The organism is Halomonas sp. BC04, assembly GCF_000568385.1.
In genome coordinates this window covers 1-43,586 of the sequence record NZ_AZQX01000223.1, presented here as the reverse complement: position 1 = coordinate 43,586, position 43,586 = coordinate 1, and the positions used below count along the sequence as shown (strand labels likewise).

The 43,586-nt window shown below is 60.6% G+C and carries 49 protein-coding genes, 2 tRNA genes and 1 pseudogene; 20 read left to right on the top strand and 32 right to left on the bottom strand.

Features of this window, described 5'->3' with window-relative positions; translation table 11 throughout:
* Nucleotides 1-107 precede the first annotated feature (107 nt).
* From Q427_RS29035 to Q427_RS15590, 3 genes are read left to right on the top strand one after another with little or no spacing between them, the layout of a single operon-like run.
* Nucleotides 108-734, top strand: a complete 627-nt coding sequence (locus Q427_RS29035; RefSeq protein ID WP_197030673.1) for a toll/interleukin-1 receptor domain-containing protein — start codon at nucleotides 108-110, stop codon at nucleotides 732-734.
* Nucleotides 735-787: 53 nt separating this feature from the next.
* Nucleotides 788-1,576, top strand: coding sequence for a hypothetical protein (locus tag Q427_RS29030; protein WP_155833585.1), 789 nt, complete (start codon nucleotides 788-790; stop codon nucleotides 1,574-1,576).
* Between the two features lie 20 nt (nucleotides 1,577-1,596).
* The gene (locus Q427_RS15590) at nucleotides 1,597-2,256 is read left to right on the top strand and encodes an SOS response-associated peptidase (RefSeq protein WP_043515546.1); all 660 of its coding nucleotides are present in this window, start codon (nucleotides 1,597-1,599) and stop codon (nucleotides 2,254-2,256) included.
* A 512-nt stretch (nucleotides 2,257-2,768) separates the two neighbouring features.
* On the opposite strand, the gene Q427_RS15585 is transcribed toward Q427_RS15590, so the two are convergent.
* Nucleotides 2,769-3,257 (bottom strand): LexA family protein, encoded by a 489-nt coding sequence (locus Q427_RS15585; protein ID WP_081786032.1) that lies wholly within the window; start codon nucleotides 3,255-3,257, stop codon nucleotides 2,769-2,771.
* Nucleotides 3,258-3,330: 73 nt separating this feature from the next.
* Between Q427_RS15585 and Q427_RS15580 the strand changes: the two genes are divergently transcribed.
* Both Q427_RS15580 and Q427_RS31400 read left to right on the top strand, forming a co-directional pair.
* On the top strand, nucleotides 3,331-3,681 hold the full coding sequence (locus Q427_RS15580; RefSeq protein WP_043515543.1) for a LexA family protein: 351 nt from the start codon (nucleotides 3,331-3,333) through the stop codon (nucleotides 3,679-3,681).
* A gap of 271 nt (nucleotides 3,682-3,952) precedes the next feature.
* Nucleotides 3,953-4,540, top strand: a complete 588-nt coding sequence (locus Q427_RS31400) for a hypothetical protein (protein ID WP_155833584.1) — start codon at nucleotides 3,953-3,955, stop codon at nucleotides 4,538-4,540.
* Here Q427_RS31400 and Q427_RS15575 read toward each other — a convergent pair.
* The 10 genes from Q427_RS15575 to Q427_RS35430 all read right to left on the bottom strand — a co-directional run bounded on the left by Q427_RS15575 (nucleotide 4,520) and on the right by Q427_RS35430 (nucleotide 12,385).
* Nucleotides 4,520-5,527 carry a contractile injection system protein, VgrG/Pvc8 family gene (locus Q427_RS15575; protein WP_043515539.1) on the bottom strand — a complete coding sequence of 336 codons (1,008 nt, stop codon included), beginning with the start codon at nucleotides 5,525-5,527 and terminating at the stop codon, nucleotides 4,520-4,522. The two genes, Q427_RS31400 and Q427_RS15575, sit on opposite strands and share 21 nt — an antisense overlap.
* Nucleotides 5,524-5,967 (bottom strand): phage tail protein, encoded by a 444-nt coding sequence (locus Q427_RS15570; protein ID WP_043515537.1) that lies wholly within the window; start codon nucleotides 5,965-5,967, stop codon nucleotides 5,524-5,526. Before Q427_RS15570 ends, Q427_RS15575 begins: the two co-directional genes overlap by 4 nt.
* 11 nt (nucleotides 5,968-5,978) lie before the next feature.
* Nucleotides 5,979-8,522: a hypothetical protein gene (locus Q427_RS15565; protein WP_043515535.1), complete on the bottom strand. Its 2,544-nt coding sequence runs from the start codon at nucleotides 8,520-8,522 to the stop codon at nucleotides 5,979-5,981.
* Between the two features lie 9 nt (nucleotides 8,523-8,531).
* Entirely contained in the window at nucleotides 8,532-8,654 is a 123-nt protein-coding gene (locus Q427_RS30290) for a GpE family phage tail protein (protein ID WP_043515532.1), read from the bottom strand.
* 26 nt (nucleotides 8,655-8,680) lie between these two features.
* Nucleotides 8,681-9,025, bottom strand: coding sequence for a phage tail assembly protein (locus Q427_RS15555; RefSeq protein WP_081786031.1), 345 nt, complete (start codon nucleotides 9,023-9,025; stop codon nucleotides 8,681-8,683).
* Between the two features lie 56 nt (nucleotides 9,026-9,081).
* On the bottom strand, nucleotides 9,082-9,588 hold the full coding sequence (locus tag Q427_RS15550) for a phage major tail tube protein (RefSeq protein ID WP_043515530.1): 507 nt from the start codon (nucleotides 9,586-9,588) through the stop codon (nucleotides 9,082-9,084).
* A 43-nt stretch (nucleotides 9,589-9,631) separates the two neighbouring features.
* Nucleotides 9,632-11,146 carry a phage tail sheath protein gene (locus Q427_RS15545; protein WP_051496431.1) on the bottom strand — a complete coding sequence of 505 codons (1,515 nt, stop codon included), beginning with the start codon at nucleotides 11,144-11,146 and terminating at the stop codon, nucleotides 9,632-9,634.
* 641 nt (nucleotides 11,147-11,787) lie between these two features.
* Nucleotides 11,788-11,853, bottom strand: coding sequence for a hypothetical protein (locus Q427_RS34200; RefSeq protein WP_231613724.1), 66 nt, complete (start codon nucleotides 11,851-11,853; stop codon nucleotides 11,788-11,790).
* 83 nt (nucleotides 11,854-11,936) lie between these two features.
* On the bottom strand, nucleotides 11,937-12,182 hold the full coding sequence (locus Q427_RS34195) for a hypothetical protein (RefSeq protein ID WP_051496430.1): 246 nt from the start codon (nucleotides 12,180-12,182) through the stop codon (nucleotides 11,937-11,939).
* Nucleotides 12,183-12,250: 68 nt separating this feature from the next.
* Nucleotides 12,251-12,385: a hypothetical protein gene (locus Q427_RS35430; protein ID WP_269321255.1), complete on the bottom strand. Its 135-nt coding sequence runs from the start codon at nucleotides 12,383-12,385 to the stop codon at nucleotides 12,251-12,253.
* 221 nt (nucleotides 12,386-12,606) lie between these two features.
* On the opposite strand from Q427_RS35430, the gene Q427_RS30280 reads away from it, so the two are divergent.
* Entirely contained in the window at nucleotides 12,607-13,866 is a 1,260-nt protein-coding gene (locus Q427_RS30280; RefSeq protein ID WP_197030672.1) for a sugar-transfer associated ATP-grasp domain-containing protein, read from the top strand.
* 292 nt (nucleotides 13,867-14,158) lie between these two features.
* On the opposite strand, the gene Q427_RS15530 is transcribed toward Q427_RS30280, so the two are convergent.
* The 17 genes from Q427_RS15530 to Q427_RS15450 all read right to left on the bottom strand — a co-directional run bounded on the left by Q427_RS15530 (nucleotide 14,159) and on the right by Q427_RS15450 (nucleotide 24,324).
* Nucleotides 14,159-14,704 carry a DUF4376 domain-containing protein gene (locus Q427_RS15530; protein ID WP_197030671.1) on the bottom strand — a complete coding sequence of 182 codons (546 nt, stop codon included), beginning with the start codon at nucleotides 14,702-14,704 and terminating at the stop codon, nucleotides 14,159-14,161.
* A complete protein-coding gene (locus Q427_RS15525) occupies nucleotides 14,704-15,765 on the bottom strand; it encodes a phage tail protein (RefSeq protein ID WP_051496429.1) in 1,062 nt (353 codons plus the stop codon). Before Q427_RS15525 ends, Q427_RS15530 begins: the two co-directional genes overlap by 1 nt.
* Nucleotides 15,766-15,777: 12 nt before the next feature.
* Nucleotides 15,778-16,410: a phage tail protein I gene (locus Q427_RS15520; RefSeq protein ID WP_043515523.1), complete on the bottom strand. Its 633-nt coding sequence runs from the start codon at nucleotides 16,408-16,410 to the stop codon at nucleotides 15,778-15,780.
* The gene (locus Q427_RS15515; protein WP_043515521.1) at nucleotides 16,403-17,314 is read right to left on the bottom strand and encodes a baseplate assembly protein; all 912 of its coding nucleotides are present in this window, start codon (nucleotides 17,312-17,314) and stop codon (nucleotides 16,403-16,405) included. The genes Q427_RS15520 and Q427_RS15515 overlap by 8 nt, the downstream gene beginning before the upstream one ends.
* Complete coding sequence (locus Q427_RS15510) at nucleotides 17,311-17,661, bottom strand: GPW/gp25 family protein (protein WP_043515519.1); 351 nt, start codon at nucleotides 17,659-17,661, stop codon at nucleotides 17,311-17,313. The genes Q427_RS15515 and Q427_RS15510 overlap by 4 nt, the downstream gene beginning before the upstream one ends.
* Nucleotides 17,662-17,859 (bottom strand): hypothetical protein, encoded by a 198-nt coding sequence (locus Q427_RS15505; RefSeq protein WP_043515516.1) that lies wholly within the window; start codon nucleotides 17,857-17,859, stop codon nucleotides 17,662-17,664.
* The gene (locus tag Q427_RS15500) at nucleotides 17,860-18,378 is read right to left on the bottom strand and encodes a phage baseplate assembly protein V (protein ID WP_043515514.1); all 519 of its coding nucleotides are present in this window, start codon (nucleotides 18,376-18,378) and stop codon (nucleotides 17,860-17,862) included.
* An 85-nt stretch (nucleotides 18,379-18,463) separates the two neighbouring features.
* On the bottom strand, nucleotides 18,464-18,913 hold the full coding sequence (locus Q427_RS15495) for a phage virion morphogenesis protein (protein ID WP_043515512.1): 450 nt from the start codon (nucleotides 18,911-18,913) through the stop codon (nucleotides 18,464-18,466).
* Nucleotides 18,906-19,397 carry a phage tail protein gene (locus Q427_RS15490; protein WP_051496428.1) on the bottom strand — a complete coding sequence of 164 codons (492 nt, stop codon included), beginning with the start codon at nucleotides 19,395-19,397 and terminating at the stop codon, nucleotides 18,906-18,908. Before Q427_RS15490 ends, Q427_RS15495 begins: the two co-directional genes overlap by 8 nt.
* Nucleotides 19,394-19,828: a holin family protein gene (locus Q427_RS29020; RefSeq protein WP_051496427.1), complete on the bottom strand. Its 435-nt coding sequence runs from the start codon at nucleotides 19,826-19,828 to the stop codon at nucleotides 19,394-19,396. The genes Q427_RS15490 and Q427_RS29020 overlap by 4 nt, the downstream gene beginning before the upstream one ends.
* Nucleotides 19,825-20,640 carry an N-acetylmuramidase domain-containing protein gene (locus tag Q427_RS15480; RefSeq protein WP_043515510.1) on the bottom strand — a complete coding sequence of 272 codons (816 nt, stop codon included), beginning with the start codon at nucleotides 20,638-20,640 and terminating at the stop codon, nucleotides 19,825-19,827. The genes Q427_RS29020 and Q427_RS15480 overlap by 4 nt, the downstream gene beginning before the upstream one ends.
* Entirely contained in the window at nucleotides 20,637-20,915 is a 279-nt protein-coding gene (locus Q427_RS15475; protein WP_043515509.1) for a hypothetical protein, read from the bottom strand. Before Q427_RS15475 ends, Q427_RS15480 begins: the two co-directional genes overlap by 4 nt.
* Before the next feature lie 38 nt (nucleotides 20,916-20,953).
* On the bottom strand, nucleotides 20,954-21,166 hold the full coding sequence (locus Q427_RS15470) for a tail protein X (protein ID WP_043515507.1): 213 nt from the start codon (nucleotides 21,164-21,166) through the stop codon (nucleotides 20,954-20,956).
* Nucleotides 21,163-21,633, bottom strand: a complete 471-nt coding sequence (locus Q427_RS15465; RefSeq protein ID WP_051496426.1) for a head completion/stabilization protein — start codon at nucleotides 21,631-21,633, stop codon at nucleotides 21,163-21,165. Before Q427_RS15465 ends, Q427_RS15470 begins: the two co-directional genes overlap by 4 nt.
* 104 nt (nucleotides 21,634-21,737) lie before the next feature.
* A complete protein-coding gene (gene gpM / locus Q427_RS15460) occupies nucleotides 21,738-22,454 on the bottom strand; it encodes a phage terminase small subunit (protein ID WP_043515505.1) in 717 nt (238 codons plus the stop codon).
* Nucleotides 22,455-22,464: 10 nt separating this feature from the next.
* Nucleotides 22,465-23,487: a phage major capsid protein, P2 family gene (locus tag Q427_RS15455; protein WP_043515504.1), complete on the bottom strand. Its 1,023-nt coding sequence runs from the start codon at nucleotides 23,485-23,487 to the stop codon at nucleotides 22,465-22,467.
* Nucleotides 23,488-23,496: 9 nt separating this feature from the next.
* Complete coding sequence (locus Q427_RS15450) at nucleotides 23,497-24,324, bottom strand: GPO family capsid scaffolding protein (RefSeq protein ID WP_043515502.1); 828 nt, start codon at nucleotides 24,322-24,324, stop codon at nucleotides 23,497-23,499.
* A gap of 170 nt (nucleotides 24,325-24,494) precedes the next feature.
* On the opposite strand from Q427_RS15450, the gene Q427_RS36970 reads away from it, so the two are divergent.
* From Q427_RS36970 to Q427_RS15440, 4 genes are read left to right on the top strand one after another with little or no spacing between them, the layout of a single operon-like run.
* Complete coding sequence (locus tag Q427_RS36970) at nucleotides 24,495-25,568, top strand: terminase large subunit domain-containing protein (RefSeq protein ID WP_442905507.1); 1,074 nt, start codon at nucleotides 24,495-24,497, stop codon at nucleotides 25,566-25,568.
* Complete coding sequence (locus tag Q427_RS36965; RefSeq protein ID WP_442905506.1) at nucleotides 25,478-25,816, top strand: terminase large subunit domain-containing protein; 339 nt, start codon at nucleotides 25,478-25,480, stop codon at nucleotides 25,814-25,816. Before Q427_RS36970 ends, Q427_RS36965 begins: the two co-directional genes overlap by 91 nt.
* Nucleotides 25,702-26,250 (top strand): phage terminase large subunit family protein, encoded by a 549-nt coding sequence (locus Q427_RS36960; RefSeq protein WP_442905505.1) that lies wholly within the window; start codon nucleotides 25,702-25,704, stop codon nucleotides 26,248-26,250. Before Q427_RS36965 ends, Q427_RS36960 begins: the two co-directional genes overlap by 115 nt.
* Nucleotides 26,247-27,311 (top strand): phage portal protein, encoded by a 1,065-nt coding sequence (locus tag Q427_RS15440; RefSeq protein WP_051496425.1) that lies wholly within the window; start codon nucleotides 26,247-26,249, stop codon nucleotides 27,309-27,311. The genes Q427_RS36960 and Q427_RS15440 overlap by 4 nt, the downstream gene beginning before the upstream one ends.
* 1,138 nt (nucleotides 27,312-28,449) lie before the next feature.
* On the opposite strand, the gene Q427_RS15435 is transcribed toward Q427_RS15440, so the two are convergent.
* Nucleotides 28,450-29,256: a sulfite exporter TauE/SafE family protein gene (locus Q427_RS15435; protein ID WP_043515501.1), complete on the bottom strand. Its 807-nt coding sequence runs from the start codon at nucleotides 29,254-29,256 to the stop codon at nucleotides 28,450-28,452.
* 859 nt (nucleotides 29,257-30,115) lie between these two features.
* On the opposite strand from Q427_RS15435, the gene Q427_RS15430 reads away from it, so the two are divergent.
* Both Q427_RS15430 and Q427_RS15425 read left to right on the top strand, forming a co-directional pair.
* Nucleotides 30,116-30,445, top strand: a complete 330-nt coding sequence (locus Q427_RS15430; RefSeq protein ID WP_043515498.1) for a TraR/DksA family transcriptional regulator — start codon at nucleotides 30,116-30,118, stop codon at nucleotides 30,443-30,445.
* A 173-nt stretch (nucleotides 30,446-30,618) separates the two neighbouring features.
* Nucleotides 30,619-31,203, top strand: coding sequence for a hypothetical protein (locus tag Q427_RS15425; protein ID WP_043515495.1), 585 nt, complete (start codon nucleotides 30,619-30,621; stop codon nucleotides 31,201-31,203).
* 18 nt (nucleotides 31,204-31,221) lie between these two features.
* Here Q427_RS15425 and Q427_RS34190 read toward each other — a convergent pair whose 3' ends face one another.
* Nucleotides 31,222-31,821, bottom strand: a complete 600-nt coding sequence (locus Q427_RS34190; RefSeq protein ID WP_051496424.1) for a helix-turn-helix domain-containing protein — start codon at nucleotides 31,819-31,821, stop codon at nucleotides 31,222-31,224.
* Nucleotides 31,822-32,230: 409 nt separating this feature from the next.
* On the opposite strand from Q427_RS34190, the gene gltX reads away from it, so the two are divergent.
* From gltX to Q427_RS15405, 3 genes are all read left to right on the top strand, one after another.
* Nucleotides 32,231-33,712 carry a glutamate--tRNA ligase gene (gltX, locus tag Q427_RS15415; protein ID WP_043515492.1) on the top strand — a complete coding sequence of 494 codons (1,482 nt, stop codon included), beginning with the start codon at nucleotides 32,231-32,233 and terminating at the stop codon, nucleotides 33,710-33,712.
* A 78-nt stretch (nucleotides 33,713-33,790) separates the two neighbouring features.
* A tRNA-Ala gene (locus Q427_RS15410) sits at nucleotides 33,791-33,866 on the top strand.
* Nucleotides 33,867-33,891: 25 nt separating this feature from the next.
* Nucleotides 33,892-33,967, top strand: a tRNA-Glu gene (locus Q427_RS15405).
* Nucleotides 33,968-34,461: 494 nt separating this feature from the next.
* On the opposite strand, the pseudogene Q427_RS15400 reads toward Q427_RS15405, so the two are convergent.
* Nucleotides 34,462-35,351: pseudogene (locus tag Q427_RS15400) on the bottom strand (NAD(P)-dependent oxidoreductase).
* A 147-nt stretch (nucleotides 35,352-35,498) separates the two neighbouring features.
* Nucleotides 35,499-36,785: a citrate synthase gene (gene gltA, locus Q427_RS15395; RefSeq protein WP_043515490.1), complete on the bottom strand. Its 1,287-nt coding sequence runs from the start codon at nucleotides 36,783-36,785 to the stop codon at nucleotides 35,499-35,501.
* Nucleotides 36,786-37,239: 454 nt separating this feature from the next.
* Between gltA and sdhC the strand changes: the two genes are divergently transcribed.
* The 5 genes from sdhC (at nucleotide 37,240) to Q427_RS15370 (ending at nucleotide 43,541) form a co-directional block, all read left to right on the top strand.
* Nucleotides 37,240-37,617 carry a succinate dehydrogenase, cytochrome b556 subunit gene (gene sdhC, locus Q427_RS15390; protein ID WP_197030670.1) on the top strand — a complete coding sequence of 126 codons (378 nt, stop codon included), beginning with the start codon at nucleotides 37,240-37,242 and terminating at the stop codon, nucleotides 37,615-37,617.
* On the top strand, nucleotides 37,611-37,958 hold the full coding sequence (gene sdhD / locus Q427_RS15385) for a succinate dehydrogenase, hydrophobic membrane anchor protein (protein WP_043515485.1): 348 nt from the start codon (nucleotides 37,611-37,613) through the stop codon (nucleotides 37,956-37,958). Before sdhC ends, sdhD begins: the two co-directional genes overlap by 7 nt.
* A gap of 3 nt (nucleotides 37,959-37,961) precedes the next feature.
* Nucleotides 37,962-39,734, top strand: coding sequence for a succinate dehydrogenase flavoprotein subunit (sdhA, locus tag Q427_RS15380; RefSeq protein ID WP_043515483.1), 1,773 nt, complete (start codon nucleotides 37,962-37,964; stop codon nucleotides 39,732-39,734).
* A gap of 12 nt (nucleotides 39,735-39,746) precedes the next feature.
* Complete coding sequence (locus Q427_RS15375; protein WP_043515481.1) at nucleotides 39,747-40,457, top strand: succinate dehydrogenase iron-sulfur subunit; 711 nt, start codon at nucleotides 39,747-39,749, stop codon at nucleotides 40,455-40,457.
* Nucleotides 40,458-40,709: 252 nt separating this feature from the next.
* Nucleotides 40,710-43,541, top strand: coding sequence for a 2-oxoglutarate dehydrogenase E1 component (locus Q427_RS15370; RefSeq protein WP_043515480.1), 2,832 nt, complete (start codon nucleotides 40,710-40,712; stop codon nucleotides 43,539-43,541).
* Nucleotides 43,542-43,586: the final 45 nt, after the last annotated feature.

Here is a 43,586-nt window from a genome sequence, read left to right as displayed (position 1 = left end):
ATCACACCGCAACAGATGGGAGAGGTAGAGATCCTGGGACGGTGTGAAATACGGATTGGAAGAATACTTGAAAGTTTAAATATATATTTTTGTATTTGGAGAATATGATGAGTGACTTCAATCCAACTGTATTTATTTCATATAGCTGGTCTTGTGAAGATCATGAGAGCTGGGTGTTAGAACTGGCTGAGTCTTTGTTGAGGGATGGGGTAGATGTTAAGCTTGATAAGTGGGATTTAAAAGAAGGGCATGATTTAAATCATTTTATGGAATCTATGGTTCGCGACCCTAGTATAACTAAGGTGATTATTGTATTCGACAAGAAATATGTTGACAGAGCTAATGATAAGAAAGGTGGGGTGGGCACTGAAACCCAGATAATTTCTAATGAGGTGTATGGCTCCGTTGATCAAAATAAATTTGTAGGGGTCGTTAGGGAAAGGGATGAAGAGGGAGAAGCCTTCGTTCCGATATATTACAGGGGGAGGAAGTATATCGATTTAAGTGATGATTCATCATACCATGCACAATATGAGATATTGCTTAGGTGGGTGTACAATCAACCTCTCTACGATAAGCCAAAGCTTGGAGTTAAACCAGCCTTTCTTGATGATAGTAGTAATCGCATAGATGCTGCCACGGCTTCGGCCTATAGAGCCTTGTTGATTCTATTAAAAAAAATAATCCCAACGCAGGATCCCTGGCAAAATCGTACATTGATTCAGTTCTTCTAGAACTGCCTAAATATACAGTTGAGAAAGAAGAGGATGCTCTTGTTGATGATGTTGTGGTAAAAACAATTGAGGACTTTTTGCCGCTAAGAAATCAATTATTGGATTTATTTTTTAATATCTCTAGGTTTATGCCTAGCCCGGAAGTTGTTAAGTCGGTTCATTCTCTTTTTGAGCGCCTCATACCTTTTTGTGAGCCTGGGCGAAACACATCTTCATATACAGAAGGTCAGTTCGATAATTTTCGGTTCTTTGCTTACGAACTTCTCCTTTACTTCGTTGCCATCATGGTTAGAGAGGAAAGGTTCAATGAGCTGGGTGATTTCTTGAAGAAGGATTATTACTCCGATTCATTGCTTGGTTTTGGCCAATATGACTCTCCAATTGTTGATTATACATTTTTTTTCAGTGATTTTAAGTCCTTGGAGTACAGGAACAGGAGGCTCAGCCTAAATAGAGCCTCTTTGCTCGCCGACTTGATCAAGGAGAGAGAGGAGTCAAGTTTTGTTTCTCACCGAGATTTAGTACAGGCTGATGTAATTCTTTACATCAGGTCAATTGTCAAGCAGCACAAAGGAGGGTTAAGTAGCCATTGGTATCCAATCAATATAATTTATTACGCCAATTCAATCAGCTGTCGTTTTGAAGCTTTTTTGAAAGCTAGAAATTTATCTTATTTTGATAAAATAAAAGTATTGTTCTTGGTTGAGTCAAAAGAACAGCTGCTGGCTCCTGGGTTGCATGAAAGTCTTTTGCGTGAAATTAGATTGCCCGGTGTTATTTTTGGAAAGCTTGATATTTTTACATTTTCGAATATAGGTGATTGGGCTACTGTTGACATGTAGATCACTAATAATGGGTTTTTATGTGTGGCCGCTATGCTTTTTATAGTCCTTACCCCAAGCTTTCAGCTTCCCTGCGCTTACCACTAGAGGAGGCCGGGGAGCTCCGGCCACGCTACAACGTGGCGCCGGGCACGTTTATCTCGGCGGTGTGCCGGGTAGCAGGTGACGAGCCCCTGGTACTGACCGATATGTGGTGGGGCTACCGGCCCCACTGGGCCGGAGCGAAGGCGCCGCAGCCCATCAACGCCACTGTCGAGAAGGTGGCTACCTCTCGCTATTTCCGCGGAGCGTTCGCCCACCACCGCTGCCTGATTCTCGCCAATGGGTGGTTTGAGTGGTTGGCCACTGATACCGGCAAACAGCCCCACTACCTGACCCGCACCGATCGTGAGCCGCTGGCTTTCGCCGGCATCTACGCCAAGCGCGAGGATGGCAACCTGGGCTGTGCGATCCTGACCGAGCCGGCGCGGGGCAGCGCTGCCGAGGTGCATGATCGTATGCCGCTGATCCTCGACGATGCCAGCCTCGAGCCATGGCTCGACCCTGACCTGACCGAGCGCGAGATGATCCGCCAGGTGGTGCGACACCTGGATGCTGGGCTTATCGAGCATTGGCCGGTGAGCCGTGCTGTGAACCGGCCTGGCAATGAGGGGGATTCGGGGTTGATCAATCCTGCGTAGTAACTGTGTAAGCTTTGGCCTACGACTTTGTAAGATATAGCTTACAAACACGACTCGCTTTTCTTACGCTGGACGATATCGTGGGTTAAATCGCTTTTCATTCAGATCGACTATTCTGATGGACAACGGGCTAGGGAGAGCCCTACAGGGAAAGCCGAGCAATGGAACGCTCATACTCAGGGAGGCTTGGGAAGGAAGCCCAAGGTTGATTTGCATACAGGGAAAGTTGAGATGCGCCCGGCCCCCAGTGGCCGGGTTTTTTTATGCGGCCAGCCCTGCTGTATTGCGTTCTTTGGTGGTTCTCCCGGCCGGAACAGTAGCCCATGCGAGGGATGCTGCGGTTTCGCGTTCTCTACGAGTTCGCCAAAATATCGCGTCTCATCGCGCCTGCCCTGGTTTCGAGCCAGGGCTTTTTTACGTGTTGGCAATAAGTGGTTCGTTCCATCCGTCTCTTTAGTTCATCCATCGTGTTCATCAGTTTCTGGCTCCACTGCCGGTCGGCGACGTTCCGATCAAACCGGGTACTCATGGATCACCGAGCGCACCACGCCCCACACTTGGCACTCAAGGTCAGCCAGCGGTATCCGCGCGTAGCGTGGGTTGCCCGAGCAGAGGAAGGGCTGGCCGCCGTGCCGCTCGTAGCGCTTCACGGTGATTTCGCCTTCCACCATGGCTACCAGAATATGACCAGGGCGAGGGTTCACGGAGCGATCAACTAGGAGAAGGTCGCCATCTTGGATTCCCAGAGGCCCCATGCTGTCGCCGGTGACTGTCATGAAGAACGTGGCCGAAGGCTTCTTCACCAAGCGCTCGTTCAGGTCGAGCGTGCGGCCTTCGTAGTCCTGGGCGGGCGAGGGGAAGCCGGATATCCCGGCACGGCCCAGGGCGAGTGGGTAGGGCAGCGCAAGGATGGCGGGGCAGGGTGTGCCGCAAGGATCGTGTCGGGTGTCATGGATTGGGCTCCTGTCGAAAGCTGGTGTTCTATACAGTATCCTCGGCATGACCGGCTACAGGCAAATGCTAATGGAGCCAGAGCCGTACAACCCGAAAAACGAGATGACACGAGGCAGGGGAATGCGAGTCAACTATCTGGGCCCGCTGTGCGCGGGCATTCATCCAGCAATGGAGGGGTACAACCTTGGGCAGTTTCCGCCCAGTTGTTACCTGGTCGAAGTGAGCGATGAGGCCGGCGTGAGCGGCCCGATCATGGAGGGTGACCTGCTGGTGGTGGATGAGGCGAAGACGGTCGGCCATGCCGACCTGGTGGTAGCCGAGTTCGAGGGTGAACAGAGGCTGTTCCGCACCCACCGAATCGGTGGCGCCTATCGGTTGCTGCACACCGTAGGGCCAAAGAATTCGATCATCGCTCGGGCCAGGGATCTGCGCGGTGTGGTGGTGAGCCAGGCGCGCCGGTATGCGATGTGAATGGCAGATTTCCTACAAAATGAGAGGCGATTGACCATATCGACGTTTTCGACTGGTTGGTAGGCTGAATCTGACGCTTCGCTATGCGGCAGGGACGGTCGCCAAGGAGGAAGAGAAGCGTTGCTAAGAGCCCCCGCTCAGGAAGAGCAGGGGCTTTTTCACATTGGGCATACGTGTTGAGCCTATGGCGAGAGCGTAAATTACTAGTGTGCTTGGATTGCTCTCCGAATTATACTACGCCTTGGTTTTGTCTTAGAGTTGAGGATAGACAGTGTTCAGCAAGCTATGGCGGAAAGCGGTCCACTTTGTGGATGATAAAAGCTTTGAATTAGGGATGGCTGTTCTGGTTGCTCTATTTGTCTGGGGGATTTTTCCAAAAGAGGTGGCTCCAAAAAAAGCAACTGATGTGGCGCCTAGCATGACAGAGATAGAATGGATTTCTGATGACATTAAGGCATTAAAAGTAGATTTTAATTTTTTCTATATTTACTACTCGAGTATTGCTGGAAAGAAAAACGTTAGCTGCATTTCTAAAGGTTATATGTCTGAGTTAGATTCGTCTGTTCAGGTTCGCGATATTCTTATTTCTCGCTATAGTAATTTGTGCAACATTTTTGGGGTGATAGAAGAGCAAGCAAATATTAATGCACGGCGCTTGATTTCTGGTGATATTCCTGATGCGGGTGAATTGCATCATTTTACACACCTAAAAAATGAAACCGAAAGTAGGATTGGTCCATTCTTTTCTCTTCCTGAGTGTCAGTACTATCAGGATCTTCTGGCAAGAGTGGGAGAGAAGGTAATAGTTTGCCGACCTTATAATATTTGGATGCAGGACTTATTGCTGCCAACTGCTTGAGCTATTGATACCCTGTATTTCTAGCTCTAGGATACTTGTGAAACCGCCGTTGCTTATCTCGTGGGCCACTTCGGTCACGATCCAGGCTTGGGCGTCGATCTCTTCCTTCCAACCGCGCAGCCTCACCGGGGTTTCCGGCATCAGTAGCGAGTTGCCTTCGGCGAGGGTGAGGCTGAATTGTGCCTGGCCGCGCTGGATCCGCTGCCATTCGGCGCGGGCGGCGGCCAGGGCGTCGGCTTCGCTGGCGTAGGTGGGTCGCAGGCGCTTGGGGTTGTCGTCGCTACCGGCGATTACTTCCTGTTGCTCGGCGGCGTCGGGGTCGTGCCAAGTGGCGACGGCGCCGCTGTAGCTGTTGCGGTCGGTGGCGGTGTAGCGGTGCTGGTCGCCGTCCTTGCGGGTGAGGGTGATGGCGGGGATCTCGATGCCGCTGGCGGTCATGGCCTGGCCGGCGGTGGTGAAAAGCAGCCGGGCGGCCTTGACGGTGGCGATGGCGTCGTAGCGCTCGGCCAGGCGGGTCAGGAAGTTGAGGTCGCTTTCCTCGGTCTGGTCGATATGCTCGATCAGGGCGCCCTTGAAGATCTCGCCGATGATTGGCTCCAGCTCATGGCGGCCGGCGATGGTGGCGACGATGTCTTCCAGGGTGAGGGCGTCCCAGCTTTGGGTCCGCTTGCCGGGCAGGCCTTCGCGCATGTCGGCGCTTCGGGCGCGGATGCTGACGGTGTCGGGGGCGCCGGTGTGCTCTACCTCGTCGACGATGTAGCTGCCGCGCTCGACCAGGCCTTCGTCTTCCCAGCCGATGGCCAGCTCCAGGGTGGCACCACGCGGGGGCAGCTCGAGGCGGCCGTCGTCGTCGGTCAGGCTGATGTCGAGCTGGTCGGCTTCCATGCCGCGCCGGTCGGTGAGGCGCAGGCTGATCAGCCTGGCATATAGCTCGGGGCTGAGGGTCTGGCCCTGCAGGCTGATGCGGTACCCAGGCCGACGGCTCATGCGAAGGCCCCGCGCACCAGGCGAAGGGCGGCGGCGTCGAGCACGCCGAGCCGCTCGCGGCGATCGTCGTCGATGCGCTGCAAGGTGATGTCGAATTCGATCTGGCTGGCGGCGCCGTCGCGGAAAAAGCGGCTCTTGCGCTCGTTGAGGCTTTCGATCACGTAGAGGCCGTAGTTGCGCCCGGTGCCTTCGATCAGCGGCCAGGCGCGGCCTTCGTTGGCCATGCGGCGCAGCTCGTCGAGGTTCTGCTGGCCGCCGGTGAATTCGGGCAGCAGGGTGCCGGTCAGGGTGATGGTGTCTTCCCCCGGGCCGAGGTATTGCCGGGAGGGGCGCGCCCCTACCCGGCTCTGGCTGGCGTGGCGCCAGTTGGTCTGGCGTTGCAGTTCCTGATAGGCGGCGGTGCTGAGCCCGAACACGAACATGCCATAGGCCATCATCATTGGTGCGTTCCTCAGTCGGTGTCGTAGAGTGCGCTGCGCTGGCGGGCGGCCATGCGGCTTTCGGCTTCGCGCAGGGCGTGCTGCACGCGGGCATCGACGAGCCGGGCCAGGGCTTGTTCGTCCATGCCTGGGGCGGCGTGGATCTCGATGTTGATACCGCCCTTGATGACCAGGCCGCCGCCGGAGGCGCTGGCCATGGGCGGGCGGTGGTCGATGGCTACGCCACCGCCGCCAGGGCCAGCCACGGCAACGCTGGCGGCTGCACCCAGGGCAAGGCCCGCCCCGGCTTGCTGCAGGCGCCTGGTGAAGGCGCTGACCTCTTTCAGCGGGCCGCGCTCGCTGCGCTGCAGGCCCTGCTCGTACCCTTCCATGGTGTTATCGCCCAGCGTGGCGAACACGCGAGACGGTGAGTTGATGCCCAGGCGGTCGGCGAACCAGCCGCGCACGGCGCTGGCGGTGTCGCCGATCTTGTCGCGTATCAGGTTCCAGCGTTCGTCGATGCCGTTGACCAGGCCTTCCATGAGGTTGCCGCCGAAATCGGCGAAGACGGTGGAGGGCGAGTTGATGCCGAGCCGGTCCTTGAACCAGCCGGTAACGCTGCCGGCCATGCTGCTGATGGTGTCCTTGAGGTTGTCCCACTTGGCGCTGAGGCCGCCGAGCAGGCCATCGATGATGAAGCCGCCGATCTCGCTGAAGCTGCGGGGCACGTCAATGCCCAGGGTGCTGAGGCCGGCGCTGATGCCGCGCCACAGCAGGCCGAGCGGTGACCAGTCGATCAGCACCTGGCTGATGGTGGCGATGCCGCCATCGAAAGCGGCCTTGATGCCGTCCCAGAGGTCACCGAACCAGGCGGTACTGGTGCCCCAGGCAGTGCGGAAGGCGGCCATGGGCGACCAGGTGACCAGGCCCTTGAGCCAGTCCCACAGGGCACCGGCGCGCTCCTTGATGCCTTCCCATAGGGCGCGGAACTTGGGCCCGATGGTCTCCCAGTTGCGCCACAGGTAGATCGCGCCGGCGGCGATGGCGGTTATCGCGCCGATGACCCAGCCGAGCGGGGTGGCCATGAAGGCAAGGCCCAGGGCCTTGATGCCGCCGATCAGCCCGGGCAGGGTGCCGGCCAGCATCGCCAGGGCGGCGCCGGCCTTGACCAGGGAGATACCGAACATGACGACGCTGAGGATCAGCTTGCTGGCGAACAGGCCGCCGAGGACGATGGCGAGGTTGTCGAAGCCGCCGACCATTTCCGCCGCGCGGCTGACGATATCGGCCAGGGTGCCGGCCAGGCGGGCGGCACCGCTGGCCAAGTCGATGATGATGGGAACCGCGGCCTTGAGGCGCTCGCCGAACTCCCGGGCGAATTCGCGGACCTTGTCGCTGTTCTCTTGCAGCCATCCTGACAGCTCGCGCATCAGGTCGGTAACGGCGGGCATCAGCTCGGCGCCGATGGTGTGGCGCATGCCGTTCATGCCGAGCTGGGCGTCGAGCATGGCGTCCTTGAAGTCTTCGGCGCCCCGGGCGGCTTCTTCAGAGAGCACACTACCGGTCAGGCGTGCCTGGCGGGCGTAGTCCGTCAGTCCGTCGCTGCCGTCCTTCAGCATGTTGAGCAGGTCGGCGCCGTTGTTGCCCAGCAGCTGGCTGGCCCAGGCGGCCCGTGTCGTATGGTCTTCGACTTCATTGAGCCGGTCGGCGACGATGCCGAGCGCCCGATCGGGGGTCATGCGGGCGAGATCCTGCGCGGACAGGCCGAGCTCTTCATAGGCCTTCTTTGCCGCGCCGGAGCCCTGGGCGGCAAGGCCGATGCGGCGAACGAAGCGCTGCATGCTGCCGTCCAGGGTGCCGGTGGCCACGCCGGAGCGCTCGGCGGCGTAGCGCAGCTCCTGCAGCTCGGTGGTGCCCATGCCAATGGCGTCGGCGGTCTTGGCGACATCATCGCCCAGGGTGGCGGTGCTGTTGGCCAGGCCGAAGATACTGCCGGCGGCGAGGGTGGCGCCGATGGTGAGGTTACGGGTGAAGCGCCGGGCCTCGCCGGTCATGTTGCGGAAGCGGCCGCTGACGTCGGCCTCGCCGAGGCGACGCAGGGCGGTCTGCTGGCGTTCGAGGCGGCGGTTGGTGATTTCGATCTGGCGGGCCAGGGCGGCGTTTTGCTCTTCGAAGCCCTTGGTGCCGCGAGTGCCGGCGGGCAGCTCGCGGGCCAGTTCGCGCACGCTGTTGCGCTGGGTCCGGTATTCGTGGCTGAGCTTGTCGACTTCACGCTGGGCGTTTTTCTGCTGCTGGGTCAGTCGTCGGGTGGGACCGGAGGTGCTTTCTAGCTGGCGGCTTATCTGGCGCAGCTCTTCGCGCTTGTCCATCAGGGCGCGGCGGGTGGCGTGGCTCTGGCGCGACATGTCGCGGAAGCCCTGCAGGCGCTTCTGCTGGTCGTTGAGGTTGCGCAGTTCGTTGCGGGTGTCGCGCATGGCGCGGCCGGCACCCTGGCTGCCCTGCAGGATCTGGCGAAGCGGCCCGGTGGCCTTGTTGATCGCGCTGAGTGTGACGCTCAGGTTGAGGTCTCTGGCCATCGGGGCTTCCTATCGCTTGGGCTTGGCTTCGTGCCGTTGGCGGGCGCGTTCGCGCCAGTCGATCAGTTCTTCCAGGGTCATGGGGTCCATGTCGGCGGGGGCCCAATGGAACACCATGGCGATATCTGCCATGGCGTCATCCACGTAGGCGGGCAGCGCTAGTCGTCCGTCTGTTCCGCCCGCTTCCCCAGCAAAAAACGTGAGAGCTTGCTCCCCAGCTGGACCAGGTCGGCGGGGTCGAGTTTGCGCAGCTCGGTTTCGGTCAGGGCGGGTTCGGTGATGCGGGGCAGCACCTTCTGCAGGCTCTGTGTTTCCATGCTGAGCAGATCGACCAGGGCCACACCGCGCAGGGCGCCCGACAGGGGCTTGCGGATGGTGACCTCGGTGACGGTCTGCTTGCCGCGCTGGATTGGGGTGTCGAGCGTGACCGTCTCGCTGGGGATGGCGGGCAGTTCGGCGGCCGGGGTGGCTTGCTCGGCGGCGTCTTGGGTCTTGGTTTCCATGGTCTCTCCTGGCGTTCAGGCCGCCGGGGCGGCCGGGTGTCGGTATGGGGGTTGGGTTACAGGCCGAGGTTCTGGCGGCGCTCGGCGTAGCGGTCTTCGCCGCGCACGCGGAAGACGAAGCCGGGCACGTCGCGTTCGATGATCTCTTCGCCGTCCACGGTGAGCTTGAAATAGCTGAGGGTGGTGGTGACGCTGATCTGGTTGTTGTCGCCCTTGCTGGCGTCGCCCAGGGCGATGGTCTTGTGGCGGCCGCGCATGACGATCTCGACGGGGGTGGTCTCGCCGGTTTCGTCGCTTTCATAGCTGCCGGTCATGCGCAGCAAGGCGGCGTCGTGGACCGGTGAGCCGAACGAGTCGAAGATCTCGACGATCATGCCGCCGGCGGTCCACTCGAACTCCTGCAGGGCGCCGCCCTGGTCCACTTCGATGGGGCCATCCATGCCGCCGCCTTCGTACTCGACCATTCGGCGGGCCATTTCCGGCAGGGTGAGTTCGGGAATCATGCCCTGCCAGTTGTTGCCGTCTCCGAAGAGGTTGAAGTCTTTCAGGATCTTGGGAAGCATCTGTCACTCCTTAGGGTTTCCCGGTGCTGAACCGGCGTTCGGTTCAGGCGGCGGCAACGCGGTCGGCGAAGTCGACGAGATAGCGGTCGGTGATGCGCTGCTGGAACATCAGGTTTTCCAGGGGCGGTACCGGCGTGTAGTCGTAGTCGATGTACAACTTGCCCGACTTGAGCACCTCGGGGCTGTTGAGCTCGGCGTCGAACCAGGCCGAGCCGCCGAGCAGGTAGCCGCGGCGGATCCACTCGCGGAACTTGGCGTTGATGCCTTCGATGATGTCCTTGACCAGGCTGGGGTGCATGGGCAGGTCGACGGCCCACAGGTGCGCCTCGGCGATGGTGTCGGCGATGATCTGCGCGGTGCGGGTGTAGTTCTCGAAGGCGAACAGCGGGTCGATGGAGCAGGTGCGCGAGCCCCAGAAGCGATAGCCGCCACGGTGGATGATGGTGGTGACTTCGTTGGCGTTGAGGTAGCCGGCGTCGGTGTTGGGGTCCTGCAGATCCCAGAACACGTCTTGCGAAATGCCGGTCACGCCGTTGACGGGCATGTTGGAGATCGTCTTGTGCCAGCCGATGACGTTGTCGAGCTTGGCGCGCATGCCCAGGGCCCGGGCCACGGCGGAGAGCTTGCGGGTGGCGCTGCTGGCGGTGTCCCAGCCGGTGAATTCCGGCCAGATGACCATGACTTCGCGGGCGCCAAAGTTCTCGCGGTAGGCGGCCGCCTCCTCTTTGGTCTTGCTGCCCCGGGCGAAGGCGTAGACGAAGCCGCGCAGCTGCTGGGCGATGCCGATCATGGCGGTGGTGACGTCCTCGTCATCCAGTTCGGGGGCGCCGAGCACGCGGGGCTTGACGCCGAAGCGCTGTTCGGCGGCAAGCAGGGCCTGCATGCCCAGCTTCTTACCTTCGGCGCTGACGCCACCGATCACGTTCGATTTCGTCTCTTCGGCATCGGCCCCTTCGGTGACTCGGACCACAACCACCATGGTCTTGGCCTGGTCGACGATGGCCGCCAGTGAGCGTGCCAGGGTGCCTTCGCTGCCGGCGCGGCCCTGGGCGGCGTAGAGGTCGGTAACCAGTACCGGGGTATCCAGGGGGAAGGGTTCGTCTTCGCCACCGGCGAGGCTGGTGTAAGCCTGGGCGTTGACGACGCCGGCGCCGGTCTCGGTTCCCGGCAGAGCAGCGTCGAGCAGCTCGGCGGCCTCGGGCGCATCATTCACGGCCGTGACGATCTCGCCGGCGGTGGTGATGATCTCGCCGTCTGTGTCGGTGGCCAGGGTCACGGTAACGTCGGTGTCGTTGACGCTGACCGCAAGGCTGGCCGACTCGACGGCCGGATCGACGTAGCGCACGCGCAGGGCGTTGCCGTCGGTACCGGTTTCGGTGGCGGTGAAGGTGACGCCGGTATTGGCGGCGGCAAAAGTGATGGTGGTGAATGCGGCGACGCCGGCGGCGGCATCGGGCGCGGTGGCCACCAGGCCGATCACCGCCGTGGCGACGGTACGAATCGGCCGGGTGCCTTCGTTGATCTCGATGACACGGATGCCGTGATGATAATCGGGCATGTTCAGCTCCAGGCGGTGAGGTTCGGCAAAGCAGGTGCAATGCCGTCATGCTTGCCCGGGCGGGCGCGAGTCTCTAGCGGTGGTGGTTGTGGATCGGCTGGGTACAACGGCGGGTGGTGGAGGGGCAGTGGAGGCGGGTAACGAAACAGCCCGCCGGGTGGCGGGCTGGGGGTGTCAGAAGTGAAGCGGCCAATATGGCCAAATGTTCGTGGCTAGTTCGATCAGCCTGTTCAACAGGTCGATCATCAGGATCACCAGTTCGAGGCGCATCATGGAGCCACCCCTTGGGCAGCTTTCACCCTGTCGCGTCGATGGTGGTTAGAAATGAGCCATTGGCAGGCGGCTCGGCCTGATTTAGGATAGGTCATGCAGTAGTCCCGTGTTGAAGGCGCGTCAACGCCTGATTCACTAGAAGCCCTGGTCCCCTCGACCGGGGCTTCTCTCGTTCCGTGGTCTATTAACAACGACTTTATCGGTTGGATCAAGCACCAGATGTAGAGGATATTTCCAACGCTACCCCTTGTATTGCGCTAACTATCTGATCCCTAAACGGCGCGCAAGTTTATGCAGATTACTGGGATCGACACCCAGTCGATGTCGGTGGTTTGCGGTGAACTTGATATTGACGACTCCTTCCTTCCTCAATCCTCAACCATAAGCCCCAGCTCGGTGTCACCCTCGATCAACAGCCGGCGCTGAAAGAACAGGGCGCCGGGGTCCTCGCGCCGGGTGGCCAGACAGAGGAACTCTTGTCAGCTGCCTCGGATGCTTGCTTCACCGGGCTCGAGGCTCAGCAATAGCCGCTGTTTTCTAAGATCAGGGTCACCAAGACGCCTAGGTCATCCACATTCAACGTGATACGCAGACCTTCCAGGGCGTCGAACTCTCCCTCTTCCAGGGGCTCGGTAAAGGTGCGGTTGAGCACCGGCTCGATCACGTTCCGCTTCAGTGTCAGGTGGACCCGGGCGTCGATGGCATGGATCAAGCGGGACGGGGCGGGTGAACGCGACAGAGGTGGCAGGGGCAACGGAAGCATTGCTACTCTCCACCGGGATCGAACCGGTGAGCAGGGCTGCGGCCATGGCGACCGACGAAACGTTTATCCTAGGGACTTGGTCGCAGAGATGCAGTGCTGTGTGTCAAGCCCAACCAGCTGATCACCGCCGTGGCGACGGTGCGAATCGGCCGGGTGCCTTCGTTGATCTCGATGACACGGATGCCGTGATGATAACTGGGCATTGTTCAGCTCCAGGCGATGAGATTTGGCAGAGCAGGTACAATGCCCCCATGCTTGCCCAGGCGGGCACGAGTCACTAGCGCTGGTGGTTGTGGATCGGCTGGGTAGAACAGCGGGCAGTGGAGGGGGTAACGAAATATCTGATCAAGCTGGGTGATTAGGTATTGTTAAGACAAGCTCAATAATCTCTTGATTTTATTTTGAATTAAAATGGATGGTGGGAATGAATTATACTGACATGTTGATTGATTTTTATGGCGAGAAGGAAAAAAAAGCAGAACTGCGTGAGTTTTTTAAAGGCTGGGGTGGAGTCACAAAAAAAGAATATGAAAGCCTTGCCTCGGTAAGAAAATTTCAGAAAGAAATGGGTTTTAAGGCTAGTTTGAAAAGGCATTATATTTTCGAAAAGCTGCACGGTGAGTCATCTAAATTTTGCCTGATGTCGAGCGATTGGAGATCGGAAGTAATTAGTTGCTTTAATGATATGGAGTTTATTGAGTATTACTGTGACAAAAATTTATACGACATTATTGTTCGCACTGCACAAAAACCAGTAACTAGGCTGCGCTGCGTTACAGCTTCGTTATACGACGAGAAATATAATTCTCTTGAGCTTGAGCAAATTGGCTCCATTCTCGAGGTGGATCGCGAATATATTCTTAAGACGAGCAGAACTGCCAACGGAAAAGGTGTGCTTAAAGTTAAGGCACATGACTCATTTTTAACGTATGGTGATAATAAGGTTTTTTATTGTGATCTAGTTGAAAAATTTGGGAATGACTTCCTTGTTCAGGATGTTATCAAGCAGCATAGTTTAATATCCAATATACATCCAGAATCTGTAAACTCTCTTAGAATGGTTACTCTAAGATGGCAGGGAGAGATTCATTTTGTTATGGCTTTTCTACGAGTTGGAGCGGAAGGGCGAGCGAACGATAATGCAGGTACAGGAGGATTATGTGTAGGTGTAAGTGATAATGGAAAGCTTGATAATTTTGCTATTGACAAAGCCCTGAATTGTATCAGTATTCACCCAACAACAGGTTATGATTTTAGGCGTCCGGTAACCATACCCAATTACGAAACCTTTAAAAGCTTTGTGATAAATCTTCATCAGGACATACCTCATCATGATTTTGTAAGCTGGGATGTTGCCATCGGCGATGACGGCTTGCCTGTTTTTATTGAGCACAATTTTAGAGGCGCTTTGTGGTTATATCAGCTGGTTACAGGCTTGCCCTTATTTAGACAATTTTCACAAGAGATTGTGGACTATCTGCGTGATCAAAAAAACAATCCAAGTGGTCGTTATTTGCAAAGCATTAACTATAAGCGCATGCAGGTAAGCAATAAAAAAAGCAAAAAAACCATAGAGGCTCGCATGAGAAAATTTGCATCAAAAATCAAAAGTATGGTTAAGAATAGGTTGAGCCGAGCTCTCTATGGACAGGCGTTTGCAAGACGCAAAAATGAAAAAAATTAGAAGGTGTGAGATTGCGGCTAATTTAACCTGATTTGGGTTTATGGCTTGCCGTTAGTACATGTGGTGTGGTAATGGCAGTTTAATGAGTCCAATAAATGATATGGCAGGTATTCTGGATGCATGTCCATATTAGTGTTTTTTGTTGCCTCTCTTGGGGTTGTAATAGCTGCATATGGTGACATTGTTTTTCAGGGTCCGATAGCTAATTCTTCATGCTGTGTTACTGGATAAGCCCTCCGTGAGGCGGGCTTAGAAAATGACATCCATTTAGCTGCCTGGTGGATTTCACGGACTACCACTCCAAATTCTCGATTCCATTCCAATCCTCGTTCTTCAACGCCATGTCGATAGCGTCTTTTCTATGCCAACTACGCCGATAGATCGCTTTGATGTGTGCCGAGGCAGCGTTGGTCAGGTCGATGGCCTGCTGTGGCGTCAGGAAGCGGTTGACGTTGCTCAGCCCTCGAAACTCAATGACCGGATCGGTGACGCCGGCGGCGTGCAGTTCACGGGCCTCGATGGCGATACCTAGCAGGTTGGTCTGATCCTGGGGTCGGGTTTGTACGACGTCAGTCTCGCCAGCGATGTTGTAATTTAGGCCGGCGGCAAGGGCGTCATCGCGGGCGTTATCGATGGCTGTGCGCTTCCGGCCGGCGAGGGCAGGCAGCGCAGCGGCGGGAACCTCCCAGCCTACATGCACGACACCGTCAATTCGCGGGACGTGGTGAGGACTGGGCCGATCTGATTTCATTACCACCATATCTTCGGTAATCAAATGATCTTGTGATCCATCTGATTCTAATGCGTATATTTGATGATTTTTAATATAATGTTTCATTAGCGCAACTCCGACCATGTGATTATACCCCCAGAAACAAGCCTGTACTGGTGTCCATCTGGAACCTGAAAGTTGTTTGGCACACCTCCTTGGCTAGATCGAAAACCAACTGCTACCCAATCATTACCGTTTTTTGAAACTTGGGCTGCATCGTGAACTGCGCTGCTGCCGGTAGTAAGGAACACGTAAACAGAAATTATTCTCCCAGTCGTATTCGTGTATATTGTATTATTGCTTCTTTCGGATGTTACATCTTTCCAGCGCTGGCCTCCTCTTCCATACCCAGCTTCCTCGTTCATCTTATTTTCAGACAACAATTCAAGTGCATGCTGCACGTTCTCCGCGCCTGCGATTCCACCAGACTCGCTGCTTAAGCCGATCTGTTGCGCGCCATGCGCCACTTCCTTCTCTACGTGCTCATCTATGGCCGCCTTGACGCCCGCTGGGTGACTGGCGCGGTTGGTGGCGGTGCCCTCGCGGGTCTGTTCGCTGGTGGCCAGTTGCAGCATGCCCTGTTTGGTTGTGGTGGCGGCCGGGTGGTCGCGGCCTTCCTCGTGCTCCTGCAGCGCTTGGGCTGCCTCCTGGGCGGTGGCTTCAGCTTTCTGGTCAGCATACTGCCGGGTAGCGAGCACGACAGCCGGATCCACCTTGAGCGTAACGGCGGCGGTGTCGCTGACCTGGAGCACCATGCGCACGGTCTGGGTGCGACCGCTGCCCTCGTCGAGGGTGGGCTTGTAGGTCTCGGGGTAGTTGCCGTAGGCGATGAGGTCGCCGGCGGTGTCGAATACGCCGATCTCGCGGATTGTCCAGCCGCCGACGTCGGGCGGGATGACCTGCTCGAGCACGATCCAGTTGGGGTTTTCGGGGTCGACGTCAGACAGGTTGATCTGGGCACGACGCACCTCGTTGACCAGGGCCTCGCGGTCGCTGTCCGGCGTGGGCATGCTGCCGCCACCGTCGCCCACGGCCAGGTGGGTGATCTCGATGGTTTCACCCAGGGCCACGGCGTTGGCGAGTTTGGCCTGGCCGATGGTCGTGAGCAGCGTATAGAACTGGGCCATGCGGCGGCCTCCTTATGCTGTTTGCGGGTAGACGGTGGCGGTGTCGATGACGTCGAGGCCGATGCCGACAAAGAACGGCCCGGTAACCTGGGTGTCGCCAGCCTCGTAGGGGTAGACGGTGGTGTCATCACCGCCGTAGCTGACAGCCCCGATATAGAACTTGCCGCGGCTTTCGCCGAGCAGATCCAGGCCGGTGACGTGGCGGGTGAGCGGTTTGGCGTCGTCGATCAGCCGGGTAAGCTCCATGTACATGGCATCGTCGATGCCGGTGTCGAGCACGCCGATGCGCAGGGCGAAAGTTCCTCGCGGCCCCTCGGGCTCGGTTTCCCACCACTCGGTCACCCTGATCAGGTAGCCCAGTGGCTCGACCACGCGGCGCAGGGCGGCGATGGTGCCTTTCTTGCGATGGACGAAAAACGAGGTGGCGATGACTTCCCGCTTTGCGGCATTGCTCCATGCCGGGTCCCAGCGGTCCACTGAGAACGCCCAGGCGAGATAGGGCAGCAGGCGGGCGGGGCAGGTGTGCGGGTTCCAGAGTTGGCGCAGCAGCACCGGCACGCGCTGGATCTCGGCCAGGGCCTCGGCGGCGGCTCGCTCCAGGGGGGTACCGTTGGGCGGCAGCAGCGGGCTGCGGTTCTCACTCATCGCTGCCCCCGATCCCTACGCTGGTGGCGGTGCAGTGGGCGGCCTGGGTTTCGTCGAGCACGACGTCGGCGGCCGGGGCGGTGAGTTCGACGCGCTGCACGCCCTCGACGTGCAGCGCGGCATGAATGGCTGATATGCGAATGTCTCGGCCAAGGCGACGTTGCTCGCTGATGTAGCGCTCGAGCGAGGCCTCGGCGGCGTCGAGGACAGGCTCCTGCTCGGGCCCGGGGTAGATGTAGAGGGTGGCATCGATGCTGTACTCGACGATCTCCGCCGACTGGACTGTCAGGCGGTCGCCGACCGGGCGAATGTCTTCGGCGGATAGCACAGCCGTGACGATGTCGATCAGCTCCTGGCTGGCGTTACCGTCGCCCTCGGTGGATAGCAGAGTGACCAGGGCCTCGGCGGGCTCGGGGCTGATGGCAGTGGCGTCGGCAATGCGGCCGTCGGCGCTGCGGGCGTGGAATTCATAGGCGCCGCGGGGGCCGGCGACGCTGAGCCCTTCCCATGCCTGCTGGGCGCGTATCCGAAGATCGTCGTTGCTCTCGTAAGTGGGCGGTACCGGCGGGGTGGCGTTGGGGTCGCCCTCGTCGATCACCAGGCGCTCGACCTCGAAGTTGGCGACCAGGTTGTCGAGGTCCTCGTCTCGACTGTGCGCGAGCATGACCGCCCGGGCCGCTTCGTTGACCCGCTGTCGCCAGATCAATTCGCGGTAGGCGTTTTCCTGCAGCAGCTTGGTGAGGGGCTCGGACTCCAGGGCCAGGGTGGCCTCGACCTCGTCGCGGCGGCTGGCTGGCACCAGGTCGATCAGGGCGGCGCGGCGCTCAGCGAATACGGCTTCGTAGTCGAGGGGCTCGACCACGTTGGGCGCGGGCAGCTGGGATAGGTCGATGGTGCCGGTCATGTGATGGGCACCTCGAGCTGTATCGGCTGAGCCTCTCCACTACCCCCGCGGGTCTGGCCGTCGATCTCAAGCACGGCGGTGCCGGGGTGGTCGGCGCTGACGCTGCGGCGGATGGCGGTGACGTTGATGCGGGGCTCCCAGCGAAGCAGGGCGATGACGGTGGCGGCGTAGGCCTGGAGCAGCGTGGCGTCATGCAACGGCTGGTCAATCAGGTCGGGCAGGAGACTGCCGTAGTCGCGGCGCATGACACGCGAGCCGATGGGCGTGGTGAGAATGTCGCGCACGCTCTGGCGGATATGCTCGAGGCCATCCAGGGGCTGACCGGTATGGGCGTTCATGCCTGCCATCTACTCGACTCCATAGGTGCCGGCGGAGCTGCCGGAGGTTACCGGCACTTCGGCGTTGCTCTGAACCTCGTCGACCACGGCGTTGGCGATGGCCTCGGCCATGCGATTCACCCAGGAGTGTTCACCGGTAGCGGTGGCACCCTGGGCGGCCATCTCGCTGACGATGCGGCTCTTGAGCTGCGCCTTGCTGAGTGCCATCTATTTGCCCGCCGTGACTGTGCTGGACCCGTCGCCGTGCGGGTTGCCGGTGAAATGGCAGATGTGCCCCGTGGTGACGACAGGATCACCGCCGTTGTGCCGGATGCTGGGGGCTTCGACGGTGACTTCGCCGGTGGCCTTGACTTCGATAGGGCCGACGCAGTCGATCAGAAGGCGGTTTGCTTCGTGGTCGTACTCGATGTGGGTGCCGTCGGGTAGCCAGCGGCCTATCACGTTGGGATTGCTCGAAGGGGCGGGGTGGGCTTGCTGGTAAAGGGCCAGCATGACGAAGCCCGCGGAAAGGTCACCGCCAGGCGATATCACGACGACCTGTTCACCGACGGTGGGTGGGTTCCAGGTGCGCGAGGTGCCGGCGCGGCTTTCGATCCAGGGCAACCAGCCGGTGAGCAGACCGCCGGCCTTCACACGCACCCGCGCGGCGGCGTGATCCACCTCGGCGATGGTGCCCAGGCGGATCAGGTTGTGAATCAGTCGAAGTAGTTCGGCGGCGTTGTTCATGCCGCCATGCTTGCCCGGGCGGGCGCGAGTCTCTAGCGGTGGCGGTTGTGGATCGGCCGGTTACAACGCAGGGGCGAAAAACGGATCAGGTCAGGTGGTCGATCAGGCTGTCGCGGATGCGCGTCTGATCGCCGCGGGTCAGGCCCAGCAGTTCACGCTGCGGGTAGTTGTGGCGGGGGCCGCCGGGCTGGACGCGGGCGCGAAGGCCGTATTGGTGCACCCGGGCGATGCGGGCCACGCGGCCAACGAAGCCGACCTGGGCGCCGGCGGCGGTGACGCGGGCCTTGATGAATTTGGCGGTACGCAACTTGCTGAACATGGCGCGGCGTCTGATGCCGCCGGCCTGGCCTCGCAGGGCGGCGCGAGGCTCGTAGCGGGAGCCGTCGGGGTTCTGCTGGGCCTTGATGCGTTCGCGCTGGCTGATGCGCAGGTCGCGGGCGACCTCTCGGGCGAGCACGCGGCGCTGGCTGGCGGTGAGCTTTTCAATCAGCGGTGCGACCCATGATTCGAGGGCCTGCAGATCGGGGTCACTCATCGGTGGGGGACTCCCACGCACTGGCTTCTTGGAACTCGGCGTCACCGGGGCCTTTGACGTTCAGCGACCAGGAGGTAGCCGGGCATGCCTCTATCGGGTAGGCCGGCATGCGGTGTTCGGCGTTGATCTTGCCGGCGTCGCAGTCCACCAGGGCGACGACGCGTTCGGTCAGCCGCACGGTAAGCGCCAGGTCCCAGGCTTCATTGCTGAGGATCTCGGCCTCGAGGCTGACGGCTTCGTCTGGGTCGAGGTCGGGCTGGTAGCGGCTGAGCCACTGCAGCAGGGGGATCATCAGGGTGTCGAGTGAGCCGGTATAGTCGGTGATGACGATCTGGGCATCGACGCGGTATTCATGGCTGAGGTGCTGGCCGCGCGCGAAGGCGATGCGGCCATCCTGCACGAAGGTCAGCAGTTTTTCAGGACCTCGCCGGAGCTCTGGCACGGCGTCGATCAGGTGTTGGCGGAGGGCCTGGAGCTTGATCATCGGCCGAGCTCATCCAAGAAGCCGCGGGGCTTGCCCTTGAGCTGGCCGACGATCTTCTCGCCGGTGCGGCCGGCGATATAGCCGCCGACGCCGAGCGTCATCAGGTTCCACAGTGCCTCGGGCAGCTCGAGCTGCAGGCCGATGCCGAACATGGCACCCAGGTAGGGGGCGAGCAGGTAGTTGTTGGCGACAATGGCGACGATGACCAGCATCAGGATGGGGCGCCAGTTGCGCTGCAGCCAGCTCTCGCCGGCGGCCTCGGCCAGCAGCACCTTCATCTGGGCCTGCAGGTTGGCGTCCTGCTGGTCGATCAACCGGCGCTGCAGCTCGGCCTTGAGCCGGTTGGCTTCGTCCTTGTCGGTCACGGCCTTGTCGATGACATCGAAGATGGGGCCGGCAACGGTGCCGAGGATGTTCTGGATCAGGTTCATGCGGCGAGCTCCAGGGCGGTGGCATGGCGCCGGAAGGCGGCGGCCAGCTTGGTGTCGTAGTCGTTCCTCTCGAAGGCGGGGCCGTTGTAGCGCCGGGCGAAGTCGCGCCAGTCGTGGCGGCGCAGGCTGCGATGCAGGGCGGTGTCGGCTTCGATGAAGCGGATGAAGGCCTCGAGCTGGCGGGACTCGCTGTGGCGCATGGCATCGAGCCAGGCCAAAGCGCTGACGTAGCCGAGGCGCTCCCAGTGGAAGCCCATGATCTGGAACAGGCCCCAGCTGGCCGACTCGATGGCAGCCTGGTGGTGCAGGTAGCGGGCCTTGTCGAGGCGGTCGTGCTCCCGGTGGCCGCCGATGTAGCCGCCGGGGCTGCGGTTGATCAGGCTGGGGTGGCTGCGCTCGAGTTCGGTGGGGTTGACGCCATGATGCTCGAGACGGCGACGCATGATGTGGCGCTCGAACAGTATCACCGGCTCGCCGTTGCGCGGGCCACCGTGGTGAAAGCCGACGCCGCGCGATTCCACCTCATTGATGGCCATGATGGCGGCGAGATCGACATCGAGGGTGTCGGCGGCGTTGACCAGGTCGATCTGACCCAGCGCGCGGGCATCGTCGCCCTGGATGAGGGCGCGACGTGTCTTACGGCCGACCACGCCGTCGACGACGAGGCCGTGGGCGCGCTGGAACTTGCGCACGGCCCATTCGGTGGCGGGGCCGAAGATGCCGTCGGGCTCCAGGCTGGCTCCGTGGCGATTGAGGTCGCGCTGAACGGCTTCGACGGCATAGCCGGTATGGCCGTGGCGTAGCAGGGTCATGGCAGGCGTTCCTCCAGGTCACTGACGCGCTCGTTGAGCCGTCGCACGTCGTTCTTCAGGCCACCGATCTCGCGATCGGCATCGCTCTTGCGGTAGTAGAGGTTGCTCCAGTCGCGCAGCTCGCCTCGCAGTTCGTTGATCAGTTGCCCCTGGTAGGCCAGGCGCTCCTGGAGCACGGCGGTGTTCTTGCCCAGGTTGACGAGCTCGAGACCCGCCCAGGCGAGCAGGGCGACGAGGATGATCTGGATACCGGTTTGAATGTGGCGTTCGAGCATGGTCTGGGTTCCGTGGGGCCGGGGCATGCAGGTCCTTGTCAGCTCCAGAGGTTGATGATGTCGCGGCGCGCTGGCTGCGGTGCGGCGGCGGGTAGCGTGACCGGTGTTCCCTGCGGCAGGATCGGGCCCAGCTCGGCCAGGCCTGGGTTTAGCTGCAGGGCCTGTTCGGTGACGTCTGACGTGGCACCGAGCACCCGCTGGCAAATGCTGTCGAGGGTCTCGCCCTGCTGGGCGCGAACCGTGACCGTCATATCAGCTCGACCGTGGTGTGATTGCGGCCGGTGATTTCCGACACTGCCCACCGGGCGTCGCGGCGGTACTCGTCGGCAGCGGCGGCCTTGGCTTCGCCGCGGTCGTCGCCTTCGCCGGTGGCGGAGATCTCGCGGTAGCGCTCGAGCAAGGTGGCGTGTGCCGTGGCGTAAACGGCGCGCTTGTACAGAAGCGGGTAGACGTTGGGCGGCAGCCAGCTGGGCGGCGAGACATCGCCAATCGATTCGGCGCCGTCGTCGGCCTGCTCTTGCTGCCAGGTCGCGAGCTGTCGGTTGATATCGGCCATAGCCACCTGAAGCGCATGAACGGCTCGCTCGCTGGTGACGTTGCTGTCGAGGCGCTCGACCAGGCGGAAGTCTGCGGGGCTGACCGCGGGCCAGAAGCCGTTGTTCTCGATGTCGGTGGCCGGTGGATCTTCGGTGCCGTAGCCGGCGGCGATCAGTGACATGGTGGCCTCTCAAAAACGGGGGTGGGCCGGGCATCGAGCCAGGAGAGAGCTACCGCTCTAGCCCGGCGCCCCCGTGACGTCGGCGTGCGACTCGGTGGCAGCGGTCAGGCCTTGTTGCTGGTGGCCTGGCCGCTTGCGTTCTGCTGCTTGAGCTCGCGTTCGAGCTTCTCGATGTCTTTCTTGACGCCGACCCGGTCATTGAGCTGCAGGGCGCGCTGCAGGTGGGTCAGCGCTTCGGCGTGCTGCTCGCCCTTGGCGCGGTAGGCGTGGCCCAAGGCCTTGTGCAGCTTGGCGCGGATCTGGTCGTGCATATCCGCTTCGTGGACCAGGGCTTCGGCCTCGACCAGGTGCATGACGAGACGGGCGGCCAGGTCCTGATCGGCGGCATCATCGTCGGTGGCTTCCAGCTGCTTGAGGGCCTCGTCGGCGACCTGTTCGGCAACGATCGAGGCGGTGTCACGCTCGAAGCGGTCGGGGGTGTCGAGCTTGTGCTGCATCGCATAGCGGGCGATGGCCAGGCCGCCGGCGAGGTCGCCGATGTCAAAGCGCCACAGCATGACGGTCATCAGCACATCGTCTTGAGCGCCCTTGCCGCCATCGAGCACGCCGGCGATGTAGGCGTCGAACTCGGGCAGCAGCTCGCGCTTTTTCTCGATCTTGGCCTCGATGGACTTGATGCCCTTGAGGGTACGCCGCGCCTCCCAGAGCGCGGCGGCGAAGATCTCGTATTGCTCGCCGGTCTGGGGCCGGCCGGCAAGTGCGTCACCGGCTGCTAGGGCGGTGGTGACGCGCTGGTAGTGCTTACGGGCTGGGCTTAGCATCCAAGGCTCCTTATTCGGCCGGCTCGAGCAGCTCGATGTTCTCGACCAGGCAGCCGAACCCGTAATCCTCGACGACGTAGGCGTCGTTGCTGGATTCGTAGTTCTCGACCCGCTTGCGCTTGGGGTTGTCGACGATGCTGCGGCGCCGGCTACCCAGCTGCCAGTACATGGAGAGGTTCTGCAGGCTGGTGACGAAGATCTTTCCATCGGGCACGAAGGGCGCGCGGACGGCCTGCAGGCCGCCGACGCGCTTCTGGCTGATCATCATGTCGAGTGCGCGGGCCTCGGTGGGCGTTTCGGCGTGCTGGCTGATCAGCGGGAAGTATTTATCGGCGAGCATCTTGCGGCCCATGATGGCCACCAGGTCGGTGGACTCGCGGAACCAGGGATCCACCATCTCGTTCACGACATCGAAGACCAGGGCGTCGAGGTTCTTGTAGTCGCCGGAGGCGCCCACCGTCACCTTGCCGGAGGCGTCGGCGACTTCGGTCAGCACCCGGGCAGGGGCGTGGGTGCGGTATTTCTGCAACCAGCCGATGTTGACGTCCTGCAGCATCGGGTTCGCGGTGCGGTCGGTGGCAGTGGCAGCCGAGGTGCCGTTGAAGCCGACCATGATGCGGTCGAGGGCCTGCTGGCGAACGATGGCGTTGCGCAGCCGGGTCTGAAAATCCGGGAACTTGGCCCAGGCATCCATCTTCGCCCAGCTCAGGTAGGTGTCGAACTCGGTGGAGTGACACTCGTACTGGTGATCGCCCAGGGTGCTGAGGTCACGCGGCGAACGGTCGTTCTCGCTGACATCGGTGCGGCCGGCAATCGGGCCGGACACGCCGAGGCCGAGCTTTTCGCCCTTCAGCTCGTCGACGCCGACGATGTTGATCTGGCCGAGAAACTCGCTGGATTCCTGAATCTTGGATTCCAGGGTCTGTTGCACCGACGGTTCGACGCTGAACGTTTCGGCAGCGTTGGGCACGCCGGAGAGCTGCGCCAGGCGCTGCTTCCAGTTGTTGTAAGCAATACGGGTTTCGTTGCGCATGGTCAGTCCTTAGCAGTCGGTCAGTTCAGCACCGCCGGCGGCACCGGTGGCAGATGAGCGGGGCGGGGTGTCGGGGGTGAATTCGAGCTTGGTGAACAGCTCGGCGAGCTTGGCCTTGGTGGCGTCGTGGGCTTCCTGCAGCTCGGTGAATGCCTCGGCGGTGGGCCGGGCTTCCAGATCGGCAGCTAGGGCGCTGTGTTTCTGCACGAACAGCTCGAGGGTCTGCTCGAGCTCGGTGCGGAAGTCGGCGAAGCTATTGTCGGTCTTGGCGTCGTGCTTCTTGAACAGCGACTTGACGCGGTCTGCCAGGCTGGGGCCCTTGTCTTCCGGCTCGCCGGTGGAGAAATCGAGCTCTGTCTCGATGGCGGCGGTGAACAGGTTGCCCGGGCTGAGCTTGCGGGCTGCCAGGGGGCTCTTGTCACCCTGCTGGGCGCTGAACTGCAGCATCTCGGTGCCAAGGCTGGCCGGTGAGTCGGTGACCGCAACGCCGACCAGGTATGCCTCGCCGCTGCCGGCGAAGTCGGGATCGACTTCAATGCTGGAGTAGATTTTTTGCCGCTCGGCATTCATCTGCTTTAGCCGATCGGTTGGGTCGAGCTCGGCGAACAATCCAAGCTTGGTCACGCCGTCGATCTCGACGCTTTCGGCCTTGACGGCGTTGACATCGCCAAGCGCGGCGAAAGGGCCGTCGTGGTACATGCCGCGCATGTGCTCAAGCCAGATACGGGCGCCATATTTCGCGGGGGCATAGTTGCGGGCCATCTGTTCGATCCAGTCTTTCGAGATCGTGCGGCCATCGGTAGTGGCGCCTTCAGTGGCGACTCGAAACCAGGGCATGGGCGTTCCTCGGTGCGTTCAGGCGGTGGCGATTTGCTGCCGTCAGGTTCCGCGCCCATGCGCAGCGCCTCAACTGGGGGGCGTTGTAGATCCCTTAACCACAACCGGGGGCACCGGGCGGCCTGCGCGGGCGCGGGTACGCTGGCGGCATGACGACGATGCCCCCAGACATGACAGATTCCCCCCGCCTGACGGCCCGCCATCTCTACTGGCAGGGCTGGCGAGTGGCGCGCATTGCCGAGTTCATCGGCGAGAAACCCGCGACCGTTCACAGTTGGAAACAGCGTGACGACTGGGAGTCGGCATCGCCGACCCAGCGTGTGGAGGGCGCGCTCGAGGCGCGTCTGGTGCAGCTGATCACCAAGGCCAAGAAAGAGCCCGGAGACTTCAAGGAGATCGACCTGCTCGGCCGGCAGATCGAGCGACTGGCTCGGGTGCACAAGTACCAGGAGACCGGCAAGGAAGCCGACCTAAACCCGAACATCAACGCTCGCAATGAGGCGCCGCGGCGAAAGAAGCGGCGGAACTACCTGGAAGCAGAACAGGTAGAGCAGTTGAAGGCAGCCTTCCTGGAGAGATGCTTTCGGTACCAACTGGATTGGTACGACGCAGGGCTGAAATACCGTATTAGAAACATCCTGAAGAGCCGCCAGATTGGGGCCACTGATTATTTCTCACTCGAAGCAATCGTCGATGCCTTCGAGAATGCCCGAAACAAGATATTTCTCTCTGCCTCGAAAGCTCAGGCCCACATCTTCAAGAACTACATCGTCAAGTTCGTCAAGGAGGTCACCGGCGTAGAGCTGAAGGGTGACCCCCTGGTGCTGGATAACGGTGCCGAACTGCACTTCCTCGGCACCAACAGCAAGACCGCCCAGGGCTACCACGGTGACGTGTTCCTTGATGAGTATTTCTGGATCCACCGGTTCCAGGAGTTCCGCAAGGTCACGTCCGGCATGGCCATGCACAAGAAATGGCGGCAGACCTATTTCTCCACGCCATCGAGCGTGGGGCATGAGGCGTACCCGTTCTGGAATGGTGAGCTGTTCAACAAGCGGCGGGCGAAGAAGGACCGGAAGGAATTCGATGTTTCCCACGCGGCACTGGCCCAGGGCTTGCTGTGCCCGATGGGCAGTGGCGGCAGATCGTCACGGTGGAAGACGCCATCGCCGGCGGCTGCGACCTGTTCGACCTCGAGCAGCTGCGCCTCGAATACAGCGATGACGAGTTCGCCAACCTGCTGATGTGTCAGTTCGTCGACGACAGCCAGAGCGCGTTTCCGCTGGCCCTGGTCATGCCCTGCATGGTCGACAGCTGGGAAGTCTGGGACGACTACCGGCCGTTCGCGCCGCGCCTGTTGGTGATCGGGGTGTCTGGGTGGGGTACGACCCGAGCGGTACCGGCGAGGATGGCGACGGCGCCGGGCTGGTGGTGGTGTTGCCGGCACGAACGATGGGCGAGCGTCATCGGGTGCTCGAGCGCCACCGGCTGAAGGGCGACGACTACGAAGCGCAGGCGGATTTCATCAAGGGGTTCCGCGAGAAATACCGCATCGAGCACATCGGCATCGATACCACCGGGCTCGGCGGGGCGGTGGCCGAGTACGTCGAGAAGTGGTTCCCAACCGTGGTGCGGTACCGCTACACGCCAGAGCTGAAGGGCATGATGGTGATGCAGGCACAGCAGATCATGCGCAAGGGCCGGCTTGAGTTCGACGCCGGCTGGTCGGATCTCATGCAATCGTTCATGGCCATCAAGCGCGAGTTGACCGACAGCGGCCGCCAGTTCACCTACAAATCCGGACGCAACAAGCAGACCGGCCACGCCGACCTGGCGTGGGCAACCATGCACGCCCTACACAAAGAACCGATCGAGGGCCCGGCCGAGGCCGGTACCGGTCAATCCATGATGGAGATCTTCGAATGAGCGAGACAGCCGAAAAGCCGCGCATCAGGGTGCCGGCCTACAAGACCGACGACAGCGGCCCCGGGCGCATGGAGGCGTTCAGCTTTGGCGAGCCGGAGCCGGTCACCTCGATGCGTGATATCTGGTACGAGGGGGTGTGGCTGTCGCCCGACGAGTGGTACGAGCCGCCGATCCCGTTCTCGATCCTTGCGAAGAGCTACCGGGCGACGGCGCACCACGGCTCGGCGCTACAGGTGAAGCGGAACATTCTGCTGCGTACCTTCCAGCCTCATGAGCTGCTCGGCCGGCAGGCGTTCAGTGCGCTGGCCCTGGATTACCTGGTGTTCGGCAATGGCTACCTCGAAGAGGTGCGCGGCCGCCTGGGCAAGCGGCTGCCGTTCCGCCACCTGCGCGCCAAGTACATGCGCCGTGGCGGGCCGGCTGCCGACCGCTATTGGTGGGTGCCCAACTACCTGGAAAAGGTCGAGCTGCCGCGGGGCAGGGTGGTGCACCTGCTCGAGCCGGATATCGATCAGTCGATCTACGGGGTGCCCGACTATATCGGCAGCCTGCAAAGCGCCTGGCTCAACGAGAGCGCTACCCTGTTCCGCCGGCGGTACTACCTCAACGGCTCGCATGCCGGGTTCATCATGTACGTGAACGATCCCGCCCATGACCAGAAGGATATCGACTCGATTCGCCAGGCGCTGCGCGAGAGCAAGGGGCCGGGCAATTTCCGGAACCTGTTCATGTACTCCCCTGGGGGCAAGAAGGACGGGGTTCAGATCATCCCGGTTTCCGAGGTCGCGGCGAAGGATGACTTTTTCAACATCAAGAACCTGACCCGGGACGACCAGCTCGCCGGACATAGGATACCCCCCCAGCTGATGGGGGTAGTCCCCCAGAACACAGCCGGGTTCGGTGACGTCGAGAAGGCCGCCCGGGTATTCGTTGCCAATGAACTGGAGCCCCTGCAGGCCACCATGATGGAGATCAACGAGATCATGGGGGAAGAGATCGTCAGGTTCCGCCCGTACTCCCTCGACGAGCCGAGCGGTACCGGCCTGGACCCTGCCCGGTAGCCCTGCGAACCAGCAGGCACCCCAGCCCCACCATGCCGCCCACCTGGGCGGCTTTTTCGGCATCATCGCCAATCTTTTTGATACGCATTAGCCTTAGCGTCTGAGTTGGCGGCCCAGCGCGGCCCGCTGCGCTTCTCTGTTCCTAGCCCTGCTCGCTCCTCGCCTTCGATTCCCTTAGCGCCCTCACGGCCGCCAGCGGGCCGACCTGCCCCACGCCCGCCAGACCCCACGGCGCGCCATCGGCACCCCGCCCCGCCTGCGCTCTAAAAATATTTATTTTTATGCACTGATGCGCTAAGGGTTCAGGCCGCGCCGTTGCTGGGCTCGCGGCAGGTTATTAGAGGTTCTTTCCTTATGCGCTTTTATGCACTTTTCGCCATGGTTATGCACAGGTGGTTTTTCATTCTGATGTGAACGCCGGCGGCCACATTGTGACCGCCGGCGTCGTTGAATCTGTTCCGCTCGCTATGCTGGTGTACCGCTACTGTACCAAGATCACCTAACCGATTGTTCTGCCTGCCCTGTTGTCCCATCCATCATCGGGGCAATAGAGAAAGTGCGGTCGAGCTCGGGCATTGGCATCACTGGTAGGGCAGGGGAAGGGGATGATTCTATCAGCCCTGGTCAATCATTGGCCATTTCAGGCACATCATGCCTCGCATTGATCGAAAGCCGCTGTCTTTTGCCGGCATCTACGCCGAGTTGTAATGCTGGCAGCCTGGGCTATGCGGTCCTAGTCTGACTAACCGCAAGACGGTCCGCCAGGTGGGCCGTGACGTATACCGGCCAGGCAATGAGGGAGACTCAGGGATGAATCATTCGGCCGTGTAATTTTGTAAGATATTTCTTACAGAAACTCGAGCAATTTTCTTACATTGAACATTATCCTGCGTTAAACCGCTATTCGCCCAGAGCGACTACCTTGAAGTGTAGCGGGACAGGGAGAGCCCAACAGGGAAGATCGAGCAATGGAGTGCTCATACCCAGGGATGCTTGGGCAGGAAGCTCGAGGTTGGTTTGCAAACAGGGAGCGTTGAGATGTGCCCGGCCCCAGTGGCCGGGCTTTTTTCATTCTCGCCTTCAGGCAGGCGCTGCCGTAACAACGTGGTGGGAGCTGTCATTCCCGTCCGGCCTGGCCTCAGGTATTGAACACCGCGTACACCATCTGCAGGGCCAGCCCCATCAACATGACGGCGAAGGCCCGCTTGAGCAGCGCCACGGGCAGCCGATGGGCCAGCCTGGCCCCGATGGGGGCGGTGAGGATGCTGAAGGGCGCCATCAACAGCAGGGCGGGCAGGTAGACGTAGCCCAGGGCGGCACTCGGCAGGCCCGGCGTGGCCCAGCCATTGATGATATAGCCCAGCGCACCCGCCACGGCGATGGGCAGCCCCACGGCCGCCGAGGTGCCGATCGCACGTGGCAGTTTCACGTTGCACCAGGTCAGGAAGGGCACCGTCAGCGAGCCACCGCCGATGGCCACCAGGGCCGAGATGGCGCCGATGCCAAGGCCGGCCCCGCTAAGGCCGACCGGGCGAGGCAGGCTACGACTAGGCTTGGGTTTCAGGTTGGCCATCATCTGCAGCGACATCAGTACCATGAAGCAGGCGAAAAAGATGGCCAGGCCTCGGGTCGGCATCAGGGCGGCGATGAAGGTCGCCAGAAAGGTGCCGGCCAGTATGCCCGGCGTCATGTAGCGAACGGTTTGCCAATGCACGGCCCCGTGGCGATGATGGGAGAGCAGGCTGGCGGTGGCCGCGGGAATGATGGCGGCCATGGCGGTGCCCAGGGCCAGGTGAGCGAGGTGCTCGTGGGGCACGCCCTGCAATACGAACAGCGAGGTAAGAATCGGTACCATGATACCGCCGCCACCGATGCCGAGCAGGCCAGCCATGATGCCGACCACGCCGCCAAGGGCAATGTAGGCCAGCCACCAGATCAGTTCCAAGGTAGGGTCTCCTGAAAGGGCTTTGCCAGTATTGGCCGGCCATTGTACGGCAAGCGGGCATCGGGTAGTGAGTGAAGGGGAGGGCGGTAAGTACAGGTTCCTGGGCACCGGGCTTGGTGTGGAGCAGGCCACGGGTTGGCTACGAGCCGGGGCAGCACCAGGAGCGCACCTTATTCCGTTGACAAGCAGGCAACATCAAGGAAGCAGAAATGGATGGGCATTTCTGGAGGCACGGGAAATGATCGTCTTTGAAAACGGCGTCGTGCCTGGTGTCATGATTCTCTTTCCCTTTCAGGTATGGATCTTGTTTTGGCCAGAGGGTTCGGCAGATAAAGTGAACGATATGTGTTCGGGGGAGTTGCGCGATACGAGAAGGTCAAGGCACCTGGCCCGGAGCGTGTGGCCGGCTTTCTGAGCGGTAATGAGAGTGTTCATGAGCCGTCGCAAAATATTCTAAAGCGGCATGGATATAGTTGCCTGATGTCGAGACTGGCGATACTGGAAAGCCAATCTTATGAGCCTTGACGGAACGCCGTAAAAGGCTCTGTGAGGTATTCAAGGAGGCCACGGCTAGGGTGGATACCTACCCGTGACATCTGGATAACGCGATCCATCTTCCACCATGTTTCTCAATTTTTTCCATCTCGATGAGAGCGAAAAGAGCGCAGTCAGCCCTTTCTTGACCAGGAGGAGTGTTCAAAAATGGACTCTCGTCTGATTCAGATGGGAGAGCAGGTGACGGCATGCATGCCATATGGGGAATGCCCCGCTTCCTCTGCCTTGACTGCTCCTGGTTCGGTTTCCGCCAAGAAATATGCTATGTAAGGGTGAGGCACCAGCCAAAGGGAGGCTAGGGACGATGAGCCGACAACAGAGATTGGAATCACTGCGCGATGAACTGATCGATCGTGCAGATCGCTACAAGGCGCACAAGGCACGCCTGGAGCAGCCGCTGGACAGGGATCTGGAAGACCAGGCCATCGAGCTGGAAAATGAGGATGTCATCGATGCGCTGGAGCAGGAAGCCGAGGAGGAGCTGCGTCAAGTGATGCATGCACTGGAGCGTGTCCAGAGCGGCGAAGGCGATACGTGCGAACAGTGTGGCGAGCCGATTGATCCCCGGCGTATCGAAGCATTGCCTTATGCCGTACTGTGCCTGGAGTGTGCCGCTGGCAGAGCCCACCAGTAGCCATAGCCATTTCTGGAAAAACAGCGAATTCCTACCCATTTGCGATCTTGAAGAGCCGTTACGCTCTTCTGGCGCGGTGTCCGACTGGCGTTGCTTGGTTTAATTTCGCCGTTGGGACGAACCGTCCAGGCCGGTGGTAGTCTAGAAGATCAATATGTCGGTTGGAGGAATTCATGAAGGTACGGCGTCGACTATCCTGCGTTGGATTGGTGGCTCTGCTGGCGCTGTCCGGCTGTGGTAACGACACTGGGCCGGAAGAGGCTGGGCCGGAAGAAGACGTGACGAATGGACAGCCGGAAGTCGTCGCGACCGATGAGGCTGCTGAAGAGGTGGAGCCGCTGGAGGTGGATATCTCGGTTGCGGCTGCGCTGCGCAGCGACCGGAGGCTGATGGTCGAGGGGGAGACCAATTTGCCGGAAGGGGCTCGCCTGTTGATCGTGGTGGAACGTGAGTTGAGCGGCGTGCGTTGGCAGTCGCGTACAGAAGTCCAGGGTAGCCGTTTCGAAGCGGGGCCGTTCGGACCCGGGAGCGGTCTGCCGGACGGTGGTTATACCATTACGGTGAATTTGCCGGAGGCCAGTGTGCAGCCGTCGGCGATTCGTCAGCGGATCGGTGACCAGGGCGAGCATCTGGCAGGACCGCTGGTAAGGAGTTCGCGCCACGGTCTGGGGCAGGTGGCAAGCTATTCGCGGCGCTATCTGATCGGCACTGAGCCACGCCGAACCACCGACGAGGTGGAAGTGCTGGGCGTTGAATGAGGTACCCAGAGGGGCACCTTAGTTCCCCTCCTGGCGCCAGCGCGCCAACAGCCTGCCGACCGGTTGGTCATTCTTCTGCAGCGGCGTTGCCTGGGACGCTGCTGATCTTTCACTGCTATAGAGCAATTCCCCGTCCTGGCTGCGTTCCAGTTGGCCGATGAACAGACCCATTTCACCTTCTATCAAATAACGGCCCGGTTGGTCGTAGCCTTTTATCGGCCCAATGGCGGCCAGGTCGCCTGTGCCCAGGTAATCGAAATATTCACCGGGGGCCGGGGTGACCAGATAGCACTCACCTCGCCAGTTGGTATCGGCAAGAAAGCCCTCGGGCAGCGTGATGCGGTTGGCGTTGGGGTTATGCCAGGGGGCTGGAGGCTGGCTACGCAGATAGAGCGGCGTGGGCAGCAGATCGGCACTGTCATCTTCCAGCAGGCGACGCAAGGGGCAGCCCAGGGCATCGGCCAGGGCGACCAGGCGCTCGTGGCCGATCTGCTTGATAGCGCCGGACTCCCAATACGAAATCGTGACATCGGAAACGCCGACTTTCCTAGCCAGTGCCGCCTTATTGAGGCTCGCCTCTATCCGAAGCTGCTTGATGCGTGGGCCCAATGCGTGCATCTCTTCATTCCTGCCAACGATGAATAAAAGAAAGGGATAGTCAATGATCTGGATTAACTGTGCAAATTTGGCGTGTCAACGATAAAAAAACTGTTAGGGGCGCGGTTGCTGCCTGCTGTGAAGGGTGGGGCTGTCCGGCGTTCCTTGCGGCTGTGAATGCTACAAGGTGCTGATTTATTATTGCTTTTCGCATCCATTGGGTGTGGCAAGTGAGCAGAGGGCGTCGAAAGGTCCTGCTGTTCGGGTGGAGTAGAGGGGCGGTCGAGTTAGGTCAGTTGACCACGCTTCCAGCGCAAGGGTCTCCTGGTATCGACCTCGTCGGCTGGAAAGGATTCCCGGGCACGGCTGCCTGTGTCCAGGCAGGTGCGTATAATGGCGCCATGCCCATCCCTCAATGGATAAGGACGACATGACCGTACGTACTCGCATTGCGCCGTCACCCACCGGTGACCCCCATGTGGGCACCGCCTACATTGCCCTGTTCAACCTCTGCTTCGCGCGACAGCACGGCGGGCAGTTCATCCTGCGCATCGAGGATACCGACCGGGTCCGCTCTACTGCCGAGTCTGAGCAAATGATCCTCGATTCACTGCGCTGGCTGGGGCTGGAGTGGGACGAGGGGCCGGATGTGGGTGGCCCCCATGGCCCTTACCGCCAGAGCGAGCGTGGAGACATCTATGCCGAATATGCCCGGCAGCTGATCGACGCCGGCCACGCCTTCAAGTGCTACCGTACCAGCGAGGAGCTGGATGAGCTGCGTGAGGCACGCAAGGCGGCAGGCATGCACCTGGCACTGAAGCCCACTGATCTGGCTTTGCCCAGTGACGAGCAGATGCGCCGCGAGCGAGAAGGGTGGCCTCATGTGGTGCGCATGAACGTGCCCACCACCGGCACCTGCCTGATAGAGGACATGTTGCGGGATACCATCGAAGTCGACTGGGCCCAGGTCGATGCCCAGATCCTGCTCAAGTCCGATGGCATGCCTACCTACCACCTGGCCAATGTGGTGGACGATCACCTGATGGGAATCACCCATGTGCTACGTGGTGAAGAGTGGATCAACTCGGCGCCCAAGCATCAGCTGCTCTATGAATACTTTGGTTGGCGGATGCCGGTGCTCTGCCATATGCCGCTGCTGCGCAACCCTGACAAGTCGAAGCTTTCCAAGCGCAAGAACCCGACCTCGATCAATTACTATCGCCGGATGGGATTCCTGCCCCAGGCTGTGACCAACTACCTTGGCCGTATGGGTTGGTCGATGCCCGACGAGCGCGAGAAGTTCAGCCTCGATGAGATGATGACGCACTTCGATGTCCAGCGAGTCTCGCTCGGCGGCCCGGTTTTCGATCTCGAGAAGCTGACCTGGCTCAACGGCCTCTATATTCGTGAGGACCTTGACGACAAGGCGTTCCTGAAGGCCTTGATGGAGTGGGCCTTCAACGAGGAGTACGTTGGGCAGATCCTGCCCCAGGTGCGTACCCGGGTGGAAATCCTTTCCCAGGTGGCGCCGCTGGCCGGTCATTTCTTCTCCGGCCTGCCGGAGATCGAGGAGGGCGATTTCGACAGCGTCAAGCTGGGACGGGAGGAACTGGTCAAGTTGCTGCAATTCCTGGTTTGGCGCTTCGAGGTCGTCCCGGCCTGGCACAAGGAGGTGTTGCTCGGCGAGGTCAAGGCGTTGGCAGCGCATTTCGATCTGAAGATGAAGGACTTCCTGGCCCCGGTTTTCATCGCCATTACCGGTTCTGCAGCGAGCACGTCGGTCATGGATGCCATGGCCATACTGGGCTCGGACATGACCAGGGCGCGGCTGCGCCACGCCATCGAGGTGCTCGGCGGAGTGTCCAAGAAGCAGGCCAAGCGCTTCGAAAAGGAGTACCGCGAACTCTTATAATGGGTTGAAACAGGCGATTTGCCTGTTGACGAAGGCGAGGCTAATCAGTAATATACGCCTCGTCTTCACGAGACATGTGGGGCCTTAGCTCAGCTGGGAGAGCGCAACACTGGCAGTGTTGAGGTCAGCGGTTCGATCCCGCTAGGCTCCACCAATCATGGTTTCGTGCGTGACATTGCGTCCCATTCGTCTAGTGGTCCAGGACACCGCCCTTTCACGGCGGGAACAGGGGTTCGAACCCCCTATGGGACGCCATCCTGCTCTATCATCCCGTTTTCTGAAATCGAGATCCCGAGACGCCTGGTGCGTCTTTTTTGTTGTCTGGTCGCGCCCAGTGCGATGGCGGCTTCCGCTTGCGTGTAAAACGCATTGAAGTGCCGGTTTTTCGCGATTTAGGGCTTGACTTGTCCACTCGTCCAAGGCTTCCGGAAATACCCTGTGTGCAGTTTTGCCCACCTCGCTGCACCCTAGGTGTTTCCGGTAAAACCTATATATTTCAACTAGTTATAATCGGTTAAAAATTAACCAATCTAACGGCATCCCTCTGGCCATGCCGATTCGATGGTGTTTTCTGGTGGTTGTGAACAGGGTTATCCACAGAATGTGTGGAAAACGTTCTGGCGCGCTCAGAAGTGACGATTCATGCCTGATGGATGAGGCTTGTCAAGCCATGGATCGTAGTTTCTTCATGCTGGATCAGCAGGGCTTGGTCTCGGGGCGCCACGACGGGAGTGGCGCCCGAGTCGATCTCAGCCGCGGCCCGGGTCGCGCAGGCGGCGGAGCAGCGAGGAAGTGTCCCAGCGGCCGCCTCCCATGACCTGAACGTCACCATAGAACTGGTCCACCAAGGCGGTTACCGGCAGGCGAGCCTGGAGGCGGCGAGCCTGGTCCAGGCAAATGCCAGGTCCTTGCGCATCCAGTCCACGGCAAAGCCGTGCTCGTACTCATCCTCGATCATGGTCTTGTGGCGATTTTCCATCTGCCAGGACCCCGCGGCCCCTTTGGCGATGACATCAATGACACGCTGCTGGTCTAGCCCAGCCTGCTCGGCGAAGTGAAGGCCCTCGGCCAGGCCCTGGACCAGGCCGGCGATGCAGATCTGGTTGACCATCTTGGTCAGCTGTCCACTGCCGGCAGGGCCCATCAGGCTGATCGCCCGGGCGTAGTGGGCGAGAATGGGCTCGGCGCGGGCGAACTCGCTCTCCTCACCGCCGCACATGATGGTCAGCAAGCCGTTGATGGCGCCTTGCTGGCCGCCGGAAACGGGGGCGTCGATGAAGCCGACGTCCTGCTCGCGGCAGGTTCCGGCGAGCTCTGCGGCCAGATCGGACGAGGCGGTCGTGTGATCGACCAGTAGGCGGCCGGCGGCCATGCCCTGCAGGGCGCCCTGTGGGCCGGTTGTGACCTCGCGCACGTCATTGTCGTTACCCACGCACATCATTACGAGATCGGCGCCCTGGGCGGCTTCCCGGGGCGTTGTGTGGTGGCTTCCACCATGTTCAGCGACCCAGGCCTCGGCCGTTGCGGCGGTTCGATTGTAGACGCGTACGGTCAAGCCCTGCCTGGCGAGGTGGCCGGCCATGGGGTAACCCATGACGCCCAGGCCGATAAAGGCGACAGTCGAGATAGTCTGGCTCATTGATGATTCCTTCTCGTTGATGGCGGAGCTGTAGTCCGATGACGCTAAGCCTCCATGGGCGGCTGGACGCAAAAGGCCGCCCGTTGGGGCGGCCTTTCGGTACCGAGCGGCCTTGGGCCGCATCCTGCCGGGTAGTGACAGGATAGATTACTTGGTAGGGTAGTCGCGCTGCGGATGTCCGATATAGAGCTGGCGCGGACGACCGATCTTGTAGTCGCCGGTGATCATCTCGTGCCAGTGGGAAATCCAGCCAATGGTGCGCGATACGGCGAAGATCACCGTGAACATGTTGGTTGGGATACCCATGGCCTTGAGGATGATGCCGGAATAGAAGTCGACGTTGGGATAGAGCTTGCGCTCGATGAAATACTCGTCTTCCAGGGCGATCTCCTCTAGGCGCTTGGCGATCTTCAACTGAGGATCATCAGCCATGCCCAGCTCGCGCAGCACTTCGTCGCAGGTCTCCTTCATGACCTTGGCGCGCGGGTCGAAGTTGCGATAGACGCGGTGGCCAAAGCCCATCAGGCGGAAGGGGTCGTCCTTGTCCTTGGCCTTGTCTACGAAGCGCTGGATGTTCTCTTCGGAGTCGTCACCGATCTCGTCGAGCATGTTCAGCACGGCTTCGTTGGCCCCACCGTGGGCCGGTCCCCATAGTGCCGCAATGCCGGCGCTGATACAGGCGAACGGGTTGGCACCGGTAGAGCCTGCCAGGCGTACCGTGGAGGTGGAGGCGTTCTGTTCATGGTCGGCGTGGAGCATGAAGATGCGATCCATGGCCTTGGCAAACACCGGGTTGGTCTTGTACTCCTCGCAGGGGTTGCTGAACATCATGTAGAGGAAGTTCTCTGCATAGTTCAGGTCATTGCGCGGATAGTTGAACGGCTGGCCGATATTGTACTTGTAGGACATCGCGGCGATAGTCGGCATCTTGGCGATCAGACGGATGGCGCTGATCTCGCGATCCTCGGCCTTGGTGATATCCATGTGGTCATGGTAGAAGGCCGCCAGGCCGCCGACCACGCCACACAGGATCGACATCGGGTGCGCGTCGCGCCGAAAGCCCTTGAAGAAGTTGTTGATCTGGTCGTGGACCATGGTGTGGTTGCTGATGCGCTTCTCGATATCGGCATACTGCGTATCGTCGGGCAGTTCGCCAAACAGCAGCAGGTAGCACATCTCGACGAAGTTGGACTCCTTGGCCAGTTGCTCGATGGGGTAGCCGCGGTGCAGCAGCACCCCCTTGGCACCATCGATGTAGGTAATGGCGGACTGGCACGAGGAGGTTGCCATGAAGCCCGGGTCGTAGGTAAACAGGCCTTCTGCGCCGAGGCCGCGCACATCAACCACGTCAGGCCCCAGGGTGCCCGAGTAGATCGGCAGGTCGACCGGTTTATCCAGTCCGTCTACCGTCAGTGTCGCTTTCCTGTCAGCCATGCTGGCCTCCTCTAGAAGTCGAATTGAAACGTTAAGTCGTTATTTCGCAAACAGTGTTTTCTTATGTTGGGCCGCGAAAAAGGTTCGCCCACTATAGAAGCGTTCCCGGGATTGTCAATTAACCTTAAGCGACCCCTTGGCTGTACATTGCGCTTGCTGTGTAACGGAAATTGTACAACAATTGGTGCTGTGCACCATGGATACCGCATGGGGTGGCCAGTTGGCGCGTCGTCGGCTGGACTGTCATGAGCAATGGGCTTGAACCATGGTCGAGTTCGGTGGGTGTTCATTTGTCACTAGGGGTTCATATCCCTATAATCCACTGCGCGCGACTGGCAGGTACTCGTTGTCATGCCCGTCCCGGCAGCGGCGAGCCCCCTACCTCAAACCACCGCCCGCATTCCAGCCAAGTCCGATCGGCACAGGAGCGAGCCAAGAGAGTGTGTATAGAGCCGTGAATAGCAAACGACCCGTCAACCTCGACCTCACCACGATAGAGTTTCCACTTCCCGCCTTGACGTCGATCGCCCACCGGATCACCGGCGTCATCCTTTTCATCGGACTGATCTTTGCCTTCTGGGCCCTCGACAGGTCACTGTCTTCCCCGGCCGGCTTCGCTGCCGTGAGTGACACCCTGGCCAACAATATTCTGGCGAAGCTGGTGGCCTGGGGACTGCTTTCCGCCCTGGCCTTCCACTTCGTGGCCGGCATCAAGCATATGGTGATGGATGCCGATATCGGCGTGACCCTGGAGGGGGGCGTCAAGAAGGCGCAGGTCACCGTGGTGGTGAGCGCCGTTCTGATCATTCTGGCGGGAGTCTGGGTATGGTAACCAATATCACCAATCTGGGTCGCAGTGGCCTGTCCGACTGGCTCATCCAGCGTGTGTCGGCAGTCATCCTGGCGCTCTACACGCTGTTCATCGTCGCCTACCTGCTGTTCAATCCGGGGCTCGACTACTACACCTGGAGCGGCCTGTTCGGCCAGACCTGGATGCGCATCTTTTCACTGCTGGCCTTCATCTCTCTTGCCGCTCATGCCTGGGTCGGTCTGTGGACAGTGACCACGGACTACATGAAGTCGACCGGTGCTCGTGTCGGCACCCAGCTCGTCATCATCCTGGCCATCTTCGTGTTCCTGGTCTGGGGCATTCTAGTTCTTTGGGGAGCCTGATACATGTCAACCATGCGTAGTCTGACATTCGACGCCATCATCATCGGCGGCGGCGGCGCCGGCATGCGTGCCGCTCTAGAGCTGGCCAAGTCCGGCAAGAAGACCGCCGTGCTGTCCAAGGTCTTCCCGACCCGCTCGCACACCGTCTCTGCCCAGGGCGGTATCACCTGCGCCATCGCCTCCGCCGATCCCAGCGATGACTGGCGCTGGCACATGTATGACACGGTCAAGGGCGGCGACTACATCACCGACCAGGATGCGGCCGAATACATGTGCTCCGAGGGTCCCAAGGCGGTCTTCGAGCTCGAGCACATGGGCCTGCCGTTCTCGCGCTTCGAGAATGGTCGCATCTACCAGCGCCCCTTCGGCGGCCAGTCCAAGAATTTCGGCGAGGGCGGCCAGGCGGCGCGTACCTGTGCTGCGGCCGACCGTACCGGTCATGCTCTGCTGCACACCTTGTATCAGAATAACCTGAAGAACAACACCACCTTCCTCAACGAGTGGTTTGCGGTCGATCTGGTCAAGAATGCCGATGGCGACGTGGTGGGCTGTATCGCCATGTGCATCGAGACCGGGGAAGTGGTGCACGTCAAGTCCAAGGCCACCGTTCTGGCCACCGGCGGTGCCGGGCGCATTTACGCCTCCACCACCAACGCGCTGATCAACACCGGCGACGGTATCGGCATGGCGCTGCGCGCCGGTTTCCCCATGCAGGACATGGAGATGTGGCAGTTTCACCCCACTGGCATCTACGGGGCCGGCGTGCTGGTCACCGAGGGGTGCCGTGGCGAGGGTGGCTATCTGGTCAACAAGGATGGCGAGCGTTTCATGGAGCGCTATGCGCCCAACGCCAAGGATCTTGCTGGTCGTGACGTGGTGGCCCGGTCCATGGTGATGGAGATCCTCGAGGGACGCGGCTGCGGCGAGAATGGCGATCACGTCTATCTCAAGCTGGACCACCTCGGCGAAGAGGTGCTCAACAAGCGCCTGCCCGGCATCAGCGAGCTCTCCAAGATATTCGCCCATGCCGACCCGACCAAGGCGCCTATCCCGGTGGTGCCGACTTGCCACTACATGATGGGCGGGATCCCCACCAACGTTCATGGCCAGGCGATCATGCAGGATGCCGACGGCAACGACCAGATCGTGGGCGGCCTGTTCGCTTGCGGCGAGGCGGCCTGCGTGTCGGTGCACGGTGCCAACCGCCTGGGCGGCAACTCACTGCTCGATCTGGTGGTGTTCGGCCGGGCTGCGGGCATGTTCATCGAGAGCGCACTCAATGAAGGTGTCGAGTACCTCGACGCGAGCGAGTCCGATATCGACAGTGCCATGAAGCGTATCAACCGCTGGAACGAGTCCAGTGGTGGTGAGTCGGTCGCCGATCTCAAGGTCGAGCTGCAGAGCATCATGCAGAACGCCTTCGGCGTGTTCCGTCAGGAAGACAACATGCAGGAAGGCGTCAAGAAACTCGGCGAGCTGCGCGGACGCATCGCCGAGGCGCACCTGGTCGACAAGTCGGGCGCCTTCAACACGGCACGCATCGAGGCCCTTGAGCTCGATAACCTGATGGAGGTGGCCGAAGCCACTGCCATTGCGGCGCTGGAGCGCAAGGAGAGCCGTGGCGCGCACTCTCGCTATGACTATCCGGACCGAGACGATGTCAACTGGCTGAAGCACTCCATGTACTTCCCGCTCGAGAAGAAGGTCGGTAAGCGCGACGTCAATTTCAAGCCGAAGACCGTTGACACCTTCGAGCCCAAAATCCGCACCTATTAAGGGGGAGTCACGATGTCCATGCTTCAGGTATCCATTTACCGTTACAATCCGGAAACCGACTCCGCACCCTACATGCAGGAGTATCAGGTGGACACCCAGGGCCGGGACCTGATGGTCCTGAATATCCTGGAGATGCTCAAGGCCGAGGACACCACGCTGGCCTATCGTCGCAGCTGCCGCGAAGGCGTGTGCGGCTCCGACGGCATGAACATGAACGGCAAGAACGGCCTGGCCTGCATCACCTCCCTTTCGGAGGTGGTCAAGAACAACAAGCTGGTGCTGCGGCCGCTGCCGGGCCTGCCGGTGGTGCGCGACCTGGCGGTCGACATGGGGCTATTCTACAAGCAGTACGAGCGTATCCAGCCGTACCTGCAGAACGACGAACCGGCGCCCGCCATCGAGCGCCTGCAGTCACCGGAAGAGCGCGACAAGCTAGACGGGCTCTACGAGTGCATTCTGTGTGCCTGCTGCTCGACCTCCTGCCCATCGTTCTGGTGGAATCCGGAGAAGTTCGTCGGTCCGGCGGGGCTGCTGCAATCCTATCGCTTCCTGGCCGACTCGCGGGATACCGCTACCCAGGCGCGCCTCGCCGAGCTGGAGGATCCGTTCAGCGTATTTCGTTGCCGCGGCATCATGAACTGTGTGGCGGTTTGCCCCAAGGGGCTCAATCCGACACGTGCCATTGGCAAGATTCGTGACATGCTGCTTGCGAATGCCACTTAAATCGTGGCCTAGGGCTTGCTATCATGGCTGCCGGAATCTGGCCGCGGCGAGTTGCCGCGGTCGTTTCCCGTGGAGCAGGTCAAGAGCCGGTGCCATAGGTACCGGCTCTTGACCATGGAATTCAAGGATTCCGGCCTGGCGGCCGGAGCCGCCGGATAAGGAAGACGCCCTTCCGGCAGGGCACCAGCCAAGCCGTCGCGGCTGGCCCGTGACGGCGCCGACAACACCCCATCAGTGTAGGGTGACCGAGAGATGCAACAAGGCATAATGGAGTTGATGTGGAACAGCTCCCACGTGAGCGGCAGCAACGTTCACTATGTGGAAGCGCTCTACGAGCAATACCTCGCCGACCCAGGTTCCGTCCCCGAAGAGTGGCGAACCTATTTCGACCAGCTGCCCAGTGTGGAAGGTGGTTCTACCCACGACGTTCCCCTCAGTCCCGTCCGTCATCAGTTCGAGCAACTGGGGCGTGCGCGCCGAACGACGGCAGTCGCCGCCGCGGATAGTGGCGAGGGCAAGAAGCAGGTCAAGGTCCTTCAGCTGATCAACGCCTATCGCTTCCGGGGCCACCAGAAGGCCGATATCGACCCGCTCGATCTGCGAAGCCCGATACCGGTACCCGACCTGGACCTCTCCTTCCATCAGCTTTCCAAGGACGACCTGGATACCGAGTTCCAGACCGGCTCCTTCTTCATGGGCTTGGACAAGGCACCGTTGCGCGAGATCGTCGAGGCGCTGGAGCAGACCTACTGTCGCTCCATCGGCTGCGAGGTCATGCACATCGTCGATACCGAGGAGAAGCGCTGGCTGCAGCAGCGGTTCGAGTCGGTGCGTTCGACCCCCAAGTTCAGCGATGACGTGCGCAAGCACCTGCTGGAGCGGCTGACGGCTGCCGAGGGGCTGGAGAACTACCTGGCATCCAAGTACCCAGGAACCAAGCGTTTCGGCCTGGAAGGAGGCGAATCCTTCATTCCGATGATGGACGAGCTGATTCAGCGGGGCGGAGGTTACGGTGTCAAGGAGGTGGTTATCGGCATGGCCCACCGCGGACGCCTCAACCTGCTGGTCAACATCCTCGGCAAGAATCCTTCCGAGCTGATCGACGAGTTCGACGGCAAGAAGCTGATCGAGCGTGGGTCGGGGGACGTCAAGTACCACCAGGGCTTCAGCTCGAATGTGATGACACCGGGTGGTGAAGTCCACCTGGCTCTGGCCTTCAACCCCTCCCACCTGGAGATCGTCTCTCCCGTGGTCGAGGGCTCCGTGCGGGCGCGACAGGATCGTCGTGACGACATGGAAGGCACAAAGGTGCTGCCGATCAATATCCATGGCGACGCGGCCTTCGCCGGTCAGGGTGTGGTCATGGAGACCTTCCAGATGTCCCAGACCCGTGCCTACAAGACCGGCGGCACGGTTCATATCGTCATCAACAACCAGGTCGGCTTCACCACCTCGCATCCGCAGGACACGCGCTCCACCGAGTACTGCACCGATATCGCCAAGATGGTTCAGGCGCCGATCTTTCATGTCAACGGCGACGACCCGGATGCCGTGCTGCATGCCACCCAGGTGGCACTGGACTACCGCCAGCAGTTCAAGAAGGACGTGGTCATCGACCTGGTCTGCTATCGCCGCCGTGGCCACAACGAGGCCGACGAGCCCTCCGGCACCCAGCCGATGATGTATCGCAAGATCAAGGAACATCCCTCGTCGCGCACCCTCTACGCCCAGCGTCTGGTGGAGCAGGGTGTGCTCTCAGAGGACGATGCCAAGGCGATGATCGAGACCTATCGCGAAGACCTCATGGCCGGCAACCACGTGGCCAACGCCCTGGTGCAGGAGCCCAACACCTCACTGTTCGTCGATTGGCAGCCCTATCTGGGGCATGAGTGGTCTGGTCATGCCGACACTGGCGTCGAGATGAAGCGACTTCAGCGTCTGGCCGGCAAGATGTGCGAGATTCCCGATGGGGTCGAAGTGCAGCGCCAGGTGGTCAAGATCTACGAAGACCGCCGCAAGATGCAGGCCGGTGGCCTGGGCCTCAACTGGGGGTTCGCCGAAACCCTGGCGTACGCCACGCTGCTCGACGAGGGACATCCGGTGCGCATCACCGGCCAGGACGTGGGTCGCGGTACCTTCTCCCACCGCCATGCGGTAGTACACAACCAGAAGGACGGCAGCGTCCATGTGCCGCTGCAACACATGGCCGATGGCCAGCCGCGGTTCACCATCCATGACTCCTTCCTCTCCGAGGAGGCGGTGCTGGCGTTCGAGTACGGCTATGCGACAACGGCGCCCAACCATCTGGTGATCTGGGAAGCGCAGTTCGGTGACTTCTTCAACGGTGCCCAGGTTGTAGTCGATCAGTTCATCTCCTCCGGCGAGACCAAGTGGGGCCGCCTGTGTGGCCTGACGATGCTGCTGCCCCATGGCTATGAGGGGCAGGGGCCTGAGCACTCGTCCGCCCGCCTGGAGCGCTTTCTGCAGATGTGTGCCGAGCACAACATGCAGGTCTGCGTGCCAACCACACCGTCACAGATCTTCCATCTGCTGCGCCGCCAGGTGATCCGCAAGCTGAGAAAGCCGCTGGTGGTGATGACGCCCAAGAGCCTGCTGCGGCACAAGGAAGCCACTTCCAGCCTGGATGACCTGGCCAATGGCCACTTCCACATGGTACTGCCGGACCAGGGCGGCCTTGCTGCCCAGGGGGTCAAGCGCGTCATCATGTGTGCCGGCAAGGTCTACTACGACCTGGCGGCCTGGCGTGAAGAGAACAAGCGTGACGATACCGCGATCCTGCGTATCGAGCAGCTCTATCCCTTCCCCAAGGAAGAGCTTTTCGAGGCGCTCAAGGATTACGTCAACCTCGAATCGGTGGTGTGGTGTCAGGAGGAACCGCTCAATCAGGGGGCCTGGTACTCGAGCCAGCACCATATGCGGGCCGTGGCCGACATGATCAAGAATGGCCTGGGCGGAGAACTGAAGTTCGCCGGTCGCCCGGCATCGGCGGCACCTGCGGCGGGCTACATGTCCGTGCATATCGAACAGCAGCGCCAGCTGGTCGAAGACGCCTTCACCATTTAAGGCGACTCACCAGAACGAGAGAGATCACACAAGGGAAACGACATG

Excerpts from the sequence above, each read along its gene's own strand:
- Q427_RS29035 (WP_197030673.1), top strand. The coding sequence starts at position 108 with ATGAGTGACTTCAATCCAACTGTATTTATTTCATATAGCTGGTCTTGT.
- Q427_RS15590 (WP_043515546.1), top strand. The coding sequence starts at position 1,597 with ATGTGTGGCCGCTATGCTTTTTATAGTCCTTACCCCAAGCTTTCAGCT.
- Q427_RS15585 (WP_081786032.1), bottom strand. The coding sequence starts at position 3,257 with ATGCCGAGGATACTGTATAGAACACCAGCTTTCGACAGGAGCCCAATC.
- Q427_RS15580 (WP_043515543.1), top strand. The coding sequence starts at position 3,331 with ATGCGAGTCAACTATCTGGGCCCGCTGTGCGCGGGCATTCATCCAGCA.
- Q427_RS15575 (WP_043515539.1), bottom strand. The coding sequence starts at position 5,527 with ATGAGCCGTCGGCCTGGGTACCGCATCAGCCTGCAGGGCCAGACCCTC.
- Q427_RS15570 (WP_043515537.1), bottom strand. The coding sequence starts at position 5,967 with ATGATGATGGCCTATGGCATGTTCGTGTTCGGGCTCAGCACCGCCGCC.
- Q427_RS15565 (WP_043515535.1), bottom strand. The coding sequence starts at position 8,522 with ATGGCCAGAGACCTCAACCTGAGCGTCACACTCAGCGCGATCAACAAG.
- Q427_RS30290 (WP_043515532.1), bottom strand. The coding sequence starts at position 8,654 with ATGGCAGATATCGCCATGGTGTTCCATTGGGCCCCCGCCGACATGGAC.
- Q427_RS15555 (WP_081786031.1), bottom strand. The coding sequence starts at position 9,025 with ATGGAAACCAAGACCCAAGACGCCGCCGAGCAAGCCACCCCGGCCGCC.
- Q427_RS15550 (WP_043515530.1), bottom strand. The coding sequence starts at position 9,588 with ATGCTTCCCAAGATCCTGAAAGACTTCAACCTCTTCGGAGACGGCAAC.
- Q427_RS15545 (WP_051496431.1), bottom strand. The coding sequence starts at position 11,146 with ATGCCCGATTATCATCACGGCATCCGTGTCATCGAGATCAACGAAGGC.
- Q427_RS34195 (WP_051496430.1), bottom strand. The coding sequence starts at position 12,182 with ATGCTTCCGTTGCCCCTGCCACCTCTGTCGCGTTCACCCGCCCCGTCC.
- Q427_RS35430 (WP_269321255.1), bottom strand. The coding sequence starts at position 12,385 with ATGCCCAGTTATCATCACGGCATCCGTGTCATCGAGATCAACGAAGGC.
- Q427_RS30280 (WP_197030672.1), top strand. The coding sequence starts at position 12,607 with ATGAATTATACTGACATGTTGATTGATTTTTATGGCGAGAAGGAAAAA.
- Q427_RS15530 (WP_197030671.1), bottom strand. The coding sequence starts at position 14,704 with ATGAAACATTATATTAAAAATCATCAAATATACGCATTAGAATCAGAT.
- Q427_RS15525 (WP_051496429.1), bottom strand. The coding sequence starts at position 15,765 with ATGGCCCAGTTCTATACGCTGCTCACGACCATCGGCCAGGCCAAACTC.
- Q427_RS15520 (WP_043515523.1), bottom strand. The coding sequence starts at position 16,410 with ATGAGTGAGAACCGCAGCCCGCTGCTGCCGCCCAACGGTACCCCCCTG.
- Q427_RS15515 (WP_043515521.1), bottom strand. The coding sequence starts at position 17,314 with ATGACCGGCACCATCGACCTATCCCAGCTGCCCGCGCCCAACGTGGTC.
- Q427_RS15510 (WP_043515519.1), bottom strand. The coding sequence starts at position 17,661 with ATGGCAGGCATGAACGCCCATACCGGTCAGCCCCTGGATGGCCTCGAG.
- Q427_RS15505 (WP_043515516.1), bottom strand. The coding sequence starts at position 17,859 with ATGGCACTCAGCAAGGCGCAGCTCAAGAGCCGCATCGTCAGCGAGATG.
- Q427_RS15500 (WP_043515514.1), bottom strand. The coding sequence starts at position 18,378 with ATGAACAACGCCGCCGAACTACTTCGACTGATTCACAACCTGATCCGC.
- Q427_RS15495 (WP_043515512.1), bottom strand. The coding sequence starts at position 18,913 with ATGAGTGACCCCGATCTGCAGGCCCTCGAATCATGGGTCGCACCGCTG.
- Q427_RS15490 (WP_051496428.1), bottom strand. The coding sequence starts at position 19,397 with ATGATCAAGCTCCAGGCCCTCCGCCAACACCTGATCGACGCCGTGCCA.
- Q427_RS29020 (WP_051496427.1), bottom strand. The coding sequence starts at position 19,828 with ATGAACCTGATCCAGAACATCCTCGGCACCGTTGCCGGCCCCATCTTC.
- Q427_RS15480 (WP_043515510.1), bottom strand. The coding sequence starts at position 20,640 with ATGACCCTGCTACGCCACGGCCATACCGGCTATGCCGTCGAAGCCGTT.
- Q427_RS15475 (WP_043515509.1), bottom strand. The coding sequence starts at position 20,915 with ATGCTCGAACGCCACATTCAAACCGGTATCCAGATCATCCTCGTCGCC.
- Q427_RS15470 (WP_043515507.1), bottom strand. The coding sequence starts at position 21,166 with ATGACGGTCACGGTTCGCGCCCAGCAGGGCGAGACCCTCGACAGCATT.
- Q427_RS15465 (WP_051496426.1), bottom strand. The coding sequence starts at position 21,633 with ATGTCACTGATCGCCGCCGGCTACGGCACCGAAGATCCACCGGCCACC.
- gpM (WP_043515505.1), bottom strand. The coding sequence starts at position 22,454 with ATGCTAAGCCCAGCCCGTAAGCACTACCAGCGCGTCACCACCGCCCTA.
- Q427_RS15455 (WP_043515504.1), bottom strand. The coding sequence starts at position 23,487 with ATGCGCAACGAAACCCGTATTGCTTACAACAACTGGAAGCAGCGCCTG.
- Q427_RS15450 (WP_043515502.1), bottom strand. The coding sequence starts at position 24,324 with ATGCCCTGGTTTCGAGTCGCCACTGAAGGCGCCACTACCGATGGCCGC.
- Q427_RS36970 (WP_442905507.1), top strand. The coding sequence starts at position 24,495 with ATGACAGATTCCCCCCGCCTGACGGCCCGCCATCTCTACTGGCAGGGC.
- Q427_RS15440 (WP_051496425.1), top strand. The coding sequence starts at position 26,247 with ATGAGCGAGACAGCCGAAAAGCCGCGCATCAGGGTGCCGGCCTACAAG.
- Q427_RS15430 (WP_043515498.1), top strand. The coding sequence starts at position 30,116 with ATGAGCCGACAACAGAGATTGGAATCACTGCGCGATGAACTGATCGAT.
- Q427_RS15425 (WP_043515495.1), top strand. The coding sequence starts at position 30,619 with ATGAAGGTACGGCGTCGACTATCCTGCGTTGGATTGGTGGCTCTGCTG.
- Q427_RS34190 (WP_051496424.1), bottom strand. The coding sequence starts at position 31,821 with ATGCACGCATTGGGCCCACGCATCAAGCAGCTTCGGATAGAGGCGAGC.
- gltX (WP_043515492.1), top strand. The coding sequence starts at position 32,231 with ATGACCGTACGTACTCGCATTGCGCCGTCACCCACCGGTGACCCCCAT.
- gltA (WP_043515490.1), bottom strand. The coding sequence starts at position 36,785 with ATGGCTGACAGGAAAGCGACACTGACGGTAGACGGACTGGATAAACCG.
- sdhD (WP_043515485.1), top strand. The coding sequence starts at position 37,611 with ATGGTAACCAATATCACCAATCTGGGTCGCAGTGGCCTGTCCGACTGG.
- sdhA (WP_043515483.1), top strand. The coding sequence starts at position 37,962 with ATGTCAACCATGCGTAGTCTGACATTCGACGCCATCATCATCGGCGGC.
- Q427_RS15375 (WP_043515481.1), top strand. The coding sequence starts at position 39,747 with ATGTCCATGCTTCAGGTATCCATTTACCGTTACAATCCGGAAACCGAC.
- Q427_RS15370 (WP_043515480.1), top strand. The coding sequence starts at position 40,710 with ATGCAACAAGGCATAATGGAGTTGATGTGGAACAGCTCCCACGTGAGC.